The organism is Kocuria sp. GQ42, from assembly GCF_059758435.1.
This window is the reverse complement of sequence record NZ_JCAXEN010000005.1, coordinates 223,037-279,686: the sequence shown is the minus strand read 5'-3', so window position 1 is coordinate 279,686 and position 56,650 is coordinate 223,037. Positions and strand designations below refer to the sequence as shown.

50 protein-coding genes and 3 tRNA genes (2 of these 53 cut by a window edge) are annotated in these 56,650 nt (G+C 72.2%); 21 read left to right on the top strand and 32 right to left on the bottom strand.

The features are described from left to right. The 7 genes in view from AC6CH6_RS12625 to srlA are tightly spaced (at most 27 nt apart) and all read right to left on the bottom strand, a layout consistent with a single transcriptional unit that may run on beyond the window. Window positions 1-913: the 5' portion of an alpha-ketoacid dehydrogenase subunit beta gene (locus AC6CH6_RS12625; protein WP_498255379.1), read on the bottom strand. The gene continues 98 nt to the left of window position 1, outside the view; the window shows 913 of its 1,011 coding nt (coding positions 1-913); the start codon lies at window positions 911-913; its stop codon lies beyond the left edge, outside the window. A 10-nt stretch (window positions 914-923) separates the two neighbouring features. Next, a complete protein-coding gene (locus tag AC6CH6_RS12620) occupies window positions 924-1,895 on the bottom strand; it encodes a thiamine pyrophosphate-dependent dehydrogenase E1 component subunit alpha (RefSeq protein WP_498255378.1) in 972 nt (323 codons plus the stop codon). Further along, window positions 1,892-3,238, bottom strand: coding sequence for an NAD(P)H-dependent oxidoreductase (locus AC6CH6_RS12615; RefSeq protein WP_498255377.1), 1,347 nt, complete (start codon window positions 3,236-3,238; stop codon window positions 1,892-1,894). Before AC6CH6_RS12615 ends, AC6CH6_RS12620 begins: the two co-directional genes overlap by 4 nt. A gap of 24 nt (window positions 3,239-3,262) precedes the next feature. Continuing rightward, window positions 3,263-3,709 carry a transcriptional regulator GutM gene (locus AC6CH6_RS12610; RefSeq protein WP_498255376.1) on the bottom strand — a complete coding sequence of 149 codons (447 nt, stop codon included), beginning with the start codon at window positions 3,707-3,709 and terminating at the stop codon, window positions 3,263-3,265. Between the two features lie 14 nt (window positions 3,710-3,723). Beyond that, window positions 3,724-4,176, bottom strand: a complete 453-nt coding sequence (locus tag AC6CH6_RS12605) for a PTS glucitol/sorbitol transporter subunit IIA (protein WP_498255375.1) — start codon at window positions 4,174-4,176, stop codon at window positions 3,724-3,726. Window positions 4,177-4,203: 27 nt separating this feature from the next. After that, on the bottom strand, window positions 4,204-5,286 hold the full coding sequence (gene srlE / locus AC6CH6_RS12600) for a PTS glucitol/sorbitol transporter subunit IIB (protein WP_498255374.1): 1,083 nt from the start codon (window positions 5,284-5,286) through the stop codon (window positions 4,204-4,206). A 2-nt stretch (window positions 5,287-5,288) separates the two neighbouring features. Beyond that, a complete protein-coding gene (srlA, locus tag AC6CH6_RS12595; protein ID WP_498255373.1) occupies window positions 5,289-5,954 on the bottom strand; it encodes a PTS glucitol/sorbitol transporter subunit IIC in 666 nt (221 codons plus the stop codon). Between the two features lie 540 nt (window positions 5,955-6,494). On the opposite strand from srlA, the gene ptsP reads away from it, so the two are divergent. From ptsP to AC6CH6_RS12580, 3 genes are all read left to right on the top strand, one after another. Further along, window positions 6,495-8,183: a phosphoenolpyruvate--protein phosphotransferase gene (gene ptsP / locus AC6CH6_RS12590; protein WP_498255391.1), complete on the top strand. Its 1,689-nt coding sequence runs from the start codon at window positions 6,495-6,497 to the stop codon at window positions 8,181-8,183. A gap of 77 nt (window positions 8,184-8,260) precedes the next feature. Then, window positions 8,261-8,539, top strand: a complete 279-nt coding sequence (locus AC6CH6_RS12585; RefSeq protein ID WP_498255372.1) for an HPr family phosphocarrier protein — start codon at window positions 8,261-8,263, stop codon at window positions 8,537-8,539. 216 nt (window positions 8,540-8,755) lie between these two features. Next, window positions 8,756-8,995 carry a hypothetical protein gene (locus tag AC6CH6_RS12580; RefSeq protein ID WP_498255371.1) on the top strand — a complete coding sequence of 80 codons (240 nt, stop codon included), beginning with the start codon at window positions 8,756-8,758 and terminating at the stop codon, window positions 8,993-8,995. A 396-nt stretch (window positions 8,996-9,391) separates the two neighbouring features. Here the strand turns inward: AC6CH6_RS12580 and AC6CH6_RS12575 are convergent, their stop codons facing one another. The 6 genes from AC6CH6_RS12575 to AC6CH6_RS12550 all read right to left on the bottom strand — a co-directional run bounded on the left by AC6CH6_RS12575 (window position 9,392) and on the right by AC6CH6_RS12550 (window position 16,595). Next, window positions 9,392-10,201: a pyruvate, water dikinase regulatory protein gene (locus AC6CH6_RS12575; RefSeq protein WP_498255370.1), complete on the bottom strand. Its 810-nt coding sequence runs from the start codon at window positions 10,199-10,201 to the stop codon at window positions 9,392-9,394. 83 nt (window positions 10,202-10,284) lie between these two features. Next, window positions 10,285-12,687, bottom strand: coding sequence for a phosphoenolpyruvate synthase (gene ppsA, locus AC6CH6_RS12570; RefSeq protein WP_498255369.1), 2,403 nt, complete (start codon window positions 12,685-12,687; stop codon window positions 10,285-10,287). Between the two features lie 403 nt (window positions 12,688-13,090). Next, window positions 13,091-13,561: a PTS sugar transporter subunit IIA gene (locus tag AC6CH6_RS12565; RefSeq protein ID WP_498255368.1), complete on the bottom strand. Its 471-nt coding sequence runs from the start codon at window positions 13,559-13,561 to the stop codon at window positions 13,091-13,093. A gap of 97 nt (window positions 13,562-13,658) precedes the next feature. Then, the gene (locus AC6CH6_RS12560; protein WP_498255367.1) at window positions 13,659-15,056 is read right to left on the bottom strand and encodes a PTS galactitol transporter subunit IIC; all 1,398 of its coding nucleotides are present in this window, start codon (window positions 15,054-15,056) and stop codon (window positions 13,659-13,661) included. A gap of 63 nt (window positions 15,057-15,119) precedes the next feature. Then, on the bottom strand, window positions 15,120-15,395 hold the full coding sequence (locus AC6CH6_RS12555) for a PTS sugar transporter subunit IIB (protein WP_498255366.1): 276 nt from the start codon (window positions 15,393-15,395) through the stop codon (window positions 15,120-15,122). A gap of 444 nt (window positions 15,396-15,839) precedes the next feature. Then, window positions 15,840-16,595 carry a DeoR/GlpR family DNA-binding transcription regulator gene (locus AC6CH6_RS12550; protein ID WP_498255365.1) on the bottom strand — a complete coding sequence of 252 codons (756 nt, stop codon included), beginning with the start codon at window positions 16,593-16,595 and terminating at the stop codon, window positions 15,840-15,842. Window positions 16,596-16,674: 79 nt separating this feature from the next. Here AC6CH6_RS12550 and AC6CH6_RS12545 point away from each other — a divergent pair, with 79 nt between their 5' ends. Next, on the top strand, window positions 16,675-17,346 hold the full coding sequence (locus AC6CH6_RS12545) for a histidine phosphatase family protein (RefSeq protein ID WP_498255364.1): 672 nt from the start codon (window positions 16,675-16,677) through the stop codon (window positions 17,344-17,346). A 210-nt stretch (window positions 17,347-17,556) separates the two neighbouring features. After that, window positions 17,557-18,504 (top strand): sugar-binding transcriptional regulator, encoded by a 948-nt coding sequence (locus AC6CH6_RS12540; protein WP_498255363.1) that lies wholly within the window; start codon window positions 17,557-17,559, stop codon window positions 18,502-18,504. Between the two features lie 3 nt (window positions 18,505-18,507). On the opposite strand, the gene AC6CH6_RS12535 is transcribed toward AC6CH6_RS12540, so the two are convergent. Both AC6CH6_RS12535 and AC6CH6_RS12530 read right to left on the bottom strand, forming a co-directional pair. Further along, entirely contained in the window at window positions 18,508-19,251 is a 744-nt protein-coding gene (locus tag AC6CH6_RS12535; protein ID WP_498255362.1) for an IspD/TarI family cytidylyltransferase, read from the bottom strand. A 270-nt stretch (window positions 19,252-19,521) separates the two neighbouring features. Continuing rightward, a complete protein-coding gene (locus AC6CH6_RS12530; RefSeq protein ID WP_017831963.1) occupies window positions 19,522-20,004 on the bottom strand; it encodes a CarD family transcriptional regulator in 483 nt (160 codons plus the stop codon). A 155-nt stretch (window positions 20,005-20,159) separates the two neighbouring features. On the opposite strand from AC6CH6_RS12530, the gene AC6CH6_RS12525 reads away from it, so the two are divergent. Beyond that, the gene (locus tag AC6CH6_RS12525; RefSeq protein ID WP_284562676.1) at window positions 20,160-20,711 is read left to right on the top strand and encodes a hypothetical protein; all 552 of its coding nucleotides are present in this window, start codon (window positions 20,160-20,162) and stop codon (window positions 20,709-20,711) included. An 81-nt stretch (window positions 20,712-20,792) separates the two neighbouring features. On the opposite strand, the gene AC6CH6_RS12520 is transcribed toward AC6CH6_RS12525, so the two are convergent. After that, window positions 20,793-21,473 carry a winged helix-turn-helix domain-containing protein gene (locus AC6CH6_RS12520; protein ID WP_035926161.1) on the bottom strand — a complete coding sequence of 227 codons (681 nt, stop codon included), beginning with the start codon at window positions 21,471-21,473 and terminating at the stop codon, window positions 20,793-20,795. After that, complete coding sequence (locus tag AC6CH6_RS12515) at window positions 21,470-22,738, bottom strand: sensor histidine kinase (RefSeq protein WP_498255361.1); 1,269 nt, start codon at window positions 22,736-22,738, stop codon at window positions 21,470-21,472. The genes AC6CH6_RS12520 and AC6CH6_RS12515 overlap by 4 nt, the downstream gene beginning before the upstream one ends. 220 nt (window positions 22,739-22,958) lie before the next feature. On the opposite strand from AC6CH6_RS12515, the gene phoU reads away from it, so the two are divergent. Continuing rightward, window positions 22,959-23,657 (top strand): phosphate signaling complex protein PhoU, encoded by a 699-nt coding sequence (phoU, locus tag AC6CH6_RS12510; protein ID WP_017831967.1) that lies wholly within the window; start codon window positions 22,959-22,961, stop codon window positions 23,655-23,657. Window positions 23,658-23,763: 106 nt separating this feature from the next. On the opposite strand, the gene AC6CH6_RS12505 is transcribed toward phoU, so the two are convergent. From AC6CH6_RS12505 to AC6CH6_RS12495, 3 genes are all read right to left on the bottom strand, one after another. After that, window positions 23,764-24,522 (bottom strand): phosphoglyceromutase, encoded by a 759-nt coding sequence (locus AC6CH6_RS12505; RefSeq protein ID WP_017831968.1) that lies wholly within the window; start codon window positions 24,520-24,522, stop codon window positions 23,764-23,766. Window positions 24,523-24,613: 91 nt separating this feature from the next. Next, window positions 24,614-24,928: a DUF2516 family protein gene (locus AC6CH6_RS12500; RefSeq protein ID WP_229587767.1), complete on the bottom strand. Its 315-nt coding sequence runs from the start codon at window positions 24,926-24,928 to the stop codon at window positions 24,614-24,616. 10 nt (window positions 24,929-24,938) lie between these two features. Further along, window positions 24,939-26,108, bottom strand: coding sequence for a trans-sulfuration enzyme family protein (locus AC6CH6_RS12495; RefSeq protein ID WP_498255360.1), 1,170 nt, complete (start codon window positions 26,106-26,108; stop codon window positions 24,939-24,941). 81 nt (window positions 26,109-26,189) lie between these two features. On the opposite strand from AC6CH6_RS12495, the gene tmk reads away from it, so the two are divergent. The 3 genes from tmk to AC6CH6_RS12480 are packed head-to-tail and all read left to right on the top strand — an operon-like array spanning window position 26,190 to window position 29,679. Beyond that, on the top strand, window positions 26,190-26,909 hold the full coding sequence (tmk, locus tag AC6CH6_RS12490) for a dTMP kinase (RefSeq protein WP_498255359.1): 720 nt from the start codon (window positions 26,190-26,192) through the stop codon (window positions 26,907-26,909). After that, a complete protein-coding gene (locus AC6CH6_RS12485) occupies window positions 26,906-28,045 on the top strand; it encodes a DNA polymerase III subunit delta' (RefSeq protein WP_109269392.1) in 1,140 nt (379 codons plus the stop codon). The genes tmk and AC6CH6_RS12485 overlap by 4 nt, the downstream gene beginning before the upstream one ends. A 44-nt stretch (window positions 28,046-28,089) precedes the next feature. Continuing rightward, entirely contained in the window at window positions 28,090-29,679 is a 1,590-nt protein-coding gene (locus AC6CH6_RS12480) for an alpha/beta hydrolase (RefSeq protein ID WP_498255358.1), read from the top strand. Window positions 29,680-29,719: 40 nt separating this feature from the next. Here AC6CH6_RS12480 and AC6CH6_RS12475 read toward each other — a convergent pair whose 3' ends face one another. Next, window positions 29,720-30,439, bottom strand: coding sequence for an HAD-IA family hydrolase (locus AC6CH6_RS12475; RefSeq protein WP_498255357.1), 720 nt, complete (start codon window positions 30,437-30,439; stop codon window positions 29,720-29,722). Between the two features lie 220 nt (window positions 30,440-30,659). Between AC6CH6_RS12475 and AC6CH6_RS12470 the strand changes: the two genes are divergently transcribed. Together AC6CH6_RS12470 and AC6CH6_RS12465 are read left to right on the top strand one after the other, a co-directional pair. Continuing rightward, a tRNA-Thr gene (locus AC6CH6_RS12470) sits at window positions 30,660-30,732 on the top strand. Window positions 30,733-31,119: 387 nt separating this feature from the next. After that, window positions 31,120-31,818 (top strand): hypothetical protein, encoded by a 699-nt coding sequence (locus tag AC6CH6_RS12465; protein WP_498255356.1) that lies wholly within the window; start codon window positions 31,120-31,122, stop codon window positions 31,816-31,818. 758 nt (window positions 31,819-32,576) lie between these two features. Here the strand turns inward: AC6CH6_RS12465 and AC6CH6_RS12460 are convergent. Then, window positions 32,577-34,394 carry a sensor histidine kinase gene (locus AC6CH6_RS12460; protein ID WP_498255355.1) on the bottom strand — a complete coding sequence of 606 codons (1,818 nt, stop codon included), beginning with the start codon at window positions 34,392-34,394 and terminating at the stop codon, window positions 32,577-32,579. A 79-nt stretch (window positions 34,395-34,473) separates the two neighbouring features. On the opposite strand from AC6CH6_RS12460, the gene AC6CH6_RS12455 reads away from it, so the two are divergent. The 5 genes from AC6CH6_RS12455 (at window position 34,474) to AC6CH6_RS12435 (ending at window position 39,115) form a co-directional block, all read left to right on the top strand. After that, on the top strand, window positions 34,474-35,571 hold the full coding sequence (locus AC6CH6_RS12455) for a PP2C family protein-serine/threonine phosphatase (RefSeq protein WP_498255354.1): 1,098 nt from the start codon (window positions 34,474-34,476) through the stop codon (window positions 35,569-35,571). Continuing rightward, complete coding sequence (locus AC6CH6_RS12450) at window positions 35,568-37,523, top strand: glycosyltransferase family 2 protein (protein ID WP_498255353.1); 1,956 nt, start codon at window positions 35,568-35,570, stop codon at window positions 37,521-37,523. Before AC6CH6_RS12455 ends, AC6CH6_RS12450 begins: the two co-directional genes overlap by 4 nt. Further along, window positions 37,507-37,839 (top strand): STAS domain-containing protein, encoded by a 333-nt coding sequence (locus AC6CH6_RS12445; protein WP_017831980.1) that lies wholly within the window; start codon window positions 37,507-37,509, stop codon window positions 37,837-37,839. The genes AC6CH6_RS12450 and AC6CH6_RS12445 overlap by 17 nt, the downstream gene beginning before the upstream one ends. Beyond that, a complete protein-coding gene (locus AC6CH6_RS12440) occupies window positions 37,832-38,263 on the top strand; it encodes an ATP-binding protein (protein WP_498255352.1) in 432 nt (143 codons plus the stop codon). The genes AC6CH6_RS12445 and AC6CH6_RS12440 overlap by 8 nt, the downstream gene beginning before the upstream one ends. A gap of 219 nt (window positions 38,264-38,482) precedes the next feature. Continuing rightward, entirely contained in the window at window positions 38,483-39,115 is a 633-nt protein-coding gene (locus AC6CH6_RS12435; protein WP_498255351.1) for a glycosyltransferase family 2 protein, read from the top strand. 31 nt (window positions 39,116-39,146) lie between these two features. Here the strand turns inward: AC6CH6_RS12435 and AC6CH6_RS12430 are convergent, their stop codons facing one another. The 4 genes from AC6CH6_RS12430 to AC6CH6_RS12415 form a co-directional block, all read right to left on the bottom strand. Continuing rightward, window positions 39,147-39,467 carry a hypothetical protein gene (locus tag AC6CH6_RS12430; RefSeq protein ID WP_498255350.1) on the bottom strand — a complete coding sequence of 107 codons (321 nt, stop codon included), beginning with the start codon at window positions 39,465-39,467 and terminating at the stop codon, window positions 39,147-39,149. A 59-nt stretch (window positions 39,468-39,526) separates the two neighbouring features. Continuing rightward, window positions 39,527-39,991 (bottom strand): hypothetical protein, encoded by a 465-nt coding sequence (locus AC6CH6_RS12425; RefSeq protein ID WP_017831984.1) that lies wholly within the window; start codon window positions 39,989-39,991, stop codon window positions 39,527-39,529. Window positions 39,992-40,125: 134 nt separating this feature from the next. Continuing rightward, window positions 40,126-41,109, bottom strand: a complete 984-nt coding sequence (locus tag AC6CH6_RS12420; RefSeq protein WP_498255349.1) for an NAD(P)H-quinone oxidoreductase — start codon at window positions 41,107-41,109, stop codon at window positions 40,126-40,128. A gap of 107 nt (window positions 41,110-41,216) precedes the next feature. Beyond that, a complete protein-coding gene (locus AC6CH6_RS12415; RefSeq protein ID WP_498255348.1) occupies window positions 41,217-42,653 on the bottom strand; it encodes a cryptochrome/photolyase family protein in 1,437 nt (478 codons plus the stop codon). A 95-nt stretch (window positions 42,654-42,748) separates the two neighbouring features. Here AC6CH6_RS12415 and AC6CH6_RS12410 point away from each other — a divergent pair. Together AC6CH6_RS12410 and AC6CH6_RS12405 are read left to right on the top strand one after the other, a co-directional pair. Beyond that, window positions 42,749-42,836: transfer RNA gene (locus AC6CH6_RS12410), tRNA-Ser, on the top strand. Between the two features lie 148 nt (window positions 42,837-42,984). Beyond that, on the top strand, window positions 42,985-47,001 hold the full coding sequence (locus tag AC6CH6_RS12405; protein ID WP_498255347.1) for an ExeM/NucH family extracellular endonuclease: 4,017 nt from the start codon (window positions 42,985-42,987) through the stop codon (window positions 46,999-47,001). Window positions 47,002-47,037: 36 nt separating this feature from the next. Here the strand turns inward: AC6CH6_RS12405 and AC6CH6_RS12400 are convergent, their stop codons facing one another. After that, entirely contained in the window at window positions 47,038-48,960 is a 1,923-nt protein-coding gene (locus AC6CH6_RS12400; protein WP_498255346.1) for an FAD/NAD(P)-binding protein, read from the bottom strand. Window positions 48,961-49,066: 106 nt separating this feature from the next. Between AC6CH6_RS12400 and AC6CH6_RS12395 the strand changes: the two genes are divergently transcribed. Beyond that, a complete protein-coding gene (locus tag AC6CH6_RS12395; RefSeq protein WP_498255345.1) occupies window positions 49,067-51,184 on the top strand; it encodes a prolyl oligopeptidase family serine peptidase in 2,118 nt (705 codons plus the stop codon). 13 nt (window positions 51,185-51,197) lie between these two features. On the opposite strand, the gene AC6CH6_RS12390 is transcribed toward AC6CH6_RS12395, so the two are convergent. The 4 genes from AC6CH6_RS12390 to AC6CH6_RS12375 all read right to left on the bottom strand — a co-directional run bounded on the left by AC6CH6_RS12390 (window position 51,198) and on the right by AC6CH6_RS12375 (window position 53,476). Next, window positions 51,198-51,608, bottom strand: a complete 411-nt coding sequence (locus AC6CH6_RS12390) for a phage holin family protein (protein WP_017831991.1) — start codon at window positions 51,606-51,608, stop codon at window positions 51,198-51,200. A gap of 12 nt (window positions 51,609-51,620) precedes the next feature. Beyond that, window positions 51,621-52,043, bottom strand: coding sequence for a spore germination protein GerW family protein (locus AC6CH6_RS12385; protein ID WP_017831992.1), 423 nt, complete (start codon window positions 52,041-52,043; stop codon window positions 51,621-51,623). 175 nt (window positions 52,044-52,218) lie between these two features. After that, window positions 52,219-52,307 (bottom strand) — tRNA-Ser (locus AC6CH6_RS12380). Window positions 52,308-52,369: 62 nt separating this feature from the next. Next, window positions 52,370-53,476: a glycosyltransferase gene (locus tag AC6CH6_RS12375; RefSeq protein ID WP_498255344.1), complete on the bottom strand. Its 1,107-nt coding sequence runs from the start codon at window positions 53,474-53,476 to the stop codon at window positions 52,370-52,372. 223 nt (window positions 53,477-53,699) lie between these two features. Here AC6CH6_RS12375 and AC6CH6_RS12370 point away from each other — a divergent pair, with 223 nt between their 5' ends. Then, complete coding sequence (locus AC6CH6_RS12370) at window positions 53,700-55,166, top strand: lipopolysaccharide biosynthesis protein (protein WP_498255343.1); 1,467 nt, start codon at window positions 53,700-53,702, stop codon at window positions 55,164-55,166. A gap of 27 nt (window positions 55,167-55,193) precedes the next feature. On the opposite strand, the gene AC6CH6_RS12365 is transcribed toward AC6CH6_RS12370, so the two are convergent. Next, window positions 55,194-56,650, bottom strand: the 3' portion of a protein-coding gene (locus AC6CH6_RS12365) for an acyltransferase family protein (RefSeq protein ID WP_498255342.1). The gene runs 634 nt beyond the window's last position; only the last 1,457 of its 2,091 coding nucleotides appear in the window; the start codon falls outside the window, past its right edge — the gene reads right to left on this strand; its stop codon occupies window positions 55,194-55,196.

Genomic DNA, 56,650 nt, shown 5'->3' with positions numbered 1-56,650 from the left:
CCAGCCCGGCCAGGCGCTGAATAGGCGCCCGGAGGTGGCCGAAGGTGTCGGACTCGGCGATCAGCGCCGAGATCTCGCCCATGTAGCCGCCGGTCTTCACGGCTTCCTGGACCAGGAGCACGCGCCCGGTCCGCTTCACCGCGGCGAAGATGGTGTCCGTATCCAGGGGCGTCAGCGTCCTGGGGTCCACCACGGTCGCCTCGATGCCCTGCTCTGACAGCAGAGCGGCGGCTTCGAGGGAGCGGCTGACCTCGATGCCGGTGGCGATGATGGTCAGGTCCTTGCCCTCCCGCACGACCTCGGCCACGCCGAGGGGGGTGTGGTAGTTCCCCTCGGGCACCGGCCCGGAGGTCTTGTAGAGCAGCTTGTGCTCGAGGATCATCACGGGGTTCGGGTCCTCGAGGGCGGCCAGCAGCAGGCCCTTGGCGTCCCGGGGGTTGGAGGGCATGACGACCTTGAGCCCTGGGATGTGGGTGAACCACGCCTCCAGGCTCTGGGAGTGCTGGGCCGCGGCCCCGGTGCCGGACCCGCTGGGTGCGCGGATGACCATGGGGACGTTGACGGACCCGCCCAGCATGAAGTGGATCTTGGCGGCCTGGTTGGCGATCTGGTCCATGGCCTGGGCGGTGAAGTCGGAGAACTGGATCTCCACGATGGGCTTCATGCCGGCCAGGGCGGCGCCGACGCCGGCGCCGACGATCCCGAGCTCGCTGATGGTGGTGTCGCGCATCCGCTGCGGCCCCACCTTGTGGATCAGGTCCCCGGAGACCCCGAAGGCTCCGCCGTAGGTTCCGACGTCCTCGCCCATCATGAAGACCCGGTCATCGGCCTCCATGGCCAGGAGCAGGGCTTCGCGGATCGCCTCGGAGTACGTGATCGTGCGTGTCTGCACGTCGGTCAGGGTGTCAGTCATGGTTGCTCACTCACTTCGCGTAGACAGCGGACAGAAGGTCGTCGACGGAGGACTCCGGGGCCGCGTTGGCGGTCCTCACGGCCGCGCGGAGCTCATCGCGCACCGCGGTGCGGACCTCCTCGAGCTGGCCCTCGTCCAGGGTTCCGTGCTCGACGACCTCCTTCTCGAAGGCGAGGATGGGGTCCCGGCCCTGCCACTCCTGGATCTCTTCGCGGGTGCGGTAGAGGTTCTTGTCGCTCTTGGAGTGGCCCTTCCACCGGTAGGTCAGGGCTTCGATGAACGTCGGTCCCCCGCCGGAGCGGGCTCGGTCGACCGCGGTGGCCACCGCGTCGTGGACCGCCTGGACGTCGTTGCCGTCCACCGTCACCCCGGGGAGCCCGTAGCCCAGGGCCCGGTCGGAGAGCTTCTCGAGCCGGAAGGCCTGCTCGGAGCTCATGGACATCCCGTACTTGTTGTTCTCGCAGATGAAGACCACGGGCAGCTGCCACATGACGGCCAGCACCACGCCTTCGTGCCAGGCGCCCTCACCCATCGCCCCGTCCCCGTGGAAGCAGACGGCGACCTGGTCGGTGCCCTTCATCTGGGCGGCCAGTCCCGCGCCGGTGGCGATGGGGATGCCTCCCGCCACGATCCCGTTGGCGCCGAGATTGCCGGTCTCGGGGTCGGCGATGTGCATGGAGCCGCCACGGCCCTTGCAGTAGCCGGTCTCCTTGGCCAGCAGCTCCGCCATCATCCGCTCGATGCTGGCACCCTTGGCGATGCAGTGGCCGTGGCCGCGGTGGGTGGAGGTGATGTAGTCCTCCCGGGTCAGAGCCAGGCACGCCCCGGCCGGGACGGCCTCCTGTCCGATGGACAGGTGCATCGTGCCGTGCATCAGACCGCGCCCGAAGAGGTCGTCGACCGCTTCTTCGAACCGGCGGATGCGCCACATGGTGGTGAGGATCTCGTTCGCCTTGTCCTTGTCTGCAGCGAGCTTGTTCATCGGAGCGTGTTCTCCTTCTGGACCGTGTCCTGGACGATGAGGTCGATGGCGGACAGGTTCCCGTCCTTGAGCAGCAGGTCCTGCAGCTTGCGCAGGACGACGATGGTGCGGGTCTCGTCGAGCTCGACGTCGTCGTAGGTGACCGGTGTGCCGGCGGGGACGTCGCGGACCAGGGTGGCCGCGGAGGCGAGTCCGATCGGCAGCTCGCGACCGGCGGCGGCCTCCTGCGCCGATACGGCCACACCGTGGACCGTGAACCCGCCGATGCCGTCGATCTTCTCGCCGACCAACAGGTCCCGCTTGGCGACCGCGGTCACCTCGGCGTTCCAGGCGACCGGCGCCAGGGAGGGCTGGCGCTCGAGAACGGCCTCCCCGATGGAGAGCACGGCCTCGATGCTGGCCAGGTGGTACGGGCGGTAGAAGGAGAAGTAAGGGCCCTCACCGAGTTTGAGGTAGCGCAGCTCCTCGCTCACGACGGGGTCCGTCGACTTGCCGATGACGAACACGCCGGGGGCCACGGGCCCCGTGGCGTAGTCGATGACACCGGACCGGTCGAGGATGCCGCCGTCGGCCTGGGGCTTGAAGACGTCCGGCAGGCCGGCGACGGTGCTCTCCGGGCCGATCATGCCGCGCTGGGAGAGCTCCAGGTCCGCGGCGTTGGCCAGGTCGGCCATCTCGATCATGGTCTTGGTGCCGTCCACGAAGGAGCAGAGCATCCGAGGGTTCATGCCCTTCGCCTCTGCCTCGGCGGCTAGGTCCTCCGGGGTGTCGGTGGGACGCAGCGGGTTGTTCTTGCCCTTGCCGACGCAGACGATGTCCAGGCCGATGTCCTCGACGAACTCCATCAGCTTGAGGCACTCGACCGGCTCGTCGCCGCGGCACACGGTGTACACGACGCCGCTGCGCTGAGCGAGCCGGGCGAGCAGGAGACCGACCGTCACGTCGGCCTCGACGGTCATCAGTGCCACGTCCTTGCCGGCGAGGATCGACGCGAGGGCGACCTTCGCGGCGACCTCCGGAACCCCGGAGCACTCGATCACGATGTCGACCGGGAGCCGGGTCAGTGCCACGGCGTCGGTGACGACCACGTGGCCGCCGGCTTCGACAGCGGCGGCGAGCTCGGCGATGTCCTCGCTCTGCTGCACGTCCGTGACACCGGCGTTGGCCAGGGCGGTGACGGCGCGGTCGGCGGCGATGTCGGCCACGGCCGTGATGTCCATGCCTGGCTGGCGGCTGATCTGGGCGATGAAGCCGGATCCCATCTGTCCTGCTCCGACGAGGCCGACGCGCACGGGACGGCCGGTCTCGGCCTGGCGTGCGATGAGTTTCTTGCTGTATCCCACGGGGGACTCCTTAGCTGAGGTTCTTCACCGTTGAGGGGTGGCGATCGGGTGGGCTGTTCTCTGGACGGTCCCCTGCTTCGCGGCGGGGGCCTTCTTCTGCGTCCGCATCAGTGCGGCGAACTGCTGCTGAGCATCCCGGACGGCCGAAGCCGTCTGAGGGTTGGTGGCTCCCTGGTCCGCGGTTCCGACGGGGCCGAGGAGCTCCGGGGCGGGCCGGAAGCGGGCCAGGACCGACATGCCGGTCATCTTCTCGGCGGCCAGCACCTGGCGGGTCGCCTCGTCGACGACGAGCAGGACGACGGCCCCGCGCAGCTTCCCCTTGTGCCGCCCGGACACGAGCTTGGCGGCCCGCCCGCGGTAGGTCTCCGCCAGCCGGGCGACCGCGCGGGCGTAGGCGCGGTGCTGCAGCAGTGTTCCTCCGGCCCCGAGGACCAGGGCCACCCCGAACAGCAGGGCGAATTCGGTGTTCATGACGTGCCCCCCGGCTACTCGGCGGATCCGGTGCGGATGGTCAGGCGCGCCCCCGGGGCCGGCAGGTCCAGGGTGCCGTGGGCGTGGATGGCGCCGGGAAGCAGCTTCACGTTCTCCGCCGGGTCCAGGTACACGACCACATGTCCCAGCTCGCGCAGATTGGAGGCCGCCAGGTCGCCCACCTTGGTGAAGCGCACACTCTTCTCGCCCAGTTGGAGGACGTCTCCGGGCTGGGGGTCGCGGGTGGCCGGGCCCGTGGGCTTGTGCACCACGCTCACCTCCGCCAGCGCTGCGGGGCAGGGGTCGGCGAAGAAGATCAGCACGCCGCCCTCCACCATCGACGCGGCGTCCTCGCCCACGGTGCTGACTTCGCTGTCGTAGATGACGTCGTCGGACTGCGTGGTCATCTCGTTCCTTTCGACGGTGTTGACGTTGCTGACGTTGTTGACGGATCGGATCTGGCTCATCGGTGGTGCACCTTTCTCAGACGAGTCTCAGACGAGCAGGAAGCTGGCGCCCCAGGCGATGAGCACCGCCAGAGGGGAGGTGATCATTCGGGAGAAGAGCACGGCCGGCGTGCCGACCGCGACGGTCTCCGGCTTGGCCTCCCCGAGGGAGAGCCCCACCGGGACGAAGTCGCATCCCACTTGGCCGTTGATGGCGAACAGTGTGGGCAGCGCGTACTGCACCGGCAGCGCGCCCTGGGCGATCTGGGTGCCCATGAGCACCCCCACCACCTGCGCGATGGCCGCACCCGGGCCGAGGATCGGGGAGAGGATCGGGATGGCCGTGATGAACCCCAGCAGGATCAGGCCCAGCGGGTTGCTGGCCAGCGGCTGCACGCCCTGGGCGATCCACTCGGAGACCCCCGTGTAGGTCACGATGCCGATCAGGAGACTGACGTAGACCATGAACGGCAGGATCGTCTGGATGGTCAGCGTGACGGCCTGGCGGCCCGCGGAGAGCAGCGTGTTGATGAAGTAGCCGATGGCGGAGCCGAAGCGCACGACGAAGCGGGAGAACGCCCCCCCGATCTTGCTGCCACCGCCCATGGCCTCGGCGGTCTGCGCCAGTCGCTCCTTGGCGGGGGGCCGGGCGAAGGTGGTCGACGCCGCGGTGGGCTGGCCCGCATCGGCCGGAGGAACCGTGTTGGCCGCCTGCCCGTCCTCCGCCGGCTGGACCTGCTGCACGCCGACGGCGGACACGAACAGGTCCTCGGTGATGAACTGCGCCAGGGGCCCGGAGGGTTCTCCCGGATAGACGTCGACCGTGGCGATCTTCTTGCGCGGATACACACCGATCCGCGCCGTTCCACCGCAGTTGATCACCGCGGCGAGCACCGTCTCGTCCGGGACGGTGGTGTTGAAACCGTCCACGGCCTCGGCCCCGGTCAGTTCCGCGATCCGCGCGGCCACCGGGTGGATGCCCCCACCGGTCACGGACAGCACGATGTTCTTCTCCGGGGTGGGCGTCAGGTGCAGGCCCTTGCCCCAGCCGGCGCCGCCGCGGTTGACGGTCACGGACCTGTACTGGGTGCTCTCATCGCTGTGCGCGGCAGCGTTGCTGTTCTCGCTCATGCCTAGGCCTCCTTCACGGCCGAAGTGACGGCGGGCTTGCTCGCGGCGAAGTGGCGGTCGAACTCGTCGAACAGTTCCGATCTGCCGGTGCGCCGGATCATCAGGCGGGTGATCCACTCCGTGACCATGCCGCGGATGAAAATCACGACGATGCCGACCAGGAAGTACAGCAGCGCCAGGCGGGCGTAGGAGGCGTCACTCACCTCGAGGACACCGGCTGCGACCCCGGTCCACACGAAGAGCTCTCCCGCGTTCGCGTGCGGGAAGAACGAGGTGACCGGGTGCACGAAGGAGACGGCCGAGTCGTAGAAGGCAGGCTTCTGCCGCTCGGGCAGGAACTTCGCGAAGGAGTAGCACATCGGGTTCGTCAGGATGATCACGGCCAGGATCGGCATCACCGTGTACCGCGTGATGGCGTACTTGCCGGAGCGCTGGATCGCCCGGTCCATGCGCTCCTCCCCAACCCACGTGGTGATCGCGTACATCGTGGTCAGCAGCACCAACAGGGTCGGGAGGATCCCGGTGACCAGGCTCATGAACGTCTCACCGGCCTCGTTGAAGAGCCCGATGAAGTTCGTGGCCGCCCAGTCCAGGGCGCCCAGCACAGGGTTGTCCTGACCGGGTGGTGGAGCGATGGGCTGTGTTGCAGCCAGGAGCTGTGCGAACACGGCGACTCCTCTGCTTGGGGCCTTTCGGCCGAAGGATGATGGAAGGTTCGGCGGTGCCACCTGGACACCATACTCACGTATGTGACGTTAGGTACTCCCATACGTGCATGTGACCCATCTAACATGAGTTTGGCGGTGGGGGCAATAGGTTTACGGATTTGTTGTCGCATGGGCCACCGTCGACACCGCACCAGAAGCACCCCTCCTGATGGGCACGGGCAGCGGCAGCAGCACCCCACTCCACTTCGGAGGGAGCGGGACGCCCGAGGGCAAGGCCAAGCTTCAAGAAATCACATACGTGCATATATGTTCTTTTTTGATGCAACTTAGTGCACGCGCGGGAGATTGGTGCTATACAAGACGGCAGTGATGCGCGCCACAGTTCGTGCGACCGGTGAAATTCCCGGTCCACCCAGGGACCGCTTTCCTCCCGAGTGCGGACCGTGATCCTGGGTCGGCGCCTGCGCTGCCGTGCTGACCCTCACCCTTCCGCCCGAACGAATCGAACGGTGATCGACACCCATGAACTCCCCTGACGCCATGACAACCAAGGTCCCGTTGCAGGGCGTCGGGGTGTGCCCCGGCCGGGTCGTGGGCCCCGTTCGGCACATGCCTGCACCCTTGAAGGAGCCCACCCGCCAGCTGCACCCGATGGATGAGGAGCAGCTCGTCGGCGAGGTCCAACGGCTGAAAGAGGCCGGTGCGTCTGTGTCTGCAGCGTTGCGGGCCCGAGCAGAAGCTGTCTCGCCCGAGGCGGCCGAGGTGCTGGGGGCTACGGCTTTGATGGCCACCGACTCGTCCTTGCACAAGGGCGCCCGTCGGTTGATGCGCGACGGGCTGTCCACCGAGCGGGCCCTGTGGGACGCCGCCGCCCAGGTCGCCGACACGCTCGTCTCCCTGGGCGGGTACATGGCCGAACGCGCCGCCGATGTGCTGGACGTGCGCTCCCGCATCCTGGCCGAACTGCGCGGAGTGCCGGCCCCGGGCATCCCGGTGGCCGATCAGCCGTTCGTTCTGGCCGCCGAGGATCTGGCCCCGGCCGACACCGCGGTCCTCGATCCCGCGCAGGTGCTGGCCCTGGTCACCAGCCATGGCGGGCCCCAGTCGCACACCGCTATCCTGGCCCGGGCCCTGGGCATCCCGGCCATCGTGGCCGTTCCGGGACTGGGGGGCCTGCCCGACGGTGAGCTGGTCTACGTCGACGGCGCCGCTGGTACGGTCGTCACCGAACCCTCTGCAGAGCTGATGACAGCCGCCGACGCCTGGCAGGCCCAGCGGGAGCAACTGGCTGCCTTCGACGGAGCCGGGGTCACCGCCGACGGACACCAGGTGCCGCTGCTGGCCAACGTCGGTGGAGCCGAGGACGCCGTGGCCGCCGCTGCCGCCGGGGCACAAGGCGTCGGGCTCTTGCGCACCGAGTTCTGCTTCCTGGGCCACGCCATCGAACCCACCGTGGAGGAACAGACCGAGCAGTACCGGGGGGTCCTCGCCGCCTTTCCGGGGAAGAAGGTCGTCGTGCGCACCCTGGATGCCGGGGCGGACAAGCCCCTGCCCTTCCTCACCGACGCTGCCGAACCCAACCCGGCGCTGGGGGTGCGAGGGTTGCGCACCGACCGCACCCGCCCTGGGGTGCTGGCCCGTCAGCTGAGCGCGATCGCCGCCGCGGCGGCCGCCGAGCAGGCCGAGGTGTGGGTGATGGCCCCCATGCTGTCCACCCCGGCCGAGGCCGAGGATTTTGCCGCCCTGTGCGCCGAGCACGGGCTGCCCATGTCGGGGGTGATGATCGAGGTGCCCGCCGCGGCGCTGACGGCCCAGGAGATCCTGGGCGAGGTCGCCTTCGCCTCCTTGGGCACCAATGACCTGACCCAGTACGTCATGGCCGCCGACCGCCAGCTCAGCACCCTGGCCGAGTTCAACGACCCCTGGCAGCCGGCTGTGCTCCGACTCATCCACACTGCCGCGGAGGGGGCGCGGGCGGCCGGCAGACCCCTGGGGGTCTGCGGGGAGGCCGCCGCTGATCCAGCCTTGGCCGTGGTGCTCACCGGCCTGGGCGTCACCTCCCTGTCGATGTCGCCCCGCTCCTTGGCAGCCGTCGGGGCCGTCCTGCGCTCGGTCACCCTCACCGAAGCTCAGAACCTGGCCCGCGTGGCGCTGACCGCCCGCACCGCCCAGGCCGCCCGGCAGTCGCTCCGGGACCGCCTGCCCGAGCTCGACCGCCTCGGCCTCTGACCTTGCCCTCAGCGCGCTCACCGCCTGGTGCGCCCCATCACCCCATCCCGTCCCATCACATCCCACAGGAGAACCCCATGGCAGAACGTACAGCCACCGTCGGCAGCGACTCCGGACTGCACGCCCGACCGGCGGCAATCTTCGCCCAGGCCGCCGCCGAGCAACCCCTCGAAGTCACCATCGCCAGCCCGGGCACCCCAGCAGACGACGCCTTGGATGCCTCAAGCGTGCTGTCACTGATGAGCCTGGGCGCCGGCAAGGGTGACACCGTCGTGCTACGGGCCGACGGCGACGGCGCAGAGCAGGTCCTCGATGAACTCGTCGCCGTCCTCGAGCACAACCACGACCAGCCCTAACTTCACCACTCAGATGCGTGCGCCAGCACCGGCGCCGGGCGGGGATGGCCGAAGGAACTGGACGGCCTGATGCCATCAGGTCCCAGAAAGGGTCTCCCCGCCCGGATTCCGCCGTGCGCCTTGCACACATCGAGGCAACCCGGACCATCGGACACGAGGGCATGTGACACCGGTAGTCGAAGGATGAGTGTCCAGGGATACGAGAACGGAAAAGTGATGACCACGAGCACCGGACAGATCCCTCCCACAGAGCTGCGCCGAGGCGACCGGATCCAAGCATGGGTCGGCTCGGAGAGGCAATACGTAGGTGTGGTGGACCTGATTAGTCCCGAGCTGGATGTGGCATGGGTCCGCGACGTGGCACTGGGCGAGCGAAAAATGCTGGATCTACGCGAGTGCCGGCTGTACCGCGACCGTCCCAGTGCAGGCAGAGCTCGTCACTGGAAAGATCTGTGAACTCACGAGCAACCTGAGTCCGGCAATCACTTGTGGCTCGGGTGCCGAACACCCAAGGTCTCCGTACTGCCCTGATGGTCCTACATCTGTGCCTCCCATGACCAGGAATAACGAACCCCATCCATTGGTGCTTCTCCCGCCCGTTTGCGACCGGCGGCGGTAGAGCACGCTGGGTGATGAGGTGGAAGCCGACGCTGCACGCGTTCGCGTTTCCCCTTCGCCGGACGATTCGAGACAACCACTTACTGATGAGAACCGCTGGACTCCACACACCGATTTTCTTACAGTGCCGACAGTTCCGCGACGACCTCCAGAGGATCACCCTGCGGCCAGTAGTAGCCGATGAAGTATGCAGCGGTCAGGGGCAGCAGCAGCTTCCTCGCCGGGGCGAACTTCTTAGAGTTGCATCTGTTGCAGGATCGTGGCGGAGATCTCCTCGACGGACATGGAGGCGGAGTTGACGTGGGGAATGCCGTTCAGCGCGTACATCTCCTCGGCGTTGCGCAGCTCCCAGGAGCACTGGGCCAGAGAGGAGTAGACCGTTCCGGGTCGTCGTTCCTGGCGGACCTGGCTCAGCCGCAGCGGCTGTGAAGTGAGTCCGAAGCACTTCTTGCTATGGGACGTGATGGGTGCCGGCAGGGATCGGTGCTCGAAGTCCTCGTCCACCAGCGGGAAGTTGGCGACATGGATGCCGTGCTGCAGGGCCAGGTACATGGTGGTGGGGGTCTTGCCGCAGCGTGACGGGGCGATGAGGATCAGGTCGGCCCGCTCCAGGGCCCGGATGGACTGCCCGTCGTCGTGCTCCATGGCGTACTCCACCGCCGCCATCCTGGTCTGGTAGCGGATGGCGTCCCCGAGGCCGTGGGCCCTGCCCGGCTGCAGGCTCGCCCGCGTGTGCAGCGCGGTCTCGAGCTGGGGGAGGTGGGTGCCGAAGAGGTCCACGAAGAAGCCCTGACTGCCGGCGAGGATGCCGCGGATGTCCGGGGCGACGACCGTGGAGAACACCACCGGCATCCGTCCGGAGGCAGCCACGGCGTCGATCCGGGCCGCCACCTGCCGTGCCCGCTCCACGGTGACGATGAACGGCACGGTGTGGCGTTCGAAGTGCTGGTCGGGGAACTGGGTGATCAAGGTGGTGCCCAGGGTCTCGGCGGTGATTCCTGTGCTGTCCGAGACGAAGAACGCCACGGGGCAGGTGTCAGTCACTTCTGATGTGCCTTTCTCTGGTGCCGTGTCTGCGGGTCGGTGTCCCTGCCCTGGCACGTGGGGTCGCCAGGGCAGGGACACCATCAGGCGCCGGGCCGGGGTGCGGTGCGGGCCAGGGACAGCCAGGTGTCCACGACGGCGTCAGGGTTCAGCGAGACGGAGTCGATGCCCTGTTCCAGCAGCCAGGCGGCGAGGTCGGGGTGGTCGCTGGGGCCCTGGCCGCAGATCCCGACGTACTTGCCGCGCTCCTTGCAGGCGGCGATGGCCATCGCGAGCAGCTTCTTCACCGCCGGGTCGCGCTCGTCGAAGGAGGCGGCCACCAGGGCGGAGTCACGGTCCAAGCCCAGGGTGAGCTGGGTGAGGTCGTTGGAGCCGATGGAGAACCCGTCGAAGTGGTCCAGGAACGCATCGGCCAGCAGCGCGTTGGCGGGCAGCTCGCACATCATCACGATCTGCAGGCCGTCCTCACCGCGCCGCAGGCCGTTGTCCGCCAGCAGGGCCACCACGCCTTCGGCTTCGGCCACGGTGCGCACGAACGGGACCATGAGCTTGATGTTGCTCAGGCCCATGGTGGTGCGTGCGTGCTTGACCGCTTCGCACTCCATCTCGAAGGCCGCCCGGAAGCTTTCCGACAGGTACCGTGAGGCGCCCCGGAAGCCGAGCATGGGGTTCTCCTCTTCCGGTTCGAACTGTGGGCCGCCGAGGAGGTTGGCGTACTCGTTGGACTTGAAGTCCGAGAGCCGGATGATCACCGGTTCGGGGGCGAAGGCGGCGGCGATCGTGGCGATGCCCTCGGCCAGGCGCTTGACGTAGTAGTCACGCGGGCCGGCGTAGGCGGCGATCCGCTCCCGGATGCGCCGGGCGACGTCGTCCGGCAGGCTCTCGTCGTCGTTCTCCAGGACGAGCAGGGCCAGGGGATGGATGCCGATCTGGCGGTTGATGATGAACTCCAGCCGCGCCAGGCCCACGCCGTGGTGGGGCAGCTGGGCGAAGCTGAACGCCTGCTCCGGGGTGCCCACGTTCATCATGACCTTCAGCGGTGCCTCGGGCATGGATTCCAGGGCGGTCTCCTCCACGGTGTAGTCCAGCAGCCCCTGGTAGACCAGGCCGGCCTCGCCCTCGGCGCAGGAGACCGTCACCGGATCCCCGTCGAACAGAGCCGTGGTGGCATCGCCGGTGCCGACGACGGCGGGGATGCCCAGTTCCCGGGCGATGATGGCCGCGTGGCAGGTGCGCCCGCCGCGGTCGGTGACGATCGCGGCGGCCTTCTTCATGATCGGCTCCCAGTCCGGATCCGTCATGTTCGCGACCAGGACGTCGCCGGTCTGGAAGGAGGCCATCTCCTCATGGGAGCTGAGAATACGGACCTCTCCCGCGCCGATGCGCTGGCCGATGGCCCGCCCTTCCACCCGCACCGGCCCGCTCCCCTGGAGCCGGTAGCGGAAGATGTTGCCGGCTGCCCGGCGGGAGACCACCGTCTCGGGACGGGCCTGCAGGATGTAGAGCTGCCCGTCGGTCCCGTCCCTGCCCCACTCGATGTCCATGGGCCGGCCGTAGTGATCCTCGATCGCCACGCCGTATCGGGCCAGCTGCTCGACCTCGGCGTCGGTGAGGCTGAAGCGCCGGCGCAGATGCGCCGGCACAGGCACGAAGCGCACGGTTTCCCCGAGCTCTTGGGAGTCGGTGTAGGTCATCTGCAGGGCCTTCTCCCCGAGCCCGCGCTTGAGCACCGCCGGCCGGTGCGCGGCCAGGGCCGGCTTGTAGACGTAGAACTCGTCCGGGTTCACCGCGCCTTGCACCACGGCCTCCCCCAGCCCGTAGGAGGAGGTGATGAACACCGCGTCGGTGAACCCGGACTCGGTGTCCATGGTGAACATCACCCCCGAGGCCCCCACGTCCGAACGCACCATCCGCTGCACCCCGGCCGAGAGCGCCACCTCGGCGTGGGCGAAGCCGTGGTGGACCCGGTAGGCGATCGCCCGGTCGTTGTAGAGCGAGGCGAAGACGTCCTTGACCGCGGCCAGCACGTTCTCCACCCCTCGCACGTTGAGGAACGTCTCCTGCTGCCCGGCGAAGGAGGCGTCCGGCAGGTCCTCCGCGGTCGCACTCGAGCGCACCGCCCAGGACACGTCCGTACCTCCCCTTGGCTGGGAAGCGACCAGTTCCGCATAGGCACTGCGGATGCTGTTCTCCAGGGCCGCCGGCAACGGTGCCTGCTGGATAAGGGACCGGATCTGTGCGCCCGCCCTGGCCAAGGCGCTGACGTCATCGGTGTCCAAACCTTCGAGTATCTCGGCGATCCGCGCGCCCAGCCCGTCGGCCTGCAGGAACTCCCGGAAGGCCGTGGCGGTCGTGGCGAACCCGCCCGGGACCTTCACCCCGGCGGCGCCCAGGTTGCGGATCAGCTCGCCCAAGGAGGCGTTCTTGCCTCCGACCTCCTCGAGGTCGGACAGATCGATCTCGGTGAACGGAAGAACATAGGTCATGAGGATTCTCTCCTTCGAGGTCCGCTCGTGCGGATACGGGTCGACGATCGGGTGCGGTGGAAGGCAGATGCATCGGCGTGGTCGGCTCCGAGCCGTGCCGCTCGGAGCCGACCAGCCTTAACAGGAAGTCACCGCCGGGACGGCCGTAGAGGACAGGACCGAGCCAGTGGCCCGGATGGCTGGTTCTCCAGCGGCGCATCGTGGAACCGACCGGCTTCCCGGGGGGGGTGTTTCTCCCCTTGTCGTGATGGCCTCAGGTGACGGCCAGGAGAGAAACGTTTGTGAGGCCAGGTTCTGACGGCCGTCAAGGCGACGGCGCAAGATCCTGGCAGGCAGAAGAGTGCAGTGGGGGAAAGACGTCTGCGGATGAGCCACCCCGTTGGCTTACAGACCTGGCGAAGCGTCACGTGCCCTCGATCTGGCAGAAGGCGGCGGTGGCCCGATGGGCCAGATCCTCGTCGCTGACGGCTGCGAGCAGGGAACGCATGCGTGCCTCGTCACTGACGGCGCCGATGACGGTGGTCAGCGCCGCCATGTGCGACTGCGCGGCGGGCACCAGCAACATGACGACGAGCTGGACCTCCATCAGGCTGTTGGAGCGGCCCATCTCACCGAAGGGCACCGGCTGCGCGAGCCGGGCGATGCCCAGTCCGGCGGTGAGCACGTGCTCCGGGTCTGCGTGCGGGATCGCGGTCGGCACGACGGTGGGCAGACCTGTGGGGTGGCGACGTTCGCGGTCGGCGAGGGCTGCGGGGAACGACTCGCGCACGTACCCGTTCACGAGGGCTGCCTCCGCCAGTACGGAGAGTGCCTCCGACCAGGTGGTGGCTTCGAGCCCGTCGAGGCAGAGTCCTGCCAGTGGCTCAAGATCCAACGTGTCCTCCTGTGTGTCGATGGTCGTAGCAGCGGGGCCCGCGTTGCTCCTGGGCCGGACCGACCGTGTCCCGTCCTGGCCCCATGGGTCGGCCTTCTCAGGCCGAGACGTCCTGCTGCGCTGCGAGGCGTGCGCGTTCGCGGCGCCGGGTGCCACGGGCGATGAGGACGGTGGCCAGAAGGCACAGGGCGAACACTGCGAGGATCGCCCAGGTGCCCAGGCCTGCGGCGCCCATGAACAGCCCGGTGAGCGGGTTGGCGCCGTCCACGAGCGAGGAGATGGTCGAGCCCGGTTCGACGTCGAAGCCGGAGCTCGCCGCGACCTGGGTGAACGTCGGGGCGACCGCCGTGGCGATGAACAGGCCGGCGCCCACCAGGATGGACGCACCGATCACGGAGCGGACGATGTTGCCGCGGAAGACGGCGACCATGATCGCCACGATGAAGGGCAGGGTCGCCAGGTCCACCAGGGGCAGCACCCGGTTCCCCAGCGGGGCCAGCACCACCGCCATGAGCAGCGTGATCGGGACCATCAGCAACGAGGTGGCGATCACGGACGGCTGACCCACGGCGATCGCGGCGTCGAGACCGATGTAGAAGGAGCGGCCCGGGAAGCGCTTCTGGATGAAGGTGCGCGCCGCCTCCGAGACCGGGATCAGGCCCTCCATCAGCAGCGCGACCATGCGCGGGAGCAGCACCATGGTCGCGGCCAGGGAGATCGCCATGATGAGAATCGCCGCCGAATCGGCCGCGAAATCGTCCAGGCCGTAGCCGAGCAAGCCGATGATCAGCCCCAGCACCAGCCCCATGATCATGGTCTCGCCGAAGACGCCGAAGCGCTTCTGGATGCCCTCGGAAGTGGCGTCCCACTTCCGCAGCCCCGGGATGCGGTCGAACACCCAGTTCAGCGGCACCGCGAGCAGACCGTAGGGGACGGCGGTGCCGTGCGGGAACGAGATGTCCGGCAGGTTAAAGTACTTCTGCACGATCGGGGCGGTGTAGTCGGCCAGGGCCAGCACCAGCATCAGGTGCACGCACGCGGACAGCAGTCCGAGCCAGAAGTTCCCGGTCAGCGCGCCCACCAGCGCACCGATCAGCGCCGAGTGCCAGTAGTTCCACAGGTCGATGTTGAAGGTGCGGGTGAGGCCGGTGACCAGCAGAACCACGTTGACCAGCAGGCCCACCGGGATGATGAGAGCGCCGACCGTGGAGCCGAACGCGATGGCCGCCGACGAGGGCCAGCCCACATCGATGACGCTGAGGTCCACACCGAAGTTCTCTGCCATTCCCTCGGCGGCAGGAGCCACCTGGGAACCGAGCAGGCCGATGACCAGGTTGATGCCGACGAAACCGACACCGATGGTGATGCCGGCGCGGAAGGCCCTGCTGAACTTCAGACCCAGGATCAGGCCAAAGATCGTGATGAAGACGGGGAGGACGACCGAGGCCCCGAGCGAGGTGATGTAGCCGGACACGGTCGAGAGGACAGCCTCCATGGCGGCCTTTCTGTGGATTCGAAGGTGGCGGGGAGTCGGCGGGGTCAGGCCGAGCCCGGCGGATCAGGCGAGGTGCTCGTCGATCTGCTGGTAGACGGAGTCCTCGCCGACGCCGGTGAGCAGCGCAAGGCCACGCACGGACGGGACGGACAGACCGGCCGGCACCTCGGTGGTGGCAACGATGAGGTCGGCGTCGACATCGCCACGGACGAGATCCATGACCTTGCCTTGCTGGATGTCGGCCTCGATGCCCCGAGACTTCAGGTGCTCGCGGATCTTCCCCACGACGACCGTGGAGGTCGCCACTCCGGTGCCGCAGACAACGAGAATGCGCTTCATGATGAACTCCTGGGTCGTTGAAGCTGTTGGTGCACGAATGTGCACATAAGAACTTTGATGTGCACATTCGTGTAGCAGAGAAGGTAGCATATGACCTAGGTCACGCAACAGGTCTGACCGTGCGAGTTACACAGGATCGAGCAGGAGTGGACCCCGGGCACGGTGTACGGGTGCACTACGGGATCGATGATGGCGGCGAGGACATCCCTGTCCTCTCAGCGCATGCGCTTCCTGCCGCTGCCGCCCGTCTCGGCGGGATGATGTCCACACCCCTTCTGGGAGTCGACAGAGGGGTTGATGTGGCATCGGAAGCCCAAAAGGTCACTCGGCAACGGGCCGGCCCAGGACCGGGATCAGCCGGAACCAGCCGCCCGCGAACTGCTCCGCGCTCCCCAGGGTGACGCACCGGCGACGACCACCGGACCGGATCGGCGCCGGGCACACCTAGACCGTGATGACCTCGACGCCCGCCTCGGCTGCGGAGGCCTGCTCCTCGGCGGTTAGCCGGTGGTCGGTGATGATGGTGGTGAGCTCGGACGCGTCCGCGAACCAACCGAAGGCAGTCTTGCCCCACTTGGTCTCGTCGCACAGCAGGACCACCCGACTGGAGTACCGGACGGCGGCGGCCTTGATGGCCGCGTCCTCGGCGTCGTAGGAGGTCACTCCCCCGGCGAGGGAAAACCCACAGCAAGAGATGAGGGCGGTGTCGAAGCGCATCGCGGAGATGCCGCTCACCGCCTTCGCCCCCGTGAAGGACAGTTCGTCGGGGCGAACGTCTCCGCCGCACATCGTGAGATGAATGCCGGCATCACCGAGGACGGTCGCGGCCCGCAGGGACAGCGGCACCACGCGCAGGCTTGGATCTCGAAGCTGGTGAGCGAGCTCCAGACAGGTGGTCCCTCCATCGAGGATGAGGCTTTCATGAGGGGCCAGGATCGCGGCGGCGGCGAGGGCGATGCGTCGCTTGGCGTCGGGGCTGATGGAGGTGCGTGCCATGAACGGAGTAGTGACACCTCGCAGGGACAGGCGGCGCGCTCCGCCGTGCGTTCGCCGCAGCACCCCTTCGCGGTCCAGTTGCACCAGGTCCCGGCGCACAGTGGCCTCCGAAGCGTCCAGTTCGTCCACCAGCTCGGCCACGCTCACACTGTCGGCGTTCTCGAGCAACCGCAGGATGCCTGCTCGTCGTTCTGTCGTTCCCATGCCGACATCCTATCTGCTCGGTGATGATTGATTGATCACACTTTGTGCATGATCGGTCATCTCCAGGTAGGGTAGGGTCATGCGAATCCTCCTCATCCGTCACGGCCAGACCCAGCCCAACGTGGACGACATCATCGACACGCGCATTCCCGGCCCCGTCCTGACACCCCTGGGCTTCCGACAGGCAGCGGCCCTCCCCCGTGCCTTGGAGAGTGCAGAAATCGGTGCGCTCTGGGTCTCGAGCATGATCCGCACACACCTCACAGCCGCCCCACTGGCCCAGGCGCGCGAACTGGTCCCGGTGGAGCGGCACGGACTCCACGAGATCCAGGCCCCGGAGTGGGAGCTGTCGGCAGATCCGGAGCACATCGACGCCTACTACGACGTCGTGCAGTCCTGGGCGTACGGAGACCTGGAGCGGCGCATGCCCGGCGGAGAGACGGGCGAGGAGTTCTTCGCCCGCTACGACGCCGTCGTCGACGAAGCCGTGCAAGCTGCCCGTGATGCCGGACTGGAAACAGTCGCCCTTGTCAGCCACGGTACGGCGATCAGGTGCTGGACCAGCCGGCGCACGGACAACCTCGACGCCGGAAGCCTGGGACAGCGCCAGTTGAACAACACCGGCGTGGTGATCCTCGAGGAGACATCCGACTCAGCGGGGCCCTGGACCTGCCACACCTGGATGGGCGAGCCGGTCAGTGGCGTCGGAGCGCTCGCCCCGGCCGGACCGGCAGGGGAGCCCATCTGCTGACGCCGCCCTCACTATGCGGGCCCCACCACCGGACGGCCCCGTTATACACTTCAGGCATGGAGGCTCGGGAGGTGTTGGCTGCATCGAACGGTCGATTCCTCCCCCCGGACACCGGCTCCCGTACCTGGCTTCCCGCCGTACCGCCGCGTACGACCACCCCCTTCCCCGATGTGCCGGTGCGGCGCCGCGGGCGACCCGATGGAGCAGCGCATGCCGGCACCCCGTGAATCGGCCATGCTGGCCCGAGCCGCACGCATGTACTACTTGGAGAACCGGCCGCAGAGCGACATCGCCCGGGAGCTGGGGGTCAGCAGATCCAACGTCTCGCGGATTCTCACCGCTGCCCGGGATGCGGGGATCGTGGAGATCCGGATCCACGAGCCGGCCGTGCGGGGCCACGAGCTGGAGAAGGCTCTCCAGGACAAGTTCGGGCTGAAGGCCTGCCTCGTGGCGGTGGACGGTGCGCACCGGTCGTCGCTGGACGCCGTCGGCTCGGTGGGCGCCGCCTGGTTGGAGGAGAATCTCGGCGACTCGCGCCGGATCGCACTGTCCTGGGGGCGGTCCGTGCAGTCCCTCGTGACGAACTTCCAGGGCGGCTCGCCGCATCCCGACCTGGAGATCCTCCCCCTGGTGGGCGGATTCTCCGCCGTGGAAGTGAGCCAGAACCCGAACGCCGTCGTCCGCGGGCTGTCTGCGAAGCTGGGCGCGCACTACCGCCCCCTGCTGGCGCCTGCGGTGGTGCGGTCGGTTCAGGCTCGGGACGCGCTGCTCGGCGAGCCGGCGATCAGCCAGGTCCTGGACGACGCCCGGAAGGCCGACATCGCCATCATCGGCATCGGCAGCGTCCACCACGGCTCCACCGCGGCAATCGTCGAGGCGATGGAGTTCACCGCCGCGGAGGCGGAGATCTTCGAGAACTCACCCGTCGTGGGGGACGCCTGCACCCGGTTCTTCGACGTCGAGGGTCACCTGGTCAGTTCCCCGGCGGATGGCCGGGTCATCGGCGTCGACCTGGAGACCCTCAAGTCCATCCCCACCGTGGTGGCCGTGGCCGAGGGAGCTCAGAAGATCCGGGCGGTGCACGGCGCCCTGCGCGGCGGTCTGGTCGACGTCCTGGTGGTGGACTCCGAGCTCGGCGAGGGGCTGCTGGAGCTGTAGTCCTCAGAGCTTCCGGAAGGCCGTGCTGCCTTCGTGGAAGATCTCCGCGCGGATCATGTCCACCAGACAGGTCATGGGGATCGCCTGCATCTCCCCGGGGAGGACCGTCACCTCTCGGCCCATGCGATCGGCGACGCCGTGGGCCAGCGTGACGAACGCCTTGCGCACCGACGTCTCCCCGTTCCGCGGATCGTCGGTGCGGATGGGGGGCAGGTCCTCGACGTGGCCGAGCGCCTCGGCGGAAAAGCCCCACGGGCTCTGCAGGACCCGCACCCGGTCACGATCCACGGCACTGGAGATCAGTCCCGAGCCGTCGTCACGAACGACCTTGATGCTGTCCACCACGGGAATGGCGGGGACCACGACGTCGTGGCCCGACTCCAGCGCCGCCGCCACCGATCCGATGAGCCGGGCGCTCGCGAGGGCGTGGGTGATCCGGTGGACCACCACGTTGCGGTGGCCGTACTCGGCGGCCAGTTCCCCGCACTCGGCCAGCAAGGACACGATCTCCGCCCCGGGCCGGGCGGTCGGCAACAGGTGCACGCGCGTCCCGGCCGGCTGATCGACGAGGCACTCGTCGATCTCCGCACGACTCCGGTCGTCCGTGAGGACGACGACGTCCGTGACGGACGGGCATTCGGCCAGAGTGGCGAGGGTGTGCGCGAAGATGCTCCGTCCCTTGAGAGCGGAGCTGGTGAAAGGGCGTGCTCCCGGGCGCAGGCGGGAGAAGGCCGAGGAGCACGGCACGATCGCCAGGGTTCCGCTCAGGCCGGGACCTCGATTCTGCTCGGTACGCCGCAAGTATCGCACCGCAGCGGCAGGAAGTACGTCACGGTCCGGCGGCGAGCCGCAGCTGCGGGCGGCCGGACCGACGAGAACCCTAGCACGACCGTCGCCGCGGGCCCCCGGGCAGGCACGGTCGTGACCGCGGCCGCGGTCACGAGAACGGCGAACCCGCCCTCCGGGGAGGGCGGGTTCGCCGTGGTGGACCGTGGTGCGTTCCCGCTCACGGGTCGGTCAGGACGCCAGGATGTCGTCGAGGCGCTTCTCGGCCTCTTCCTCGTCGATCTTCTTGGCGAGCGCCAGCTCGGAGGTGAGGATCTGGCGGGCCTTCGTCAGCATCCGCTTCTCCCCCGCCGAGAGCCCGCGGTCGCGGTCGCGGCGCCAGAGGTCGCGCACGACCTCGGCGACCTTGAGCACATCGCCGGACGCGAGCTTCTCGAGGTTGGCCTTGTAGCGCCGGGACCAGTTGCTGGCCTCCTCGGTGTCCTTCGCCTGCAGGACCGAGATGACCTTCTTGAGCCCGTCCTCGTCGACGACGTCGCGCACGCCCACCAGGTCGACGTTCTCCGCGGGTACCTCGATCACCAGATCCCCCTGGGTCACCTTGAGCTTGAGATACATCTTCTCTTCGCCCTTGACGGTGCGGGTCTTGATCTCCTCGATGGTCGCCGCGCCGTGGTGCGGGTAGACAACCGTCTCGCCAACCTCAAAAACCATATGGAAATACCCCTTTCAGAACTTCCATTCTAACACGGTGTAGGATTCGCCGATCCGGGGCGGGCGGGGACCGCGGGCCCGTCGATGCGGACGATCCGTCGGCAAACGGATAAGCTGGTCGGGACATCGTCCTGAGCTCCCGAGGAGTACGCGCCGTGAAGATCGCCGCCCGCCAGAAGCTGCGTCGCGCAGGCCTGAGTGCCGCCGCCGCGGCCGCCCTGCTGACCACCGCCGGATGCGCCTACATCAACCCGCCGGCCACGACCATGGTGTACTCGGCCGCGGACGGCATCGTGGAGCAGGTCGGGGACGTCAAGCTGGCCAACGTGCTGATCGTGGCGACCGGCGCCGACCAGGAGGGTCGCGTGCTGGGCACCCTGGTGAACGACGGCGACCAGGAGGTCACGCTGTCGATGGACGTCGACGGCGCCACCGCCGAGGTGCAGATCCCGGCCGGCGGCACCGTGGATCTCGACCAGGACGACCCGGTCGTGACCGTGGACCGTGCCGGCGCCGAGCCGGGTCTCATGGTCGAGACCGAGTTCACCGCCGGCGGCGAGTCCCTCACCGAGCGGGTCCCGGTCCTGGACCACACCTTCCCCCGCTACGCCGAGTTCATCCCCGGCGGCGCGCCGAGCACCCCGGCGAACCCCTCCAACACGCCCGTGCCCGTCGAGGAGATGGTGGGCCAGGAGAGCGGCCACTGACGACTCCCACCGGCGCGCACGAGCGGAAGGGCCCGGAACCCCCTCGGGGGTCCGGGCCCTTCCGTCTGCCGGGGCGCCGGCTCAGCCCTCGAACTTGTAGCCCAGGCCCCGCACCGTCACGAGGTGCCGCGGGGCGGAGGGATCGGGCTCGATCTTGGCGCGCAGGCGCTTGACGTGGACGTCGAGGGTCTTGGTGTCCCCCACGTAGTCCGAGCCCCAGACCCGGTCGATGAGCTGCCCGCGGGTCAGCACGCGCCCGGCGTTGCGCAGCAGCATCTCCAGCAGCTCGAACTCCTTGAGCGGCATGGCGACCCGCTCCCCGTGCACGCTGACCACGTGCCGCTCGATGTCCATCCGCACGGGGCCGGCCTGCACGGTCGCCGAGACGAGCTCCTCGGGCTCCCCCTGCCGGCGCAGGACCGCTCGGATCCGGGCCACGAGCTCCCGGGACGAGTACGGCTTGGTGACGTAGTCGTCGGCGCCGAGCTCGAGCCCGACCACCTTGTCGATCTCGGCGTCCTTGGCCGTGAGCATGATGATCGGCACGGAGGAGCGCTGCCGCACCTGCCGGCACACCTCGGTGCCGGACAGCCCGGGGAGCATGAGGTCCAGCAGCATCAGGTCGGCCCCGGACCGGTCGAACTCCGCCACGGCGTCCACGCCGTTGTCGACGACCTCCACCTCGAACCCCTCCTTCCCCAGCAGGTAGGAGAGTGGGTCGCTGAGGGACTCCTCGTCCTCGACGATCAGGATGCGGGTCACTGTCGGTCCTCCGTGCTCCCGGCGCGCGCCGCGGGGGCGGCGGGCCGTGGGGTCGATGCGTCTGGGCGGGGTGGTGCCTGCTGCGGCACCGCGCGGGCGGTCGCGCCGGGGGCCGGCTGCCCGGTCCCCCCGGGGTCGTCGGCGCCCTCGATCTGGGGGATGCTGAGGGTGAACGTGGAGCCGCGGCCCGGCTGCGACCACAGGGTGGCCTCGCCGCCGTGCTGGGACATGACGTGCTTGACGATGCTCAGTCCGAGCCCGGTGCCGCCCGTCCGGCGGGAGCGGGCCGCGTCCACGCGGTAGAAGCGCTCGAAGATCCGGTCCTGCTCGTCCTCGGGGATGCCCGGGCCCTGGTCGGTCACCGAGATCTGGGCCATCCCGTCCCGCTCCCGGACGCCGACGCCCACGCGGGTGCCCTCCGGGGAGTAGTGCACCGCGTTGTCGATGAGGTTGCGCAGCGCGGTGACGAGCAGGTCGGGGTCGCCGAACACGGGCCGGGTGACGCGCCCGCCCACCGCGATCTCGATGCCCTTGTTCTCGGCCGGGAACCGGTTGCGGTCCACGGCGTCGGCGATCACCTGGTTGAGGTCCACGGGCCGGCCCTCGGTGACCACGTCCGCGCCCTGCAGGCGGGAGAGCTCGATGATGTCCTGGACGAGGGCGGTCAGCCGGGCGGACTCCTTGTGCAGGCGCTGGGCGAAGCGGCGCACGGCCTCCTCGTCCTCGGCCGCGTCCTCGATCGCCTCGGCGAGCAGCCCGATCGCCCCCACGGGGGTCTTCAGCTCGTGCGAGACGTTGGCGACGAAGTCGTTGCGGATCGACTGCGCGCGGACGATCTCCGTCTGGTCGTCGGCGAGCAGCAGGATGTACTCCTCCGCGATGGGGGCCACCCGGACGTCGAGCACCACCGCGCCCGTCTGGAACGGTCCGCGGGACAGCTCGACCCGCCGCTCCTCGATCACGCCGCTGCGCCGGGCCCGGCGGATCATCTCGAGCATCTGCTCGTGCACCACGGTGTGCCCGCGGACCAGTCCGAAGGCGTAGGCGGCCGGGGAGGCGCGCACCACGCCGTCGACCCCGTCCACCACCACGTAGGCGCGGCCGATCACCGCGAGCACGTCCGCGGTGCCGTCGGGCAGCGTGGGCTCCTGGATGTCGGCGCGGGCGCGGCGGCCCCGTCCGCTCACCCGGAGGGCGATCAGACCGCTCACCCCGAGGGCGAAGCCGAGCAGACCCGCGGCGACGGCGATGGCAGTTGGACTCACGGAACCAGCTTAGGCACTCGGGGGCGCGGGGACCCCGCGCCGGGCGTCACGGGCTACAGGTTCAACCAACGTTCATCCTAAGATGAGCGAAAGTTCACTCCTGGCTGTGACGGTGGCGGCGGGTGTGCTCGCACCCGGCCCCCACGTCATCCGTCCCGCTCCGCGCCGCACCCCGGCCGCGGCTGCCGCGGACGCCGCCGCATCTCGAAAGGACGCATCCGTGCGCAAGGTTTTCCAGGCAGAACTCCACCAGGTCGGCGAGGAGCTCATCCAGATCGCGACCCTGGTGCGCGAGGCCCTCGCCCGCGCCAAGGACGCGCTCCTCGACGCGGACATCCAGCTCGCCGAGGAGGTCATCTCCAACGACGCCCGGATCGACTTCCTGCAGAACGACCTCGACGAGCGCTCGATCGACATCCTCGCGCTGCAGAGCCCCGTGGCCTCGGACCTGCGGATGATCGTGGGCGCGCTGCGGATGAGCGCCTCCCTGGAGCGTGCCGGCGACCTCGCCCGGCACCTGGCCCAGGCCGTGCGCATCCGCTATCCCGAGCCGGTCATCCCCGAGCCGCTGGTGGAGACGTTCACCCGGATGTTCGACCTCGACCTGCAGATCCTGGACCGGGTCATCCAGGTGCTCCAGACCCGCGACCTCTCCCTCGCCGACGACATCTACTCGCTCAAGGGCGAGGTCAACCAGCTGCACCAGTCCGTCTTCGACGCGCTCGCCGCGCCGAGCTGGGACTCGTCGGTGCCCACCGCCGTGGACGTCACCCTGTGCTCCCGCTACCTCGAGCGCATCGGGGACCACGGGGTCTCGGTGACCCGCAAGGTCTCCTACCTGGTGACCGGGGACTGGGTCCCGGCCAGCTCCGACCGCCCCACCGGCCACGGCCACGTGGGCCGCGACGGGGGCGAGTGAGCCCCCCGCCCGGGCGCCGGCCGAGCCCAGCCCGGGCACCGGACAGGGGCCGGGTCCACCAGCACGGTGGACCCGGCCCCTGTCCGTGGGCGGGAGCCTTCCGGGGCTACTTCTTGCCCTGGTTGGCGACCGCCTGGATCGAGCTCGCGGCGGCCTCGGGGTCGAGGTACTCGCCGCCGGCCACGAGCGGGCGGAGGTTCTCGTCGAGCTCGTAGTAGAGCGGGATGCCCGTGGGGATGTTCAGCGCCGCGATGTCCTCGTCCGAGATGCCGTCGAGGTGCTTCACCAGGGCGCGCAGGGAGTTGCCGTGGGCCGCGACGATGACGGTCCGGCCGGCCTGCAGGTCGGGGACGATCTCCTGCTCCCAGTACGGCATGAAGCGGTCCAGGACGTCCTTGAGGCACTCGGTGCGGGGCGCGTCCGGCACGTCCGCGTAGCGGGGGTCGCCGGCCTGCGAGAACTCGGACGAGTCCTCCAGCTCGGGCGGCGGGACGTCGTAGGAGCGGCGCCAGGTCATGAACTGCTCGTCGCCGTACTCGTCGCGGACCTGGGTCTTGTCCTTGCCCTGCAGCGCACCGTAGTGGCGCTCGTTGAGCCGCCACGACCGCTTCACGGGGATCCAGTGCCGGTCCGCCCGGTCCAGCGCGAGGTGGGCGGTGGTGATCGCCCGGCGCAGGAGCGAGGTGTGCAGGACGTCCGGGGCGATCCCCTTCTCGACGAGCAGCTCACCGCCGCGGACGGCCTCCTCCCGCCCCTTCTCGGTCAGGTCCACGTCCACCCACCCGGTGAACAGGTTCTTCTCGTTCCAGTCGGACTGTCCGTGCCGGAGCAGGACGAGCTTGTGCGGTGCTGATTCGGTAGCCATGGGGCCATTCTTCCACCCGGGCGGCGGCGCGGGACAAGCCGGCGTCACGGGCGCCCCGTGTCGCGGGGCCGGGCGCCGCGCGCCCGGGCGGTCACCAGTTGTTGGGGCCCTTGGACTCCAGGCCCACGGCCGGGCGGACGTCGGCCAGGTAGACCCCCACGGCCGTGCCCGCGATGAGCAGGACGAACAGGCTGGGCCGCAGCAGCATCAGCGTGAAGACCGTGAACGCGAGGGAGCCGCCCGTGAGCGCGAGCCAGAAGCCCTTCGTGCGCTTGAAGGCGCGCTGGAACTGCACCGGCGCCTTGGTCAGGCAGTCCACGAAGGCCCACACGGCCAGGCCGGCGACGACCAGCGCCAGCGCGATGTCGATGAAGCGCACGAGTAAGAAGACCCAGGGAATGTCCACGCCGCCCAGCCTACCGGTCGATCCCGCACAGGACGCGGTCGAGGTCCTCCCAGAGGTCCTCGACGTTCTCGATGCCCACCGACAGGCGCAGCAGCGTCTCCGGGACGCTGTGCGGCTCCTCGTGGTGCCGCCTCCGCCGCTCGATCAGCGACTCCACCCCTCCGAGCGAGGTCGCGGGGGTCCACACGCGCAGGGCGTCCACGGCCGCCTCGACGGCGGCGACGTCCCCCGCGGGCACGATCGCCACGATCGAGCCGAAGCCGTCCATCTGCGCGGCGGCACGCTCGTGCCCGGGGTCCCCGGGCAGGCCCGGGTAGCGGACCTCGCGCACGGCCGGGTGCTGCTGGAGGCGGCGGGCGAGCTCTCCGGCGGTGGCCGCGGAGCGCTCGACCCGCACCGCCAGGGTGCGCATCCCCCGCAGCGCGAGCCACGCCTCGAACGGGCCCGGGACCGCGCCGTGCAGGGAGCGGTGCCCCTTCAGCCGGGTCCGCAGAGCCGGGTCGGAGGTGACGGCGGCCCCCAGGACGACGTCGGAGTGCCCCGCCAGGTACTTGGTCACGGAGTGCACCACGATGTCGGCGCCGTGCTCGAGCGGTCGCTGCAGCAGCGGGGTGGCGAAGGTGTTGTCCACGCACGTGAGCACGCCGCGCTCGCGGGCCGCCGCGAGCAGCGCGGGGAGGTCGGCGACCTCCAGCATGGGGTTGGTGGGGCTCTCGAGCCAGAGCAGGTCGGCGGCGTCGAGCGCCGCCACCACGTCCTCGGTGTCCGTGACGTCCACGGTCTGCACGGTGAGCAGACCGCGGGACTCGAGGTCCGCGGCCAGGGCCAGGGAGCCCTGGTAGCTGTGCCGGGGCAGCACCAGCCGGCCACCCGCCGGGACGAGCGAGAGCACCGACGCGACGGCGGCGAGCCCCGAGGCGTAGGCCAGTCCGGGGAGCTCCGCCCGCTCGAGCCGCGCCAGCACGTCCTCGAGGTCCTCCCACGTGGGGTTGCTGAACCGCCCGTAGGTGCGGTCCTCGGCGTCGAGCCCGCCGGAGCCCCGGTAGGTGGAGGTCAGGACGATGGACGGGCCGACCGGCGCGTCGTGCTCCGGTGCGGGCCGCCCGCCCGCGACCAGCACGGTGTCCGGGCGGAGGTCGGTGGAGCCGTGGGCGGGCGGGGTCTCGGAGCGCGCAGTCATGGCCCCAGGCTATCGGCCCGCGGCGTCCCCAGCCGCGCGCGCACCGGCGGCGCTGTCCGCGCGGGTGGATAGGCTGGGACCGTGACCTCCCGACCAACCCCCGCCCCGCCGCCCGCCTCCGCCGCGGTGCCCTCCCCCGCGCCGTCCGGGCGCGGGCTCTTCGTGGTGTTCGAGGGCGGGGACGGCGCCGGGAAGTCCACCCAGGTCGGCCGGCTCGTGGACGCCCTGCGCGCCGAGGGGCACGACCCCCTGCGCACCCGGGAGCCCGGGGGGACCCCGCTGGGCGAGAGGGTGCGCGAGCTCGTGCTGGACCCGGCGCACGGGCCCGTCGACGCCCGCGCCGAGGCCCTGCTCTTCGCCGCGGCCCGCGCCGCCCACGTCGCCCAGCTCATCCGCCCCGCGCTCGCCGCCGGGCGGACCGTGGTCTGCGACCGCTTCGCCGACTCCTCCGCCGCCTACCAGGGCGCCGGGCGCGGCCTCGGCCTGGACCGCGTCGCGGAGCTCAACGCGTGGGCCACGGCCGGGCTCGTCCCGGACCTCACCGTGCTGCTCGACGTCCCGGCCGGCACGGGGCGGACCCGCCGGGAGGCCCGTGACGGCACCGCGGGCGACCGCCTGGAGACCGAGCCCGACGCCTTCCACGACGCGAACCGGGGGGCGTTCCTCGAGCTCGCCGGCCGGGCGCCGGAGCGCTACCTGGTGCTCGACGCCACCCGGCCGGCCGGGGAGCTCGCGGCCGCCGTGCGCGAGCGCCTCACCGGGCTCGCCCGCTCCGCCCGGGCCGCGGAGGTGGGCGCGTGAGCGTGTGGGACCAGCTGCTGGGCCAGGACGCCGTGGTGGCGCAGCTGCGGCGCGCCGCCCAGGAGGACCGGCCCACCCACGCCTGGCTGTTCACCGGTCCACCCGGCTCGGGGCGATCCAACGCGGCGCTCGCGTTCGCCGCCGCCCTGCTGTGCGAGCAGGAGGACCCCGCCGAGCGCGGGTGCGGGCAGTGCCACGCGTGCCGCACGGTCCTGGCCAGCTCGCACGCGGACCTCACCCACTTCGTCACGGAGAACCCGCAGATCACCATCGAGGAGGCCCGCGAGCTCGTGGTCCGCGCCCAGGACCGGCCCTCGGTGGGCCGCTGGCGCGTCATGGTGGTCGAGGACGCCGACCGCATGGCGGAGCGCACCTCGAACGTGATGCTCAAGGCCATCGAGGAGCCCCCGCCCAACACCATCTGGCTGCTGTGCGCCCCGAGCCCGATGGACGTGCTCGTGACCATCCGCTCCCGCTGCCGTCCGGCCACGCTGAAGGTGCCCGCTGTGGAGGACGTGGCCGAGCTGCTGATCCGCCGGCACGGGGTGCCCCGGCAGCGCGCGGAGGAGAGCGCCCGGCTGGCGCAGTCCCACGTGGGGATCGCGAAGCGGCTCGCCCTCTACGACGACGCCCGCACCCGGCGGCAGGAGGTCGTGTCCATGCCGCTGAAGCTCTCCGGGGTGCCGGACGCCGTGCGCGCCGCGGACCGGCTGCACAAGATCGCCGTGGAGGAGTCCCAGGCGGACGCCGAGTCCCGCAACGAGGCGGAGCGCAAGCAGCTGCTCGTGGCCCTGGGCGCGCCGGAGTCCGGACGGGTGCCGCCGGCCATCCGCGGCGCCCTCAACCGGCTCGAGGCCGACCAGAAGCGCCGGTCCCGCCGGATCCAGACGGACACCCTCGACCGCTTCCTCATCGACCTCACCACCTTCTACCGCGACGTCCTGACCCTCCAGCTGCGCACGGGCTCCGCCCTGGTCAACGAGCACCTGGCCCAGCAGCTGCAGGACCACGCGTCCAACTCGACCCCCGAGCGGACGCTGCACCGCATCGACGTGATCAGCCGGACCCGGGACCGGATCCGCACCAACGTCAGCGCGCAGCTGGCCTTCGAGGCCATGGCCGTCTCCCTGCTCTGACCCCGCCCCCGACCCCCATCCCCCCACCCCCCTCGAGGAGCCCCATGACCCGCCGTGCCGCCCCCTCGCGCCGCGCCCTCCTGCCCGTCACGGCCGCACTGGCCGCGACCGGCCTGCTCCTGAGCGGCTGCTCGTCCCTCGGGGCCGGCGCCACGGGCGAGCCGACCTCCGGGGGCGCCACCGGCGCCGTCGTCGAGGGCACCCCCGAGGAGCTCCAGCGCTACTACACGCAGACCGTCACCTGGGAGGACTGCACGTTCGAGGTGGAGACCAACGGCGCGCAGGACGACCTCCGGTGCGCCGACGTCGAGGTGCCCCTCGACTACGCCGACCCCGGGGGTGGGACCACCACCGTGGTGATGTCCCGCCTGCCCGCCGGCGGGGACGCCCGCGGCAGCCTGCTCCTCAATCCCGGCGGGCCCGGCGCCTCCGGGGTGGACGCGATGCTCTACGCGCAGTACACGGTCACCGGCGACGTGCGCGAGGCCTACGACGTCGTGGGCTTCGACCCGCGCGGCGTGAGCCGCTCCGAGGGCATCGAGTGCCTCGACGACGCGGAGCTGGACGCGTGGCGCGCCGAGCCGATGTTCGACCCCCGGGAGCAGCCGGTCGAGCAGATCCAGGAGGAGTACGAGCAGCTCGGCGCCGCGTGCGTGCAGGACTCCGGCGAGCTCGTGGCGCAGATGGACACCGTGAGCGCCGCCCGGGACATGGACGTGCTCCGGGCCGTGCTCGGCGACGAGCGGACGACCTACCTGGGCTTCTCCTACGGCACCCACCTGGGCGCGGTGTACGCCGACCTGTTCCCCGACCGGGTCGGCCGGCTCGTGCTCGACGGCGGCGTGGACCCCACCCTGAGCGACATGGAGGCCACCGCCGACCAGGCCGAGGGCTTCGAGGACAACCTGCGCCACTGGGTGCAGCAGTGCCAGTTCGAGATCCGGGACTGCGTGGTGGCCGACGTCTCCACGGACGAGGCGCTGACCCGGATCCAGGAGCTCATCGCCTCCGTCGAGGAGGAGACCGTGACCGCCGCCGACGGCCGGCGGGTCACCGCCACCAACGTGGTCGAGGGCATCCTGGGGCCCCTCTACGCGACCACCGGCTACGAGACGCTCAACGAGTCCCTGGGCGCCGCCTTCGACGGCGACTTCTCCGCGCTGCTCGCCCAGTCGGACGCCACGCACGGGCGCGACGCCGAGGGCCGGTACACGAGCAACACCACCATGGCGTTCACGGCCGTCAACTGCCTCGACCGGCCCGACGGGACGGTCACGGCGGAGCAGATGGCCCGGCACCAGGAGGAGCTGGAGCGGGTCGCCCCGACCTTCGGCCCGTACCTGGGCTACGGCGACGCCGCGTGCCAGGGATGGCCGGTCGACCCGGCGGGCCTGCCGGAGCCGCTCGACGCCGCCGGCGCCGATCCCGTCCTCGTGGTGGGCACCACCCACGACCCCGCGACCCCCTACCACTGGTCCGAGGCCCTCGTGGAGCAGCTCGACGGCGCCCGGCTGCTGACCTACGACAGCTACGGCCACACCGCCTACACGGCCGGCAACCGCTGCGTGCAGGACGCCGTGGACGCCTACCTGCTGGAGGGCGAGCTCCCCGCGGAGGGGACGACCTGCTCCTGATCCGCCGCGACCCGGGCGACCGGTGCCGGCGCGGTGGGCGTCAGCTCGCGCCGGGCACCGGCGTGCGGACGAGTCCGGGGAGGTCCCGGACCGAGTCGACCACCACATGGGCGCCGGCCGCGCGCAGGGACGCGGCGTCGTGCGCGCCCGTGCGGACGCCGACGACCGCGGCGGAGCCGGCCCGCAGACCGGCCTGCACGTCCGCCGCGGTGTCCCCCACCACCATGACCCGGCGGACGTCGCCGAGGTCGAGCGCCAGCACGGCGGTGAGCACCATGTCCGGCCAGGGCCGTCCGCGCCCCGCGTCCGAGGGACACAGGCTGAGATCCGCGAGACCGGTCCAGCCGAGCTGCTCGAGGAGCGTGTTCAGGCTGTGCCGGTTGTAGCCGGTGGCCAGGCAGACCCGCAGGCCCGCCTCGCGCAACGCCGTGACGGCCTGCTCCGCGCCCTCCACGGGGACAACCCCCTCGGTGGCCAGCAGCTCGTCGAGGTGGCGCTCGAAGTCCCGGACCGCCTGCCGTGCCCGGTGGGGGTCGCTCGCGAACAGCTGCTCGAGCACTCCCGCCTTCGACTGGCCCAGCGTGTCCCGGACGTGGTGGAGCATCTGCCGGAACCGCGCCGAGCCGGGGTCGACGCCGAGACCGGTCACGGTGCGCTCGAAGGCCCGCTCCATGATCCCGTTGTCGTGGAACACGGTCCCGGACATGTCCAGGAAGGCCAGTTCGAGATCCGGCGCGATGCCGCCGTCCGGTGTGCGCACTGGGCTGCTCCTGTTCCGGGCGGACCGCAGCGGCCGGCCCCGTCGTCGTGTCCGTCCATGCTGCGCCCCCGCCCCGCGGGCCGGTAAGGCCGGGGAGCCGAAGAGCCGGTGAACTCCCGGGGAACGCCCGCACCGCGCCGGCCCCGCCGATTGGGGACGCCCCCGCGCTCTCTGCTACAGTTTCACCTGCACTGAGGCCGTCCCGGACGGCCGCGTGCACGCCTCCTTAGCTCAGTCGGTAGAGCGTTTCACTCGTAATGAAAAGGTCGTCGGTTCGATTCCGACAGGAGGCTCCGACCGGAGCAGGCTCCGGACCCCCTGGGTCCGGAGCCTTCGTCGTCCCTCCCCGAGCTCGTCCCGCCCCGCCGCCGGCCCCCACCCCGCGGTCCCGCGCGACGGGCGGCGCGGACCGGCCGTCACAGTCGCGTCCCCCCTGGTCACAGTCCTGTTCGGCGGGTGGGGCCCGCCGTACGCTGAGGCAACCGGGCGCGATCGGCCGCCACGGACCACTTGGGCGGTGCACCATGCAACTCCGTTCCCGACAGCGCCTCGGCATGCTCTTCCTCGCCGGAGCGGCCCTGGTGACGTCCGCCTGCGGCACCTCCCCCGGTCCTCCGCGGGACACGGCTCCTCCCCCGGACACGGCCTCCCCGACCTCGCCCGCACCGAGTGAGCCCCGGGTGTCCCGCGTCCTGACCTGGCTCCGCATGGGACCCACCGGGGAGGGCACCCCGCTGTGGTACGACCCCCTGAAGGACGGGGACTGCGGCGACGAGCAGCTGCTCGCGTCCCGGGCCCAGCCCGTCCCGCGCGCCGGCGCCCTCCTGTGCGAGGCCGCCACGACCAACGACGCCGAGCTGTGGCGGCAGGGCGAGGAGGCGCTGGCCGCCGTGCCGGCGCCCGCCGGCTGCTGGGAGGAGGAGACCGTGGCGGGCCTGCAGAGGCTGGTCGAGTTCCACCGCCTGACGCCGGAGGCGGTCCCCGAGCTCCGGGTCCCCGACGGCACGGCCTGCCCCCTCGTGCTGGAGGGCCTCCTCTCGCCGCTGGCCCCCGGTGTCGAGGGCCTGGAGATCCCCGTGTCCACCTGCGGCGGCGCACCGGTCTTCCTGCAGGGCAACCTCGAGTGGGTGCCGCCGGAGGGCATCCGCGCGGTGTCGGTGGGCGCCGCGGTCGTGCCGGTGCAGCAGGGCAACGGGAGCCTGTTCTTCCGCGCCCCGCCGTCGGACGTCGCCGGCCCCGTCCCGGTGACCGTCTCGGACGCGGACTGGCCGGGCGGCGGGCAGGGCTACCTGGTGTACCAGGTGCCGGCCGCCGCCTGTCCCGACCCCCCGCCGGCGCCCTCCCCGGCACCCGCGCCCACCGCTGCACCCACACCGTAGGAGCCACGGTGGCGGAGCAGGAGCCGGACGGGTCCCCCCTCTGGGGGCGGCTGTTCCGGGCGGTCTCGGAGCTGGGCGTGGGGGTGAGCCTGCTGACGGCTCTGCTCCTCTACTTCGGCTGGGTCCGCGCCGGCGCCCAGGCCCGGGAGATGGGCCTGGACGCGAACCTCTTCGGCTACACCACCCAGGACTACCTGCTGCTGAGCATCGGCTCGCTGTACGTCCAGCTCCTCTGGATCGCCGTGGCCGTGCTCGGCGGGATCTGGCTGGACCGCCGGGTCCGCGAGCGCGTGGAGGCCCGTGCCCTCCGGTCCGGGAGCGCCCCGGTGGTGCGGTGGGCGCGCCGGGGGACGTGGTTCTTCATCGGGCTGGCGGTCGCAGTGCGACTCCTGGGCGGCGCCGTCCCGGAGGAGGAGGCCTGGGGGATCCCCTTCGCCATGGCGCTGTGCGTCCTCGCGGCCGCCTGGGCCGCCGGCCTCCGGCGGCGCGTCACCGCCCGTGACGACCGGCCCGCCGCGCCGGAGCGGCCGCTCCTGCGGGGTTTTGCGCTGGTGTCCGTGGTCGCGCTCCTGGTCTTCTGGGGCACGTCGTCGGTGGCCGAGGCCATGGGCCGGGCCCTGGCCTACGACCTCGAGGAGGAGCTGGGGACGATGCCGCGGGCGGTCGTCTACAGCGAGAAGCCGCTGCACATCGGCCTGCCCGGGGTCCGGGCGGAGGAGCTGGGCGGACCGGACGACCCGCTCCACCGCTACGACGGGCTACGGCTCCTGACGCTGCGGGGCGGCCGGTACTTCCTCCTGCCCGAGCAGTGGACGGTCACCGGCAGCACGGTCCTGGTGCTGCCCGACGACGGCTCGGTCCGGCTGGAGTACAGCCGCTGATCCGTCCTGTTCCGCCCGGCCGGGGTCCTCCGCACCCACCGGTCCGGCCGCCGGGAGGGTCAGGGTGAAGACGGTCCCCTCCCCCGGTGCGCTCTCGCAGCGGATGGTGCCGCCGTGGCGCTCGACGATCTCGTGCACGACCGCCAGGCCCAGGCCCAGACCCGGGATGGCGCTCATCCGGGCGTTGCTGCTGCGGAAGAACCGGCCGAACACGTGCTCGGCGTCCTCCGGGCGCATCCCCATGCCGCGGTCCGCCACCTGCACCTGCACGGTCGCCCCGGCCCGGGCCACCCGGACCGTCACCGGCCCGCCGCCCGGGGAGTACTTGATGGCGTTCGAGAGCAGGTTGTCGAGCACCTGCCCCAGGCGCACGGGGTCGCAGGGCAGCACGAGGCGGGGCGGGGCGTCGACCCGCAGGTCCACCCCCGCCTCCGCGGCCCGGAGCCCGGCCGCCGCGACGGACTGCTGGACCACCTGGACGAGGTCGGCCTCCGCCGTCTGCAGCGCCATGACGGGGCCCGCGGTGCGGAGGAGGTCCTCGACCAGGACGAGCAGCTGGTCGGCGTTGCGCTCGACGACCTCCAGCCCGGAGCGGACGTGCCCGGGGAGCCGCTCGTCCATGGCCAGGAGCTCGGTGTAGCCGCGGATGGACGTCAGGGGCGTGCGCAGCTCGTGGGAGACGCCGGCCACGAAGTCGTCCTTGGCCTGCAGCGCCGCCACCAGCTCGGTCACGTCGTTGAACGACAGGACGGAGCCCTCGACCCCGCCGTCCTCGTCCCGGAGCACGCGGGCGGACACGGAGAGCACCCGCTGCAGGGGCGGCTCCCCCGCCCAGACCAGGGCATCGGAGAAGGACTCGCCGCGGATCGCGCGGAGGGCGGGACGCCGGTCCACGGGCAGCGGCGTCCCGTCCGCGTCCGCGTAGACCCGCAGGTCCGCCTCGGCGCCTTCCCGCACCCCCTCGGGCAGCGAGAGCTCGTGGATCCGGTGCTGGCGGCGGTTCATGAGGATGTCGTGGCCGTGCTCGTCGATCGCCAGCACGCCCACGTCCACCGTGTCCAGGACGGTGTTCAGCAGCCGTTCCCGCCGCGCGGTCACGCCCAGCAGCCGGCGCAGCTCGGCGTCCTTGGCCTCGAGCTCGGCGTTCTGGCGCTCCATGCTGTTCGACAGCACCTGGACGGTGAGCCCGATGCCCAGCAGCATGACGGGGATCAGCAGCGGGGCCGTCAGCAGCTGCGCGCTCACCGGCCGGGGCGGGACGAGGAGCGGGACCCACACCATGGCGAGGGTCAGGACGAAGCCCAGCGGGGCGGACGCCCGGGGCAGCCGCCCGGAGCCGGTGAGCCAGATGACGGGGAACGCGGCCATGATGCCCACCCCGGTCACCGTGCTCAGCGTGCCCTCCCGCAGCAGGGTGATGGGGACGAAGTCCAGGACCGGGACGGCCAGGAAGGCCCCGTAGGGCAGCCGGTCCCACGGCACCAGCACGCACAGGGCCGTCAGCGCCACCGTGAGCGCCAGGGCCAGCTGCACCCGCAGGTCGCCCCGCAGCGGCTCGTGGACCACCCAGATCCCGGCGACGAGGACGACGGTCGTGACGAACAGCGGCAGCTGGCTGAGGAGCACGCGCCGGCGCATCGACAGCTCGTGGAAGCTGATCCGGTCGAGGGAGAGGACGGTGAGCAAGCGGTCCACGGGAGAACTCTTCCGACTGGGTGCGTCACCCTCGGGGGGTCGGGATGACAATTGCAAAGAATAGCGGCTTAATGAGTCCATGACCCCCTCCCCCCAGGGTCGCCGTGCCGTCGTGATCGAAGACCACGACGACATCCGCAACCTCCTCGCCCAGACCATCGGCATGCGCGGCTTCACCGTGACGACCGCCGCGACCGGCCTCGAGGGCATCGAGGCCGTGCGCCGCGACGGCGCCGACCTCATCACCCTGGACCTCAGCCTCCCGGACCTCGACGGGCTGGAGGTCTGCCGGCGGGTGCGGCAGTTCTCGGACGCCTACCTGCTCATGGTCACGGCGCGCCCGGGCGAGATCGACCGGCTGGAGGGCCTCGAGCGCGGGGCGGACGACTACATCAGCAAGCCGTTCAGCCCCCGGGAGCTGCAGGCCAGGATCGAGGCGATGTTCCGCCGGCCGCGCGCCCGGGCGGAGCAGGCCGACGCCGAGGAGCTGCGCCGCGCGGCCGAGGTCCAGCGCAGCCTGCTGCCCGCCGCCGCCCCGGCCGTGCCCGGCTACGACGTGGCCGGGGCGTGCCGGCCGTCCCGCAGCGTGGGCGGGGACTTCTTCGACTGGTACACGACCGAGGGCGGGCTCCAGGTCTCGCTGGCCGACGCCATGGGCAAGGGCATGGGGGCCGCGCTCATCGCCGCCACCGTGCGCGCCGTGCTGCGCTCCGCGGCCGGGCAGCCGGACATGGCGCAGGCCTTCGGCGACACCTGCCGGCACCTCGAGCACGACCTCGCCCACTCCGACTCCTTCGTCACGCTCTTCCACGCCCGCCTGGACACGGCCGACGGGGTCGTGGAGTACGTCGACGCGGGCCACGGGCTGGGACTGCACGTGCGCGCGGACGGGATCGACCGGCTGCGCCCGGGCGGCCCCCCGGTGGGGGCGGTGCCCGGGACGCAGTGGGTGCCCGGCCGGATCGTGCTCGCGCCCGGCGACGCCCTCGTCGTCGTCAGCGACGGCCTCCTCGACGCGTACGAGGACGTCGACGACGCCGTGCGGGCGGTCGCGAACGTGGTCTCCCGCCACGAGGACGCCTCCTCCGCCTGCACCGCGGTCCTCGACCTCGCCGGCGAGGAGACCCGCACCGACGACGTCACCGCCGTGGTCGTCCGCCGCCTGGCCGCCCCGTGAACCGCTTCCTCGTCCGGCTCCTCGTCGTCCTGACCCTCCTGCTGGGCGTCAACTACATCACCTGGCGCTGGCTCGAGTCGCTGAACTGGTCGGCGTGGTGGATCGCCGTTCCCCTGGTGCTCGCCGAGACGTACAGCCTGATCGACGTCTCGCTCTTCGGGCTCACCGTCTGGCGGCTCCGGCGGCGCGGGGAGGCCGGCGCCCCGCCCGCGGGCGCCACCGTGGACGTGTTCATCACGACCTACGACGAGCCCCTCGACCTCGTGATGGGCACCGCCCTGGCGGCGCAGGCCATCCGGCACCCGCACAGCACGTGGATCCTCGACGACGGGGCCCGCCCCGAGCTCGAGGCGCTCGCCGCCGAGCACGGGCTGGGCTACCTGACGCGCAGCGAGGACTGGACCGACCGGCCGCGCCACGCCAAGGCCGGCAACCTCAACAACGCCCTGATGCTCACCCAGGGCGAGTTCCTGCTGATCCTCGACGCCGACCAGGTCCCGGCCCCGGAGATCCTGGACCGGACCCTGGGCTGGTTCAACGACCGCAAGGTGGCGCTCGTGCAGACGCCGCAGTGGTTCGTCAACGTGCCGGACCACGATCCGCTCGGCAGCCAGGCCCCCCTGTTCTACGGCCCCATCCAGCAGGGCAAGGACGGCTGGAACGCCGCCTTCTTCTGCGGCTCCAACGCGATCCTGCGCCGCGAGGCGCTCATGCAGCTCGGCCTCTCCGGCTACGTCCAGGAGGTCGAGCAGGACGTGAAGGAGTCCCTCGCCCGCACCCGGGCCGCCCTGCGGAGGGCGCGACGGTCCCCGGAGGCCGCGAACCCCGTCGTCGCCGGCATGCTCGACGACGTCGAGGCCGCCACCGAGCGGGCCCGCGCCGAGCTGAAGGCCGGCGCCCCCCTGACCGAGCTGACCTACCGCCTGCAGCGCGAGGTGGACGCGGCGGCCCGGCGCACCGTCACGCAGGACTTCTCCCAGATCGAGGCGGACCTCGCCTCGATCGCCGCCCTGGACCTGCCCCCCGAGGACGGCATGGTCTGGCCGGACGAGCTCGCCTCCGCCGTGGACCGGATGTCCCGCCGCGACCTGTCCCCGCTGGCCGCCGTGGAACCGGTGCGGGAGGTGCTCGAGGCGGTCTCCGTGGACCGGCCCGGCGAGGCCCAGCCGGTGATGCCGCTGGCGACGATCTCGGTCACCGAGGACATGGCCACCGCGATGCGCCTGCACGGCCTGGGCTGGCGCAGCGTCTACCACCACGAGGTCCTCGCCCACGGCCTGGCCCCCGAGGACCTGAAGACCATGCTCACCCAGCGCCTGCGCTGGGCGCAGGGCACGGTGCAGGTGCTGCTCCGGGAGAACCCGCTGCTGCAGCGCCGGCTGGGGTGGGGCCAGCGGCTCATGTACTTCGCCACGATGTGGAGCTACCTGTCCGGCTTCGCGGCCGTCGTCTACTTCGCCGCGCCCATCGTGTACCTGGTGCTGGGCATCCTCCCCGTCACGAGCCTCAGCTGGGACTTCTTCGTCCGCTTCATCCCCTTCATGGTGGTGAACCAGCTGCTGTTCCTCGTGGTGGGCCGGGGCATCCCCACCTGGCGCGGCCAGCAGTACAGCCTGGCGCTGTTCCCCATCTGGATCAGGGCGTGCACCACGGCCGCCCGCAACGTCTGGTTCGGTCGCCCCCTCGGCTTCGCCGTCACGCCCAAGGTGCGGCAGGACGCCGGCCCGGCCTGGCACCTCATCCGCCCCCAGCTGGTGGTGATGGGGCTGCTGGCCGCGGCCCTCCTGGTGGGGACCGCCCGGCTGGCGGTGGGGCTGAACGAACCGGTGGGAACCCTGGTCAACGTGGCCTGGGTCGCCTTCGACCTGGTGGTGCTGAGCGTGCTCGTCACCGCCGCGAGATACACGGGCTTCGAGCCCGAGGAGAGGAGTGCCGATGCAGTTCACGATTGAGCAGAAGCCGAGGTTCGCCCACATCACGGGCACCGGACGGCTCAACATGGTGGGAGCGCCCAAGCTCCGGGAGGTCGTGGCGAAGGTCGTCGACGAGGGCAGCAACCACGTGGTGGTCGACCTCGGCGGCACCGAGTTCATGGACTCGTCCGGTCTGGGCGCCCTCATCGGGTGCCTCAAGCTGGCCCGCCAGGCCGGCGGCGACCTGCGGATCGCGAACGTCCGCCCCCAGGTCCGCATGGTCCTCGAGCTCACCAGCATGCACCGCGTCCTGACCCCCTACGACACCGCCGACGCGGCCTTCGCCGATGACTGAGCCCACGGCCCGCCGCTCGCGCCGGGGCCCGGCCACCGCTCTGACGGTGGACGCCCTGCACGAGGACCTGGACGAGCTGTGGGGGGAGGCCGCGTTCGTGCCCGAGACCGACCGGATGGCCTTCACGCTCGCGGTCGTGGAGGCGGCCGGCAACGTGGTGGTGCACGCGGTGCCCGCGGCGGAGGACCCGATCGAGCTCTCCGTGGACCTGGTCGCGGACCCCCACCGGCTGGAGGCGAGGATCTACGAGATCGGCGCCGCACCGGCGCAGGTCGACCTCACGAAGGCCATGGCGCAGGAGCACCGCGAGTCCGGCCGCGGGCTCGCCCTGATCCAGGCCCTGGTCAGCCGGGTGGTGTTCGAGCGGCACGGGGACACGAACGTCTGGAAGCTGTGCCGGGTGTGCGGCCGGGACGAGGTGTAGCACCCCCGGGGACGCGCTGGACCCGCGTCCGGCCGGGGCGGACGTCCCCTGATTTGCGTCTGTAAAGTGTCCGTCGTGGTGCCTAGACTTTGGTCCAGGACAACACGTCAGGGGGCTCACGTTGTCACCGAGAACACTCGTTCAGGGGCCGGTCGGGCGCTCCGCCGCAGGGGGACGTCAGCGGCGGGACGCACGCCGGGCACGCCGAGAGAAGTCGTCATGATCGCCGCGATCATTCCCGCCCACGACGAGGCGGCCCGCGTCGAGCACGCGGTCGTCTCCCTCCACCGCCAGACCCGTCCGCCGGAGCGCATCCTCGTCATGTCGGACGACTCCACCGACGCCACCGTCGAGGTCGCCCTGCACGCCGGCGCCGAGGTCCTGCTCACCGTCGACAACCGGCACCACCGTGCCGGGGCGCTCAACCAGGCCCTGGACACCGTCCGGATGGAGCCGGACGACCTGGTGCTGGTCCTCGACCCCGGCGTCCGGCTGCCGCCGGGCTTCCTGGCCCGCGCCCTGGCCGCCCTCCGGGACCGCAACGTGGGCGCCGTCTCCGCCCGGTCCACCGCCGTCGGGGGCCCGGCCGCGCTGATCCGCTGGCAGGCGCTCGAGGACGTCCACCGGTCGTTCGGCCGCTACTGCGACGAGGGCGCCGTGACCGGCCAGACGCGTCTCGCCCTCGACCTGGAGGCCGTCGGCTGGCGTCTCTGCCCGCCGCTGGAGGCCGAGGAGGACGGACCCGCCCCGGTCGAGCACCTCGCACCCGTCCCGGCGGAGCACGCCGTCCCGGTCGAGCGCGTCGTGCCCGTCCCGGTCGAGGTCCTCCGCGCGGAGCCGGCGGCCGCGTGATCCGCCGCCCGGCCCACCGGGACGCTCAGTCTCAGTCGCGGACGGCGCGGCCCACGAGGACGGCCGCCGCGCCCGCGAGGACCGTGGTGGTCAGGCACCCGATCGGCAGGGGCAGACAGCAGCCGCCCACCGTGACGTTCGTGCCGCGGCGCGTCCGGGTGGAGTACCCGGGGAAGGGGAGCATCCGGAAGCCGGAGCGGCGCCCGTACCCCTCGCCCCGGTGGCCGGACAGGTCGTAGCCCGGGCCGAAGCGGCCGGGGCCTCCGCGGCCGGGTCGGCCGAGGGGCGAGCGGGACCTGCGGGCGTCGAACTCGCCGTCGGCCGCGCGGTAGTCGAATCCGGAGGAGGTCATGCCGCCCATCAAACCATCAGCAGGCTGTCGGGTCCACCCCGTCACCGCCGGGAACGGGCTCAGCCGCGCCGCAGCAGCTCCTCGGCGCGCTCCACGTGCTCCCGCACCGCCTCGGCCCGGCGGACGACCGCGTCCAGCCGGTGGGCCGAGGACTCCTCGTCGGCCCGCACGAACCGGGCCATGGTGAGGGCCTCCGCCGCCTGGGCCATCGCGTTGCCGGCCCGGGAGAGCTCACGGTGGACGTCGTTGAGGTAGCCGCCCGGGGAGGCCGGGATGTCGTGGCTGCTGCTCGGCGCCGTGCGCTGCGCCGCCGCGCACACGGCCCGCACCTCCGGCAGCAGATCGGCGAGCGCGTTGGCGGTGGGCACCACGGACTGCGCGAGCGTCTTGTCCGGAAGGCTCTCGAGGATCTGGTGGAAGCGGTCCAGACCCCGGCGGAACCGGTCGTGGGCGCGGCGCCACACGCCCAGACCGAGCTCGGCCTCGTCACGGCGAGCGGCGCGGTAGTCGCGCAGGAATGCCACGGGCGGTCCTTTCGAGTGGAGACAGTCCATCCTACGGCGGCTCGGCCCGCCCTCCGTGCGCGCGGAGGGCGGGCCGGGCCGGGCCCGACGACGCGCCGGGACCGGGCCGTCCGCGGCCGCGCCGAGGGGTGCGCTCAGGGGACGAGCAGCACCTTGCCGATGTGCGTGCCGGAGTCGAAGTACTCGTGGGCCCGCGCGACCTCGTCCAGGGGGAACGTGCGGTCCACGACCGGGCGGACGGCCCCTGACTCGACGTGGGGCCACACGTGCTCCCGCACGGCGGCCATGATGCGGGTCTTCTCCGCCACGGGCCGCGGGCGCAGCGTGGTGCCGATCACGGCGGCCCGCTTGGCCATGAGTTTGCCGAGGTCCAGTTCCCCCGTCCGCCCGCCCTGGGTGGCGATGACCGCGATCCGGCCGTTGGTGGCCAGCGCGTCCAGGTTGCGCCCCAGGTAGGAGCCGCCCACGACGTCGAGCACGATGTCGGCGCCGTGCCCGTCCGTGAGCTCCCGCACGCGCGCCACGAAGTCCTCCTGCCGGTAGTCGATCGCCTCGGCGCCGAGCCGCCGTGCGGCATCGGCCTTCTCCGGGCTGCCGACCGTGGTGAGCACGCGCAGGCCGAGGGCCCGGCACATCTGGAGGGCGTTGGTGCCGATCCCGCCGGTGCCGCCGTGCACCAGGACCGTCTCGCCCTCACGGGCGGCGGCGGCCATGAAGACGTTGGAGAACACCGTGGCGCACACCTCGGGCAGGCCGGCGGCGGCGACGAGGTCCACCCCGGCGGGCGCGGGCAGGACCTGGCCGGCCGGGACGACGACCTCCTCGGCGTAGCCCCCGGAGTCCAGGAGGGCGACGACCTCGTCGCCGGGGGCGAACCCGGCGCCGGCGGGCACCTCGGGGCCGAGCTCCTGCACCGTGCCCGAGACCTCGAGGCCGAAGACGGTCGACGCCCCGGGCGGGACCGGGTACCTGCCCAGCCGCTGCATGACGTCGGCCCGGTTGATCCCGGCGGCCCGGACCCGGATCCGCACCCCGTCGGGCGTGAGCTCCGGGGCGGGGACCTCGGCGACGGCGAGGACCTCCGGTCCGCCGGGGGTGGTCTCGAGCACTGCGCGCATGGTGGGGCCTTCCGGTCGGGGCGACGGTCGCTCCCATTGTGTCGCGGGGCGGGCACCCGGTCACCCGGCGTCGGCCCGTGGCGAACAGGGGGGCGCCGGCGCCGCCCTCAGCGGATCGAGGCGTAGGCGTCGAGGGCGCGTCCGCGGCTGGCCGGCAGGTCCACGACCGGCTCCGGGTAGCCCACCGACGGGCCGAGCAGACCGGGCTCGTGCGGGTCCACGCCCTCGTCGCCGGCCAGCTCGGGGACCCAGCGGCGGATGTAGCGGGCCTCGGGGTCGAACTTCCGGCCCTGGGTCAGCGGGTTGAAGATCCGGAAGAACGGGCTCGCGTCCGCGCCGGAGCCCGCGACCCACTGCCAGTTCCCGGGCCCGCTCGCCGGCTCGGCGTCCACGAGCGTCTCCCAGAACCACTGCTCCCCCACCCGCCAGTCGACCAGCAGGTTCTTGGTGAGCAGGGACCCGGCGACCATCCGGACCCGGTTGTGCATCCACCCCGTGGCCCGCAGCTGCCGCATACCCGCGTCCACGAGCGGGAAGCCGGTGCGCCCCTCCTGCCAGGCCCGGACGTCGCCGGCGGCCTCCGCCGGGTCCCGCCACGGGAACGCGTCGAAGGCCGGGCGGACGTGGCGCACGTGCAGGTCCGGCACCTGGTGGAGCAGGTGCCAGTTGAACTCCCGCCAGCCCAGCTCGGCCAGGAACTTCTCCAGCCCCGGGCTGCTCCCCTGCTCGGACCGGTGCCGGACGGCCGCGTCCCAGACCGCGAACGGGCTGATCTCGCCCCACCGCAGGTGCGGGGAGAGCCGGCTGGTGCCGTCCCGGTCCGGCCGGTCGTGGCCCTCGGCGTAGTCCTCGACGCGGTCCAGGAAGTCGTCCAGCCGCTCCCACGCGGCCGCCTCCCCGGGCGTCCACACCGCGGCCAGCCCGGCCGCGCGCTCCGGGGACGGCACCAGGTCCCAGTCGTCCTGGTCCTCGGTGCCGGCGGCCGCCGCCACCGCCGAGGCGGCCCCCCGGCCCGGCCCGGGCACGGGGAGCGGCTGCCGGATCTCCAGCGCCCGGAGCGCCTTCCAGAAGGGGGTGAACACCTTGTACGGGCCGCCGGCGCCGGTGCGCAGGGTCCACGGCTCGTGCAGCAGCGCGGCCTGGAACGAGTGCGCCTCCACCCCGTGCGCGGCGCACCACTGCTTCACCCCGGCGTCCACGGCGAGCTCCGGCCCGCCGTAGCGGCGGTTCCACGTGATGCCGCCCGCCCCCGTGCGCTCGAGGACCTCGGGGAGCACGGCCCCGGCGGGACCGCGGCGCAGCACCAGGGGGATGCCCAGCTCCCGGAGCGACTCCCGCAGGGACCGCAGCGACCCGTCCAGCCACCACTTCGCGGCCGCGCCGAGGGGCCGGACCCCCTCGGACTCCTGGTCCAGGACGCAGAGGGCAACCACCGCGCCGCGCCGGCACGCGGCGTCGAGGGCGGGGTGGTCCGTGACGCGCAGATCGTCCCGGAACCACACGATCGTCGTCGTCCCGCGGTCGGGGCTCTCGGGTGCGTCCACGCGCTCACCCTACCGGGGCTTTGGCGGCGTTCCGGGCGCCGTGGAAGAATGGGCGACGCGCTCCGCCGCCCCCGCCGGGGACCGGACGGGCGCGGGGAAGGTTGTCCGAGCGGCCTAAGGAGCCGGTCTTGAAAACCGGTGTGCGGTGACCCCGTACCAAGGGTTCAAATCCCTTACCTTCCGCCTTCGCACGAGGCCCCCACCGCGAACCCGCCGGTGGGGGCCTCGGCCCGTCCCGGGGCCGGCGAAATGTCGCGGTGTCGTGGTCCGCCGTTCACCTCTGCGTGCTGAAATGGGGACAACGCACCGCCGCATCCCCCGGAGGACCCCCATGGCGCCCCAGAAGCACCGTTCCGCCCTGCTCGCCGCGCTCGCCGCCGGCGCCGTGGTCACCTCGACCGGTCTGGTCCTCCCCGCGGCGTCCGCCCAGGGGACGGCGCCCCCGCCGGCCCCGGACGCGGGGGCGACCGCGGCCGGGGAGACGGCCGTCGAGCTGCTCTACTTCAACGACTACCACGGCCGGCTCTCCTCCGACCCCCTCCTCTTCGCGGGCGCGATCGAGCAGCTGCGCGCGGAGAACGAGGACGGCACGCTGCTGCTGTCCGGCGGGGACAACGTGGGCGCCTCCGAGTACGTCTCGGCCGTGCAGCAGGACGCCCCCACCCTCGACGTGCTCGACGCGCTCGAGATCGACGCCTCCGCCGTGGGCAACCACGAGTTCGACCGGGGTGCGGACGACCTCACCGGCCGCATCACCGAGCGCGCCGACTTCCCCTACCTGGCGGCCAACGTCACCGGCCCCGACGGCGAGCTCGTCACCGAGGCGTCCGCGACGTTCGACGTCGAGGGCGTGCGCGTGGGCGTGGTCGGCGCCGTCACCCAGCAGACCGCCACGCTCGTCTCGCCCGGCGCGATCGAGGGCATCACCTTCGGCGACCCCGTCGAGGCCGTCAACGCCGAGGCCGAGCGGCTCGAGGCGGACGGGGCCGACATCGTGGTGGCCGTCTACCACGAGGGCGCCGCCGACGCGGCCGACGCCCTCGGCGACCGGCTGGTGACCGGCACCAGCGCGACCGTGGACGTGGTGCTCAACGGGCACACCCACCAGGTCTACGACGAGGGCGTCGACGTGGACGGCGACGGCGACCTCGACCGCGCGGTCCTGCAGGCCGGCTCGTACGGCGGCAGCCTCGGGCGGATCTCCCTGAGCTACGACGAGGCCGCCGACGACGTCGACCTCACCACCGGCGTGCTGGCCGTCGACGAGGTCGTCACCGCGACCGAGGAGGAGCTGGTCGCCCGGTATCCGCGCGTCGCGGAGGTCGCCGGGATCGTCGCGGACGCCGAGGCGGTGGCCCTGGAGCGGGGCAGCACCCCGGTCGGCGAGATCACCGGGGACATCACCACCGCCTACGGTCTGCGGGACGGCGTGCAGGCCCGCGACGACCGCGGCGCCGAGTCGAGCCTCGGCAACCTGGTCGCCGAATCCATCCGCGACAGCCTGGACGAGTCGGACGGCGTGCAGATCGGCCTCATCAACCCCGGCGGCCTGCGCGCCGACCTCCTCTGGGCGGACGACCCCGGCCAGGCCATCGACGGCGAGCGCGACGGCGTGGTGACGGAGTCCGAGGCCAACCAGGTGATGCCCTTCGCCAACAACCTCAACACCGTGACCCTCACCGGCGAGCAGTTCGAGCGGGTCCTCGAGCAGCAGTGGCAGCCCGAGGGATCGTCCCGGCCGTACCTGCAGCTGGGCCTGTCCGAGAACGTGTCCTACACCTTCGACGCCGCCCGCCCGGCCGGTGAGCGGATCACCTCGATCACGGTCGACGGGCAGCCCGTCGACCCGGCCGCCGAGTACGTGATCGGCTCGGTGTCCTTCCTGGTGGAGGGCGGCGACAACTTCACCGCCCTGACCGAGGGCACCGACGTCACCGACACCGGCCGGATCGACCGCGACGCCTGGATGGAGTACCTCGCCGCCCGCTCCGCCGACGCCCCGATCGCCCCGGAGTTCGACCGCCGGTCCGTGTCGCTCGGCAACGCGGCCGCCGAGGCCTGCACGGTGGAGTTCGAGGTCGCGCAGCTCGACATGACCTCCCTGGGCGCCCCGGCCACCACGGAGCTCTCCGTGCGCGAGGGCGGGCCGGAGGGCACCGAGATCGGCACCGCGGCCGTCGCCGGGGGCGCGGCCACGGTCGCCGTGGACACCTCCGCCCTGGCCGAGGGCGCCCCGGTGTGGCTCGTCGCCGCGCCCTCCGGCACCCGGGTCCGCGCCCCGGAGCAGGTCCTGGCCCTGGCCGAGGGCTGCGCGCCGGGCCCGGCCCCCACGGACGGGACCGGCGAGGAGCCCGTCCCCGCCCCGGAGCCCGGGGCCGGCACCCCGCCGGTGGAGCCGGCGATCCGGGAGATCCGGGAGATCCGGGAGATCCGGGAGATCCAGGGCACCGGGGACGTCTCGCCGGTGGCGGGGCAGGCGGTGACCACTCGCGGCGTCGTCACCGCCGTCTACGCCACCGGCGGGCTCAACGGCTACTACGTGCAGACGCCCGGCACCGGCGGCGACCTCGACCCGGCCGCCCACGACGCCTCCGACGGGGTGTTCGTGCACTCCCCCGACACCGCGGGGACCGTGCAGCCCGGCCAGCACGTCGAGCTCACGGGCACGGTTGCCGAGCACTACGGCCAGACCCGGATCAGCGTGCGCGCCGACGGGCTCCGCGTGCTCGACGAGCCGGCCGAGGAGGTCAAGCCCGCCGCCGTCGGCTGGTCCGCGGACGAGGCGGAGCGCGAGGACCTCGAGGGCATGCTGCTCGACCCGTCCGGTGAGTTCGTGATCACCGACAACTACGCCCTGAACGGCTACGGCGAGATCGGCCTGGCGGCCGGCACCACCCCGCTCGTGCAGCCCACCGCCGTGGGCGCGCCCGGCTCGCCCGAGGCCGCCGCGCAGGCCGCCGACAACGAGGCCCGGGGCGTCCTGCTCGACGACGGCGCCACGACCAACTACGGCAACTTCGCCAACGCCTCGGTCCCCCTCCCCTACCTCTCCCCCACGACCCCGATGCGGATCGGGGCGCCCGTCGACTTCGTGGCGCCGGTGGTGCTCGGCTACTCGTTCGACGAGTGGCGCCTCCAGCCCACGACGCACGTCACCGGGACGAACCCCGAGGACGCGCCCGTCATCGCTGAGAACACCCGCACCGCCGCCCCGGAGGACGTGGGCGGGGACCTCCAGCTCGCCACGTTCAACGTGCTGAACTACTTCACCACCACCGGCGACGAGCTCACCGGCTGCACCTACTACACCGACCGCGCCGGCGACCCGATCACCGTCCGCGGCGGCTGCGAGGCCCGCGGGGCGGCCGAGCAGGAGGACCTGGAGCGCCAGCAGGCCAAGATCGTCGCCGCCGTCAACGCCCTGGACGCCGAGGTCGTCTCCCTGGAGGAGATCGAGAACTCCGCGAAGTTCGGCAAGGACCGGGACCAGGCCCTGTCCGAGCTCGTCGACGCCCTCAACGCCGCCGCCGGCTCCGCGGTCTGGGCGTACGTGCCGTCACCGGCCGAGCGGCCCGCCGTCGGGGACGAGGACGTCATCCGCACCGCGTTCATCTACCAGCCGGCCGCGCTCGGGACCGTGGGCGAGTCCGTGATCCTGGACGACGAGGAGAACTTCGACAACGCCCGCGAGCCGCTGGCCCAGACGTTCCGCCCCGCCGGCGGGGACGCGGGCGAGGACTTCACGGTGGTCGTCAACCACTTCAAGTCCAAGGGCTCTGCCCCCTCCACCGGCCCCAACGCGGACGTCGGGGACGGCGCCGGGGCCTGGAACGCCGACCGCACCGCCCAGGCCCAGGCGCTGGTGGCCTTCGCCGAGCGGCTGAAGTCCACGCAGGGCACCGACCGGGTCCTCCTGACCGGTGACTTCAACTCCTACGACCAGGAGGACCCGATGCGGGTCCTGCACGACGCCGGCTACACGAACCTGGCGCCGGCGGGCGAGCACTCCTACGCCTACGGCGGGATGGTCGGCTCCCTCGACCACGTCCTGGCGTCCCCCGCCGCGGCCGGGATCGTCACGGGCTCGGACATCTGGGAGATCAACGCCCACGAGTCGGTGGGCCTGGAGTACAGCCGGCACAACCACAACGTGGTCGACCTCTACGCGGCCGACCCGTACCGGGCCTCCGACCACAACCCGGAGATCGTCGGCCTGGCCCCCGCCGGCGCCGGGCCCGCCGGCCCGCAGAAGCCGGGCAGGGGCAACTCCGGCGAGCACCCGGGCAAGGGCCTCCGGGAGCACGCCGACGACCGGGCCCGCGAGGTCCTGCACCGCCGCTTCGGCTGACCCGGCCGCGGCGCGCCGGCCCCGGTGTCCCCGGGGTCAGTCGTGTGCCGGGGCCGGGCCCAGCACCGCCGCGGCGATGCGGTCGGCGTCCGCCAGGGTCCGGGCACCCAGCTCCGCGGACGCCCCGGCCTCCGCGGCGATCGCCACGCCCCACTGGACGGCCGAGAGCTGCAGGCCGAGCACGAGGACGCCGGGCTCCACGCCGCCGTCGACGCGCACGGCCCGGTACGGGGGCCGGGTGACGTCCAGCCCGGTGCCGGGCACGGTCGCGACGCCGTCCCGGGTCTCCATGGCCCGGACCCGCACCAGGCCCTCCCGGTGCATCGCGGACAGCAGCGGGGAGATGTTGCGCCGGACGTCGTTGGGCGGGGACATGGCCTCCACGAGGTGCTCGGCGCGGAAGGGCTCGTCCTTGACCCACGGGGAGCTCGCCACGAACCGGCCCTCCTCCTCGTCCACGAGGAACTGCGGGTCCGGGCCCAGGAAGCGCACCACGCCGGCACGGGCCAGCGCCGCCAGCTGCTGGTTCCGCAGCACCGGCGGCCCGGAGGCGAGGCCCTCCACGAAGGGCTCGAACGTGCGCCGCAGCTCGTCGGTCCAGGAGGCGTCGCTGATCCCGAGGTCCGCCAGCACGGCCTTGAGCACGGTGCGCGCGGCGTTGAGCGAGGCGACGGCCATCTGCAGCGGGTCGTCCTCGCCTGCCAGCGCGCCGTGCACGTCCCGGTCCAGGTGGTGGACCAGGGCCGCCGCGTACTCGTCGTGGGAGCCGAAGCTGAGCCCCTCGAAGGGGCGGGCCAGCCGGAGGGCGTTGAGCTGCCGTCCCGGGACCACCGCGGACGCGATGAGCCGCTCGGCCCGGGAGGTCCAGGGCCCCTCGGGGTGGTCGTCGCCGGTGCCGAGCACGGCGTCGAAGCGCGCCAGGAACTCCTGCGGGTCGGTCTCGAAGGCGTCCGGGGCGGTCCGTGCCAGGACGGAGTAGTAGTTCCACTGGGCGTCCTTGCGGATCAGCGGATAGAGGTCCGTCTCGAAGGACAGCGGTCCCTGCGCCCGCGCCGCGAGCGCCCGCACGGCGTCGAGGGTGAAGAACCGGGTGACGAGGGAGCCGGCGTAGTAGCCCTCGAGCACCGCCTTGGAGCGGTACGGGGCGCCGCGGCGGGAGCCGGCCACGATCACGGGCTCCCGCCCCGAGGGGTGGTAGACGTAGCGCTCCCCGTCCTGGGTGTAGATCCCGCCGCGGCCCTCGGTGACCTGGGCCAGGACGTCGCAGAAGTTCAGGCCCATGCCGCGCACCAGCACGGTGCGCCCGGCGGGCAGGTCGTCCCAGTGCGCGTCGGCGGGCACGGCGGGCGGCCAGTAGGTCAGCCCGAGCTCGGCGGCGCCGTCCACGAGCTCCCGCTGGTCGGGGCGCAGGTCGGCGTCGAGGTGGCCCAGGGCGAGCACCACGGCGTCCGCCGGGAGGTTCTGCCCGCCGCTGATCTCCACGTCGTAGCGGTGCCGGGCGTGCTCCCGCACGTGCACGCCCACGGCCTCGGCCCGGTGCACGGCGAGCTGCACGGTGGCGGGGAGGGCGTCCTGCAGCGTGCGGAAGACCCAGGCAAGGTAGACCCCGTACATCCGCCGGGAGGGATAGGACTGGGGCGTCATCCGGGTCAGGTGCGCGGCGTCGTCGGGGTCCACGGCGATGGTCCCCGCCACGGCGGCGAGCCGCCAGTGCTCGAAGCTCATGTTCCGCAGCGGCTCGAGCGGGTCCACGGGCAGCACGCCGTCGTCGGCGATCACCGTGGGGAACACCGAGGGCGTGTTCATGAGGTACAGCGGGGACTGGTTCGTCCGCCACACGTGCCCCGGACCGGGCGGGAAGGGGTCGACGACGTCGATGCGCACCCGGGCGCCCGAGGCCGCCGCGCGGGCCGCGAGCCGCTCCACGGCCGAGAGCCCGCGCGGGCCCGCCCCGATCACCGTGACTCGTCGTTCGGAACCTGGCCTGCCCGTTGCGCTCATGGCCCTCAGGATATCGACCCGCCCGCCGGGCCACGGGCACGGGGCTGCGCCTACGATGGCGGACATGACCGAGACCGCGCAGACCGCCGCCCGCCCGACCGCCGAGCAGCCGCACGACGAGAACCTGTGGCTGGAGGAGATCACGGGGGACGCGCCCCTGGAGTGGGTCGCCGGGCAGAACGCCCGCACCCTGGCGGCGCTCGAGAGCCCGCGGCTGCGCCGCCTCGAGGCCGACGTGCTCGCGGTCATGGACTCGACCGAGCGGATCCCCATGGTCGCCAAGCACGGGCCGCACTACTACAACTTCTGGCGCGACGCCGAGCACCCCCGCGGCGTCTTCCGCCGCACCACGTGGGAGTCCTGGCTCGGCGAGGACACCGAGTGGGAGGTCCTGCTCGACGTCGACGCGCTGGCCGCCGAGGAGGGCGTCGACTGGGTCTGGGGCGGGGCCCGGCTGCTGCGCCCGCAGTACACCGGCGGGCGGCACCGGCGGGCGCTGCTCAGCCTCTCCCCCGACGGCGGCGACGCGAAGCGGGTGCGCGAGTTCGACCTCGACGAGCGCCGGTTCGTGCCCGGCGGCTTCGACGTCCCTACCGCGAAGTCCACCGTGACGTGGGTGGACGCCGACACCCTGCTCGTGGGCACCGACTTCGGCCCCGGCTCGATGACCACCTCCTCCTACCCCCGCACCGTGCGCGTCCTGCGCCGCGGGCAGGACCTCGCCGAGGCCCGGCAGGTGTTCGAGGTGGCCGAGGACCACGTGCAGGCCGTGCTCGTGCGGGACCACACCCCGGGCTTCGTCCGGGACGTGGCCGTGGACGTGGTCGACTTCTTCGCCTCCCGGACCTACCTGGTGCGCGAGGAGGAGCTCGTGCACGTCGACGTCCCCGACTCGGTGACGGTGGACCTGCACCGGCAGTGGCTGCTGCTGCGCCCGCAGGAGGAGCTCGAGCTGGACGGGACCGTGCACCCGGCCGGGTCCCTGCTCGTGGCCGAGCTCGAGGCGTTCCTGGCCGGGGACCGCTCCGTGACCGCCGTGTTCGTCCCGGACGCGCACACGTCGCTGCAGTCCTGGTCCTGGACGGCCGACCGGCTGATCCTCAACCTCCTGCGGGACGTCTCCTCGGTGGTCCGCGTCGCCGAGCCGGGCCCGTGGACCTCGTCCGAGCTGCCCGGGGCGCCGGCCCTGCACAGCGTGGACGCCTACGCCGTCGACGACGAGGACCCGGAGGCGGGCAACGACTACTGGCTCGTGGCGACCGGCTTCCTCACCCCGACCACCGTGTCCCGCGGCACCCTCCCGGCCCGCGGCGGGGCGACGGCCCCGCCGCGGGTGGCGAGGACCGCCCCCGCGTTCTTCGACGCGTCCGGGCTCTCGGTCGAGCAGCACTTCGCGGTCTCGGCGGACGGCACCCGGGTGCCCTACTTCCAGGTGGGCCCCGCCGACCCGGTCCTCGACGGGCGGAACCCGACGCTGCTCTCCGGCTACGGCGGCTTCGAGGTCTCCCGGACCCCCGCCTACTCCGGGGCCCTCGGGCGGTCCTGGCTGACCCGCACCGACGACGCCGGGCGGTCCGGGGTCTACGTCCTCGCCAACATCCGCGGCGGCGGGGAGTACGGCCCCGCGTGGCACCGGGCCGCCCTGCAGGGGAACCGGCACCGGGCGTACGAGGACTTCGCGGCCGTCGCGGCGGACCTGCAGGCCCGCGGGGTGTGCACCCGGGAGACGCTCGCGTGCTCGGGCGGCTCCAACGGCGGGCTGCTCGTGGGCAACATGCTCACCGGGCACCCCGAGCTGTTCGGGGCGGTCTCCTGCGGGGTGCCGCTGCTGGACATGCGCCGCTACACGAAGCTGTCCGCGGGCTACTCCTGGATCGCGGAGTACGGCGACCCGGACGACCCGGAGCAGTGGGAGTCCGTCCGCACGTTCTCGCCGTACCACCTGCTGGAGGAGGGGCGGGACTACCCGGACGTCCTGTTCTGGACCGCCACGAGCGACGACCGCGTGGGCCCCGTCCAGGCGCGCAAGGCCGCCGCGCGGATGCTCGGCATGGGCTACGAGAACGTGTGGTTCTACGAGGCCACCGAGGGCGGGCACGCGGGCGCGGGCGACAACAGGCAGGCCGCCCGCCTGCACGCGCTGTCCCACGAGTTCCTCTGGACGGCGCTGCACCGGGGCTGAGCCCCGGCGCGGGTCAGCGGCGCTCGCGGTCCGGGACGGCCCAGCCCATCAGGAGGGAGACCACCCCGATGATCAGGGTGGCGAGCACCGCCGTCCAGAGGAAGGAGTCGATCTCGAGCCGCAGCGGCGTGAAGGAGCTCAGCCAGGACGTCAGCCACAGCATCGCCGCGTTGACCACGATGGCGAACAGCCCCAGCGTGAGGCAGGTGATCGGCAGGGACAGGATCGTCAGCACGGGCCGCACGACCGCGTTCACGGCGCCGAAGACCAGGCCGACGAACAGGTAGGCCAGGACCGAGGCCGTCGTCTCGCCCCCGACGGCCGAGACGACGGACGGGTCCGCCGCGATGCCCATCCCGGGCAGGATCCAGGCGGCCACCCAGATGGCGAGCGCGTTGACGAGGACACGGAGCAGGAAGGACATGGCCCCATCCTGTCAGGAACGGCGGGTGACGGCGGCCCAGCCCACGAGCGCGGCCGCGCCGCACAGCGCCAGGCCCAGGGTGAGGGCGATCCGCCCCGCGTCCACGGCGGGACGCCACGTGACGCTGTCCCCCCGGACCACGTAGACCCCGGCCGGCTCGGCGTGCACGCCGTAGCCCACGCCCGATCCGCTGCCCGAGCTGTCCTTCTCCTCGCCCGAGCCCCCGCCGCCGCCGCCCCAGCCCCTGACGCGGGCCACGGGCACGACCGTGGTGCCGTACGCCTCGTACGCCTCGCCGAAGACCCGGCGCACCGTCACGGCGTCGACGGCCTCCTCGAGGACGGAGCGGTCCGTGAGTCCGGCGCGCCAGGCGGGGGCGGGACGGGGCGCACCGGGTGCGGCGGGCGTGGTCTGCGGACGGTCCTGCTCCGGCATGGTGGCCTCCTGGGCTCGGGCGCCGGCGGCGCGCTGAGCCCCAGTCTAGGAAGCCGCCGGCCCTCGGTCACGGGACGGCCGCAGATGACGGGCGGGGCCGGGCGCGGGCCCGGAACGCGAAACACCCCGGACCGCGGGTCCGGGGTGTTTCCGACGTCCTGGGACATCACGAGCGCGGAGACGGGGGGATTTGAACCCCCGGTCGAGTTTAACCCCGACCCTTCATTAGCAGTGAAGTCCATTCGGCCGCTCTGGCACGTCTCCATCCGTGGCCCACCACGCGGGTGGACAACACGGGCCAGCTTAAGGGAGGACCGGGCACGGGGTCAAAGCCGACGGCGTCCGCGCCGCCCGGCGAGCACCGAGCGGTAGAGCCGGTCGAGGTCCGCCCCGATCCGCTCGGACCCGTAGACGGAGCGGATCTCCGCCGCCATGGCCTCCGGGCCCAGCAGTCCCGGATCCGCCACGACGTCGAGCACGGCGCCGCCGAAGGCCTCCGGGGTGCGCTCGGCCACGAGGCGCCCGTTGCCCGGGTGCACGAAGTCCCCCTGCCCGCCGAGGGCGCCCATGACCACCGGCCGGCCCGCGGCGAGGGCCTCGGCCGCTGCCACGCAGAACGTCTCGGACCGGCTGGGCAGCAGGAACACGTCGGCGGCGGCCAGGCGCCGCTGCACCTCGTCCGCCCCCACGCTGCCGAGGAGCTGCACGCGCTCCCCCACCCCGAGCCGGCGCGCCCGCTCCCGGACCTCCTGCTCGAGACCGCCGGAGCCGCACCAGGTGAGGCGGACGTCGTGGCCGGCGTCGCGCAGCCACGCCACGGTGTCCACGGCCAGGAGGGGGTCCTTGATCTCGCGCAGGGCGCCGACCGCGACGAGCTCCAGGGTGTGCCCCCGCGGCGGGTCCGTGACGTGCGCGGCGTGGTCGACCACGTTGCCGATCCGCTCCACCCGCCCGGCCGGCGCGAAGCGGCGCAGCACGTCGCACATCATGGTGCTCACGCCGGTGACGCGGTCCGGGACGCGCAGGATCCGGCGGCTCCCGGCGAGGAGCCGCCACACGGGCCCGTTCTGCTCGGGGGTGAGCACGCCGTTCCAGTGCTCCGTGTGCACCCACGGGCGGCGTCCCGCGAGCGGCAGGCAGACGAGCGCCGCCGAGAAGGGCATGGTGTGCAGGACGTCGGCCCCGGTCAGGTGGCGGCGGAGCGCGGCGTACGCCCGCAGCAGCGTGAGCGGGCGCAGGGGGTGGAAGGGCAGCCGGAGCACCGGCACCCCGTCCCACTCCTCCGGGACGGCCGGCCCGGTGCGCAGCAGCCGCAGGTGCAGCACCCGGACGTCGTGGTGGCGGGCGGCGGCGCGCACGTGCCGGGGGACGAACGGCGTCTCCCCGGGCCGCTCCGCCGACGGGTACCAGGTGCTGACGACGAGCACGCGCACGGCGCTCAGCCCTTCCCCGCGCCGGTGCGGCCGGGGGCGGCCTCGGACGCGGTGCCGGACGGGGAGCCTGACGCGGTGCCGGAGATGCTGCTGGACGGGGTGGGGGCGGCGATCATGGTGCCACCCTATCGGCGGGGCCGCGGCCGGGGCGCTCCGGGCACCGCGCCGGGGCGCGAGTAGACTCGGGCGCGATGACCAGCCCTGCCACCGGGTCGGCCGCCTGATGTCCCGGCTGCGCTCGATCCTCTTCCCGCCGCCCAACCACGCGAACACTGACAACCCCCTGGGGTCGGCGTTCGCGCTGACCGTGGTGGCCGTGTTCGTTCAGGGGCTGTCCCGCTTCGGCTACAGCGTCCTGGTGGGCAACCTGCTGGGCCAGGAGGCGCTCGCCGAGGTCAACCTGACGATCTCGCTGGCCCTGTTCCTCGTCCTGCTGTGGCCCCAGGCCTCGGGCACGGGGGCCGCCAAGTTCATCGCGATGGCCCGGGGCCGCCAGGACCCCGAGGGGCAGGCGGCGACGGCCTCCTTCACCGCGCGCAGCGCGTCCGCGGGCATGGCGCTGCTGTCCGTCTCGGCGGTGCTCTACGCCGCGTTCGCGCTCGAGCTCTCCTGGGGCTTCGCGGTCTCGGCCGGTCTGCTCGTGCTCTCCCTGTCGGCCTACAACTTCGTGCGCGGCGTCCGCACGGGCAACAACCAGTTCGTGACCACGACGGCGTGGGACACCATCAGCTCGTTCCTCACCCTCACCCTGCTGCTGCTGGTCCTGCTCGCCGGCTGGCACTGGGTCCTGCTGCTGCCCCTGATCCTCGGCTACACGGTCTACGCGCTGCCCTCCTGGCCCCGCCGCACCGGGGCGCGCCTCGACCCGGCGGTGCGCCGGGAGATCCTGGTCTTCACCGCGTGGGGATCGGCCCACCTGCTGGCGGCGAGCGGTCTGATGCAGCTGTCCCTGGTGATCGGCGACAGCTTCGCCACGAAGGCGGAGGTCGGCCTCTACGCCGCCGCGGTGTCCCTGGCCACCCCCGCCAGCATGCTGTCCGGGGCGATGCTCACCGCGCTGTCCCCCAGCGTGGCCCGCATGTACGCCGCCGGGGACACCGCGGGCCTGACCCGGCAGGTGGACACGATCCTGCGGACGATGGTCACGGTGTTCCTGCCGGTCTTCGGCGTGGGCGCCCTGTGGGCGGAGCCGGTGCTCCGGGTGGTCTACTTCGGGGACCCCGAGTTCGCGGAGGCCGAGCCGCTGCTGGTCCTGCTGTTCCTGGCCGTCTCGGCGACCAGCTTCAACGCCGCGAACGCCCGGCTCAACGGCACCGAGCCCTGGGGGGTCAAGGTGCTCGCCGCCGCCAACGGCCTGGGTCTGGTGGTGGGCGTGGTGACGATGCTCCTGCTGGGCCCGGAGCTCGGCATCACCGCCTCCGCGGTGGGCTACCTGGTGGGCTCGCTGCTGAGCGCGGTGCTGCCGCTGCTGGTGGTCTGGCGGCTCGACCGGATGCGGTGGGGCACGGTCCTGCTGCGGATCGTGGCCGGCTACGCGATGATCCTGGTCGCGCTGCAGCTGCTCGGCCCCGACTTCCGGGTGCTGCCGGCGCTCGGGGCGACCGTCGTGTTCCTCGCGGTCTGGGCCGGGCTCAGCGCCCGGGACCTGCGGCCGGCCCTGCGCGCCGCGGGCGCCCGGCTCCGCCGCTGAGCAGGCCCCCGCCCACCCGGCCCCCGCTCACCCGGCGGGCCGGGCCCGCTGCCCGAACTGCCGGTCGAACTGCTCCGCGAAGGCCGGGACCATCGTGACCACGTAGTCGCGGGGCATGTGGTTGTCGTCCATGTAGACCCAGCGGTTGCCGATCCGGGACGGGCACGTGCCGTCGGGGCAGATCCAGTCGCTCATGTCGAGACTGACGAAGTTCCCGTGCCGCCCCGTCAGCGCGTCGGCCGGGTTCTGCGGGGCCAGCTTCTGCGCCCGCGGCGGGTTGCACCGCTCGGCGTCCGGGCCGTCCTGGTCGATGCAGGTGACCATGTTGAAGGGGAACCGCGGGTTGTCCCGGATCCCGACCACCGTGATGCCCCGCTCGCCGAGGTCCGCCAGGACCTGCGCGAACCCGGGGGCGATCTGCTCGCCGGGCCCCTCGTCGGCGGTCACGGTGGACGTGGTGAGCACGACGTCGATCCCGTGGTCCTCGATGTACCGGTCGGTGAGCCCGATCAGCTCCTGGCACTCGGTGTTGTCCGTGGTCTCCACGGGCTGGAACCGGCAGGCGCCGCGGATGACGGAGACCAGGTTCCAGCCGCGGTCCTCGGCGACGCGCTGGAACGCCGGCAGCCACTGCTCGGCGTGGGAGTTGCCGATCACCATGGCGTCGACCTCGGCGTCCGGGTCGACCGGCAGGGTCGAGCAGGCCACCTTGTAGCCGTCGAACCACTCCTCCGTCGCGGCGTCGCAGGACTCCGGCAGCTCGGACCACTGCCCCTCGCGGACCAGCGGGTTCGGGATCGTGGGCACCTGCGGGTCCTGCTCCCAGGCGAGGTCCCCGGTCAGCACCGCGGCCCCCGGGTTCTCGAGGGCGGCCTGCTCCGCGGCCTCCTGGGCGTGCCGGTCGAGGACCACCCGCGCCCCAGAGGCGGGGACCAGTACGAGGGCCACGCACAGCACCACGAGGCCGAGCTGGTGCAGGCTCGCGCGGGGTCCGGTGCGGGGCCGGAGGGGCCGTTCCACGAGCCGGTGCACCAGCACGCCCAGCACGATGCTCCCCAGGAGGATGAGCAGCCCGTGCCCCAGCGTGGCCTTGGCGCGGTCCGTGACCACCAGGTAGGTGACGAGCACCGGCCAGTGCACCAGGTAGACGGCGTAGGACGCCTCGCCCAGGGCCAGCAGGGGCCGGCGGCTGAGCAGGGCGTCGGCCCCGCGGGGGTCGCCGGTGTGCCCGGCCAGGATCACCAGGGCCGCTCCGGTCAGCGGCCACAGCGCCGCCCAGCCCGGGAAGGAGCCCTGGACGTCGAGGACGAGTCCGCACACGGCGATGGCCACGAGCCCGGTCCAGCCCAGGAGGAGGCGCAGCGCGCCCGGCAGGGTGACGCCGCGCAGCACGGCCAGGGCCAGCAGGGAGCCGAGGGCGAACTCCCACAGCCGGGCGCGGGTGTCGAAGTAGGCGAAGGCCTGCTCGCTGCTCGTGGAGACCA

Bases quoted from the DNA above. Each gene is read 5' to 3' on its own strand.
- AC6CH6_RS12620 (WP_498255378.1), bottom strand. From the start codon at position 1,895: ATGAACAAGCTCGCTGCAGACAAGGACAAGGCGAACGAGATCCTCACC.
- AC6CH6_RS12610 (WP_498255376.1), bottom strand. From the start codon at position 3,709: ATGAACACCGAATTCGCCCTGCTGTTCGGGGTGGCCCTGGTCCTCGGG.
- AC6CH6_RS12605 (WP_498255375.1), bottom strand. From the start codon at position 4,176: ATGAGCCAGATCCGATCCGTCAACAACGTCAGCAACGTCAACACCGTC.
- srlE (WP_498255374.1), bottom strand. From the start codon at position 5,286: ATGAGCGAGAACAGCAACGCTGCCGCGCACAGCGATGAGAGCACCCAG.
- ptsP (WP_498255391.1), top strand. From the start codon at position 6,495: ATGACAACCAAGGTCCCGTTGCAGGGCGTCGGGGTGTGCCCCGGCCGG.
- AC6CH6_RS12585 (WP_498255372.1), top strand. From the start codon at position 8,261: ATGGCAGAACGTACAGCCACCGTCGGCAGCGACTCCGGACTGCACGCC.
- AC6CH6_RS12580 (WP_498255371.1), top strand. From the start codon at position 8,756: ATGACCACGAGCACCGGACAGATCCCTCCCACAGAGCTGCGCCGAGGC.
- ppsA (WP_498255369.1), bottom strand. From the start codon at position 12,687: ATGACCTATGTTCTTCCGTTCACCGAGATCGATCTGTCCGACCTCGAG.
- AC6CH6_RS12560 (WP_498255367.1), bottom strand. From the start codon at position 15,056: ATGGAGGCTGTCCTCTCGACCGTGTCCGGCTACATCACCTCGCTCGGG.
- AC6CH6_RS12555 (WP_498255366.1), bottom strand. From the start codon at position 15,395: ATGAAGCGCATTCTCGTTGTCTGCGGCACCGGAGTGGCGACCTCCACG.
- AC6CH6_RS12550 (WP_498255365.1), bottom strand. From the start codon at position 16,595: ATGGGAACGACAGAACGACGAGCAGGCATCCTGCGGTTGCTCGAGAAC.
- AC6CH6_RS12545 (WP_498255364.1), top strand. From the start codon at position 16,675: ATGCGAATCCTCCTCATCCGTCACGGCCAGACCCAGCCCAACGTGGAC.
- AC6CH6_RS12540 (WP_498255363.1), top strand. From the start codon at position 17,557: ATGCCGGCACCCCGTGAATCGGCCATGCTGGCCCGAGCCGCACGCATG.
- AC6CH6_RS12530 (WP_017831963.1), bottom strand. From the start codon at position 20,004: ATGGTTTTTGAGGTTGGCGAGACGGTTGTCTACCCGCACCACGGCGCG.
- AC6CH6_RS12505 (WP_017831968.1), bottom strand. From the start codon at position 24,522: ATGGCTACCGAATCAGCACCGCACAAGCTCGTCCTGCTCCGGCACGGA.
- AC6CH6_RS12495 (WP_498255360.1), bottom strand. From the start codon at position 26,108: ATGACTGCGCGCTCCGAGACCCCGCCCGCCCACGGCTCCACCGACCTC.
- AC6CH6_RS12480 (WP_498255358.1), top strand. From the start codon at position 28,090: ATGACCCGCCGTGCCGCCCCCTCGCGCCGCGCCCTCCTGCCCGTCACG.
- AC6CH6_RS12455 (WP_498255354.1), top strand. From the start codon at position 34,474: ATGACCCCCTCCCCCCAGGGTCGCCGTGCCGTCGTGATCGAAGACCAC.
- AC6CH6_RS12445 (WP_017831980.1), top strand. From the start codon at position 37,507: ATGCAGTTCACGATTGAGCAGAAGCCGAGGTTCGCCCACATCACGGGC.
- AC6CH6_RS12440 (WP_498255352.1), top strand. From the start codon at position 37,832: ATGACTGAGCCCACGGCCCGCCGCTCGCGCCGGGGCCCGGCCACCGCT.
- AC6CH6_RS12435 (WP_498255351.1), top strand. From the start codon at position 38,483: ATGATCGCCGCGATCATTCCCGCCCACGACGAGGCGGCCCGCGTCGAG.
- AC6CH6_RS12430 (WP_498255350.1), bottom strand. From the start codon at position 39,467: ATGACCTCCTCCGGATTCGACTACCGCGCGGCCGACGGCGAGTTCGAC.
- AC6CH6_RS12420 (WP_498255349.1), bottom strand. From the start codon at position 41,109: ATGCGCGCAGTGCTCGAGACCACCCCCGGCGGACCGGAGGTCCTCGCC.
- AC6CH6_RS12405 (WP_498255347.1), top strand. From the start codon at position 42,985: ATGGCGCCCCAGAAGCACCGTTCCGCCCTGCTCGCCGCGCTCGCCGCC.
- AC6CH6_RS12395 (WP_498255345.1), top strand. From the start codon at position 49,067: ATGACCGAGACCGCGCAGACCGCCGCCCGCCCGACCGCCGAGCAGCCG.
- AC6CH6_RS12390 (WP_017831991.1), bottom strand. From the start codon at position 51,608: ATGTCCTTCCTGCTCCGTGTCCTCGTCAACGCGCTCGCCATCTGGGTG.
- AC6CH6_RS12385 (WP_017831992.1), bottom strand. From the start codon at position 52,043: ATGCCGGAGCAGGACCGTCCGCAGACCACGCCCGCCGCACCCGGTGCG.
- AC6CH6_RS12370 (WP_498255343.1), top strand. From the start codon at position 53,700: ATGTCCCGGCTGCGCTCGATCCTCTTCCCGCCGCCCAACCACGCGAAC.